Genomic DNA, 56,599 nt, shown 5'->3' with positions numbered 1-56,599 from the left:
GCCCATGAGCAGGCCGCCGCCGTGCAGGTAGTACAGGAGCGGCAGGGGCCCGGTGCTGTCGGCGGGTCGTGCGCTCACCAGGGTGACGTCCGGCGCGCCCGCGACTCCCGGAACGCGCAGTTCCGCCACCTCGAAGCGGCCGTCGGCCTGGAGGTCCCGGACCGTCGGCCGGGGGCGGGCCGCCGCGTCCCGTGCCTGTCGCGACGCGAGGTTCGCCGGAGTGAACGGCTGCCGCGCCGCATCACCCAACGCCGCTACCGCCACGGCCAGTTCGGGGTCGAGAGGGGGTGCACCGACCGGTGTCGCCGGGCCCCGGCCGGACTGCGCCGAGGTGCCACCGGCGGCTGCGCCGGCGCCCGGGGCGAAGGCTCGCTTGAGGTCCATACGGCGTAGTCAACCACGCGCGCCGTTGGGGGCGTTCGACGGGAGCGACCGTGCCGGGCGGCCTCACATCAAGAGGGCCGGCTCCCCGAGACGGGCGTAGTAGGCGCCGACGTCGGCGAGGTAGCGCGCATCGGTGGTCTGGCTGTCGACGGCGAAGCGGGGCGCGGCCTTGACCTCGTCCTTGGTGCGGGTGACCGTGACCGTCTTGGTGGCCGGGTCGATGGCCCGCACGATGCCCGCGGGTATCAGCACGCTCTTGCCGAAGACCCAGACCGCGGTGTCGACCACGAGGTGCTGCCGTCCGGGGGTGTCCATCTGGCGTTGCACCTGCCCGAGCTTCCCGTCCGGCGTCTCCACGCCGTACCCCGTCAGCACCTGGTGGCCCTCGTGGCCGATGCCCGTCGGGTAGGCCCAGATGCTGATGTCGTTCATGGTGGAGGGGTCCTTTCTCGCGTGGTTCCGTCAGGCCGGGGCGGGTCCGGGAGGTTGACCGCCGCCGTGGACCCGCCCCGTCCTGCTGAGCCCGTACCCACCTAACGGAGCGTCACGCCACCGAATGTTCCGAACGGCTCGGCGGGACGTCGCGGAGCTGCCGGTGGAGGGTGCTCCGCCGACCGCCCCGAGCGGGCGTCGTCGCCGGTCGTCCGCTTCCCGGCGCCGGCCGCCCCATCCGCTCCGACCTGGCTGACGTGCGGGGACGGCCACCCGACCGCCTCACCCGGGACGCCGGAACGGGTGGTGTCTGGTTCACGGTCCGTGGCGGGGGCACGCTCGCCGGCCACAGGCCACGCTCACGGCCGGACGGGCACGTCCGGCGCCGCTCGTAGCTGAGGAGAACCCGTGAACATGGCCCACACCGAAGTCCGGCCCGCCGGCATCCAGGACCCGGCAGCGGGCGGGCCGGGGAGCTGACGCGGTGGCCGGGGCTCAGCCGAGGACGAGGGGGAGTTGCACGGCCGGACCGCCGGCTGCGGCCAGTGCGGCCCGTTGGGCGGCGGTCGGGGCGCGCCGACCGGTGCCGACCAGGAGGGCGTCCGCATCGGAGAAGGAGGCCGGGAAGGCCGTGCCGGCGATCCCCTCCAGCAGCTCGCGGGCCCGGGCGAGGCCCTCGGCCGGCGGCGGTGCCGCGGCCGGGAGGTGGGCGATCAGGTCGAGGTGGTGCAGGGTCCATTCCAGGACGTACGTGGCGAGGTAGTCGGCGGCGGTGAGTACCTCGCCACGGGTGCCGACCCGGAGGTCCGGGTCGGCGAGCGCGGCGGCCCGGCCGGCGGCAGAGCCCACGTCGTCGAGGTGGAACTTCAGCAGCCGCGGCTCCTCGTAGGCGGCGGCCAGACGGACCGTCAGGGCGTCGAGCGGGTCGTCGCCGGTCGGCGGTGTGTCGGTGACGTCCCAGTAGGTGACCGCGGTGCGGGTGGGTGCGGTGTCGGCGGGGGTCACCAGGGTGATCAGGACGTCCTGGGCGTCGATGATCAGGTGGCTCACGAGGTCCCGGACGAGCCAGCCGGTACAGCCGGAGGGCCGGGCGAAGTCCGCGTCGGGGAGTTCGGCGACCGCCGTGCGCAGCGCCGTCCATGCGCGGGAGAAGAGGTCCACGGAGGCAAGCTAACAACCGCTCGCGCCGCCCGGCGACCGGTTTCCCTCCCCACCGCGCGGTGGGCCCGGGCGGCGCGGGTGGGGAGGGGCGTGCCGGTGGGTCGGCGGTCCGGGCGCGGGGCGGGGCCCGTTGACGCCCGCCGCCTCACAGGGCGCCGCGGCGCCACTCCCGCAGGAGCAGGTACCCCAGATAGGCGCCGCCCAGGGCCATCGTCCAGATGCCGACGGGGAGTTTGTCGAAGAGCGGGGCGTTCTGCGCCGCCAGGTCGGCGAGGACGAGCAGCAGGGCGCCCGACAGTGCGGACAGGGCCAGGTGCGGGCCGCTGCCGCGGGTCAGTCGTTTGACGATCTGCGGTGCGGTGAGCGCGATGAAGGAGATCGGGCCGGCGGCCGAGACCGCACCGGCGGACAGCACGATGGTCAGCAGCACGGCGCCGGTGAAGACGCGTTCCGGCCGTGCGCCGAGCGCGGCCGCCGTGGTCTGTCCCATCTCGCTCAGGCCCAGGGGCCGGGACAGCAGTGCGGCGCACGGGGCGCAGACCAGGAGCACCGCGCCGATGGTGGCCGCGTCGCCCCAGGACCGGGCGGTCAGGCTGCCGTTGAGGTAGGAGCTGAGCACGGTGGCCTGGTCGCGGGCGATGGCGTAGACGATGTACTGGATGAAGGCGGTCGCCATGGCGGAGACGCCGATGCCGGCGATGACCAGGCGGCTGGGGTTGCGGAAGCCGGTGCCGGTCGACACGTAGACCAGCGCCATGGCCGCCACCGCCCCGCCGAGCGCCCCCAGGGCTACCGGTGCGCCCGGGAAGAGCAGGGCGACCAGCGCCGCGCCCGCGCCGGCGCCCGGGCCGAGGCCGATGACGTCCGGGCTGCCCAGCGGATTGCGGGTCACCGACTGGAACAGTGCCCCCGACAGCCCGAAGGCAGCGCCGGCGGCGACCGCCACCGTCAGCCGCGGCCCGCGCAACCGGTCCAGGACGAAGCCGTCCACGCCGACCGCGTGGCCGGTCAGCGCCGCGGGCAGGTCCGGCAGGGCGATGCCCAGGCGGCCCACGGTGAGGGTGGCGGTGCAGGCCACGAGCACCGCCACGACCAGGGCCGCGCCGACCCAGACCATCCGGACCGGGACCCGCAGGGCGATCGCGGGTCCGGCCTTGAGGAGGATCTTCCGGTTGCCCGGCCGGCGGACCGCCGAGGGGGAAGTGGTGGAGGGAGGCGTCATGAGGTGGCTCGCATCCTGCGAACGGCGATCAGAAGGGCGGGGGCACCTGCGAAGGCCGTGACGACGCCGACCATCAACTCCTGCGGGCGGACCACGAGTCGCCCGATGACGTCGGCCGTGAGCAGCAGGGTGGGGCCGAGCAGGGCGCTCAGCACGACCTGTCGCCGCAGGTCGGCTCCGAGCAGGGTGCGGGCCAGGTGCGGGACGGCGAGTCCGACGAAGGCGATCGGCCCGGCCGCCGCGGTGGCGGCGGCGCTCAGCACCGTGGCCGTCAGCAGCGCGATCGCCTTCACCCGCTCCGGGCGGGCGCCGAGGGCCGTCGCGGAATCCTCGCCCAGCGCGACCGCGTTCAGGCTGCGGCCCTGGAGCAGGGCGAGCGCGAATCCGGCGGCGGCCAGCGGCAGTACGGCCCGTACGGCGTCCCAGTCGTGTCCGCCGAGGGCGCCGACGACCCAGTAGCGGTAGCTGTCGAACACCTGCGGACGGCTGAGGGTGACGGCCTGGATGAAGGCGCTCAGCACGGCGGTGAGCACCGCGCCGCCCAGCACCAGGCGGACCGGGCTCAGTCCGCTGCCGAGGGCGCCGATGACGTAGACGAACAGGCCGGCCAGCAGGGCGCCCGGCAGGGCCCACAGCAGGGTCTGGGTCTGCCCGGAGGCGCCGGCGAAGGCGGTGGCGGCCACCACGCTCGCCGCGGCTCCGGTGTTGACGCCCAACAGGCCGGGTTCGGCGAGCGGGTTGCGGGTCACCGCCTGCATCAGGACGCCGGCCACGGCGAGGCCGAGGCCGACCACGAGGCCCAGGGCGGTCCGCGGGTAGCGGCTCTGGACGACGGTGGTGGTGTAGGCGTCGGCGTGGCCGGTGACGGCGGCCCAGACCTGGTCCGGGGCCAGGGTCTTGCTGCCGAACATGATGCTGGCGACGCAGGCGAGGACGAGGGCGGCCAGGGCCAGCAGCAGGACGCCGGCGGTGCGCCGGACGGGCCGGCGCACGCGCGTCCGCGGCTCCTCGGTGTCGATGGTCGAGGTCATGGGTCCAGACGTCCCGTGGGGTTACTTACCGGCCTTCTTGACCGCGTCGTCGATGAGCGGCAGGTAGCGCTTGATGCTGTACGGGACGGTGAGCGGGTTGATCATGGAGGAGGCGGTGACGAAGGAGTTGTCCGAACTCGCCACGACGGCGCCCTTCTTGATGGCGGGCATGGCACCGTACAGCGGCTGCTTCTCGATCTCGCTGCGGGTCTTGGCGTCGGAGTAGAAGGTGAAGAGCACATCGCTCTTGTTGAGCTTGTCGGCGTTCTCCAGGCCGATCAGCGACGAGTCGGTGCCCTCGGTCTCCTTGAAGGTGTTGACCACCGGGTCGACCTTGAGCCCCAGGGACTTCACCATCTCCACCCGCTGCTCGGTGGGCTTGAACACGCCCAACGTGCCGGGGCCGGAGGTGTAGATGTAGGAGAACGAGACGTTCTTGTAGTTCGGCCGGGTGGCCGCGGCGTCGGCGAGCTCCTTCTTGATGTCCTTGATGAGCCCGGTGCCCTTCGCCGGCTGGCCGAGGGCCTTGGCGATGATGTTGATCTGCTGGTCCCAGTCGGTGCTCCACGCCTTGTCCGGGTAGGCGACCGTCGGCGCGATGTCCTTCAGCAGGTCGTACTGCTTGGCCGTGACGCCCGACCAGGGCGCCAGGATCAGGTCCGGGGCGAGTTCGGTGATGGCCTCGATGTCGAGCTGGTCACCGCCCTTGAACTGCTTGGGCAGCGGGTCGCCGGCCTTCTTCACCGCGTCCTTGATCCAGGGCAGGTAGCCGGACTTGTCGCTGCCCCAGGGGTACTCCTCCACGCCGACCGGCGTGTGGCCGAGGGCGATGGCGGTCTCGGCCGACCCCTGGCCGAGGGTGACGATCCGCTTGGGCTCCTTGTCGATCTTGGCCGTGCCCAGCGCGCTCTTGATGGACACCGGGAAGGCGCCGTGCGAGCCGTCGGAAGCGGCGGCGTCGCTCTTGTCCCCGCCGCCGCAGGCGCTGACGAGCAACAGCAACGAGGCCGCTGCCGAGGCGGCGAAGAGGCGGCGCGATGCGCGGCGCGTAGCGGTGGCCATGCCAAGTCCTTTGCTTCGAGGCAGCACGAAGCGGAGCCCGCGTGCCTGTGATGACGATCGGTCCGGACGGAGAGAGAAGGAACCCCACCCCCAAGACGGCTTAGGTAAGCCTAACCTCTCATCCGTTCGGCCTCGACCATCGCCCCCCACTTCTCCCGACCGCCGCCGGCCGAAGGAGCGTCAGCGGCGCCGACCTGCCTCACTTCTCGTCATGGAGTGGGGTGAGGTGGGGTGGGGTGGCGCGTCCGGCGCCGGGAGGTTCCCGGTGGGCGGCGGCCGCGCTGCGACCGCTCTCCAAGTGCTTCGTGACCAGTTCTTCGACGCGTGCGACGTCCCGGTCGGCGAGCGCCGCGTAGAGCGCCTCGTGCTCCTTCGCCATGGCCATCAGGTCGTCATGCTGCGCCAGGAGCCAGCGCATCCGGCTCCGCAGGGTGCGTTCGAGCTCGTTCAGCAGCTCGTTGTCGGCCAGCGAGATCACCGTCTCGTGGAAGTCGGCCGCCGCGCGCCGGGCCGCCACGGCGTCCCCCCGGCGCGCGGCGGTCAGCTCCGCGTCGAGGTCCGCGCGCAGTCGCGCCAGGCCGGCACGGGTGCGGCGTTGGGCGGCGAGCCGGAAGGCCAGCGTCTCCAGGGCGGAGCGCACCTCGTCGAGGTCGGCGAGGTCGGTGGGCGTGAACTCCCGCACCACGGCCCAGGTCCGCGGGCGCGGCGTCACCAGCCCCTCGGTGACCAGCGCCTTCAGGGCGTCCCGGATCGGCAGGCGGCTCACTCCCAGCTCCGCGGCGAGTTCGCGTTCGACCAGCCTGCTGCCCGGTGTGCGGGCACCGTCGATGATCTCGTCGCGCAGCTGTCGGGTGACCCGCTCCGACTCGGGCGCGAACCCTCCAGACCCTGTCATGACCCCATTCTCGCATCGGTCGGTGTGGCGCCGGGCACCCCGTCACCGCTCCCGGGGAGGCCACTGCGCGCCTGGTCAGGAAGGCCGTGGCCGGGCCGGCGGGCGGGCGAGGGCGGCCGTGACGACGGCCGCGAGCAGGAGGGTGCCGAGGGGATAGCGGACGGCGAGGGTGAAGCCGTGCAGCGTCGCCGCCCGCGCGCCGCCGTGGAAGGCCGCGGCCGTGCTCGCGGCGACCGTGTTGAACACGGCCGACCCGATGGAACCCCCGACTTGCTGGGCGGAGTTGACGACGGCGGAGGCGATCCCGGAGTCCTGCGCGGGCACCCCGGAGGTGGCGGCGTTCATGATGGCCAGGAAGCTGCCGCCCAGGCCGACGGCGAAGGTGGCGAGCGCGGGCAGGACGCGGGTCGCGTACCCGGAGTCCGGCCCCAGGAGGGTGAGCTGGAAGAGTCCGCCGGCCGCGATGCACAGCCCGGCCGTCATCATCACACGCGGCCCGAAGCGGGGCAGCAGCCGGGTGCCGAGCTGGGTGGCGGTCGCCGTCGTCACGATGCTGATCGGCAGGAACCCGAGGCCGGCGGCGACGGCGGACCAACCCAGCACGGTCTGCAGGTAGTACGTGAGGAACAGCGAGACCGACAGTTGGGCCATCATCAGCGCGCCCCCGGCCAGCAGCGCCGCGACCCGACCGCGGTCGCGGACCAGTCGCGGCGGCAGCAGCGGCACCGCGGCACGGGTCTGCCGCACCGCGAACGCCGCGAGCAGTGCGGCGCCGCCGAGCAACGCGCCCAGCACCAACGGGGCCGTCCAGCCGTCCGCCTCGGCCCGGCTGCAGCCGTAGACCAGGACCGTCACCCCGCCGCAGCCCAGGACGGCCCCGCTGACGTCGATGCGGCCGTGGACCCGCGGCGAGCGGTCGCGCGGCATCCACGCCGCACCGAGCAGCGCCAGGAGCGCGATCGGCACGTTGACCCACAGGCACCAGCGCCATCCGAACCCCTGGGTGAGCAGCCCGCCCAGGACGACGCCCAGCGACGCCCCGGCGCCGCCCAGCGCGCCGAAGACGGCGATCGCCCGGCGGCGCTCCGCGGGATCGGGGAAGCCCGTGGCGACCAGGGCCAGGGCCGACGCGGCCAGCAGCGCGGCGAACGCGCCCTGCACGGCGCGCGCGGCGAACAGCGCCTGGGCGGTGGGCGCCACGCCCGCGCCGGCGGAGGCAGCCGCGAAACCGACCAGTCCGGCGACGAACACCCGGGTGCGGCCGGCGTGGTCGGCGATCCGCCCGGCGAGCAGCAGCAGTCCGCCGAAGGCGACGGTGTAGGAGGTCACCACCCACGGGCGGTCGCCGTCGGCCATCCGCAGCTCCGTCTGGAGCGACGGCATCGCCACGCTGACGATGGTGCTGTCCAGCAGGATCATCAACTGCGCCAGCCCGAGCACGCCCAGCGCCCACCACCGTCGTGGATGCGCGGGCGGCGGCTGCACGGGGGCGGTGGTCGGTATCGGGTGGGCGTTCATGGCCTTACCTGGTGCGGAGTTGACGGGTCCGGGCACCCGCGCCGGGCACCGGCCGGTGCCGGGCGGGTGGCCACGGGGCGGGGCTGGCGGTGACGGGAGCGGATCACCGCGCGAGCGGCAGGCCGGCGCGCACCACGCGCACCGGCCGGGCGAGCACGGACACGTCGGCGAGCGGGTCCCCGGAGACCACCAGCACGTCGCCCGCGAAGCCCGGTGCCAGGCGGCCCGCCGTCCGCTCCAGGCCGAGCAGTCGGGCCGCCTGGGTGGTCGCCGTGCGGATCGCGTCCAGCGCCGACAGCCCCGCCGCGTGCATCAACTCCACTTCCCGGCCGATGGGTTCGACCGAGCCGCCGGACGAGTCCGTGCCCGCCGCCAGCGGAACGCCGAGCTCGTGCGCGGCCCGCACGGCCTCCTTGAGCACCGGCAGGTACGCCCGGCCGCGCTCGGCGAGCACCGGGTCGGACGCTTCGGCGAGCCCGGCGATCGCGGTCAGGGTCGGAGTGAAGTACGTGCCCCGGCGCCGCATGGTGTGCAGGGTCCGCTCGGCGACGAACACCCCGTGCTCCAGGGACCGGATCCCGGCCCGCACCGCGTCGTCACAACCGTGCTCGCTGTAGCTGTGGCACAGCACCCCCCGGCCGCCGCGCCGGGCCGCCGCCACCACCTCGGAGAGCTGCTCGTACGAGTAGACCTGCGCCAACGGGTCCTGCTCCGGCAGGCCGGCCCGCTCGTTCACCCGGGTCTTGATGACGTCGGCGCCGCGGGCGAGGTTCACCTGGACGACCCGGCGCAGCGCCTCGGCCGAGCGGACGCCCTCCTTCAGTCGGGCGAGTGGGGTGAGGTCCGGGTCGGCGAGCACCGTGTCCCCGAGATCGGGGGTGACGAAGACGCCCGCGGCGCGCAGCCGGGGGGCTCGTTCCGGTGCCTGGCGGGCCAACTCCCGTACGGCGATGTCCTGGTAGAAGTTGGTGGAGCCGCTGCGGGCGCTGGTGGTGCCCTTGCGGACCGCGTCCAGGGCCTCGGTGGCGGTGTTGAGGTGGATGTGCGCGTCGATCAGGCCGGGCAGCACCCACCGGCCGTGGGCGTCGAGGCGGGGGGCGCCGGCCGGGACGGCGGTCCGGGCCCGGGCGCCGGCGGCGCGCACCACGCCGTCGCGGATCACGACGACGGCGTCCTCCGTGACCTCGCCGGTGGCCGGGTCCAGCAGGGTGCCGCCCTCGACGACCAGGTCGCCGGTGCGGGGCGCGCCCGGCGCCGGGGCGTCGGTGGCTCCTCGTGCCGGCGCCGCGGCGGCCCCCGGAGCCGTCGTCAGGGCGGCGGTTCCGGCCAGGGCGGCGGCTCCGGCGAGGACACCGCGACGCGTGACCCGGCTGGGCGGGGGCGGGACGGACTCGACGCACATGGCGGTCTCCTCAAGGCTCTGCGTTCACCGATCGGCCAATTGGTATACCAAATTGAAGACGGCGGACAAGAGCCATGAGCAGTTCCAGAAGGATGGATGAGACGATCGAGGCCGCTTCGACCTCCGCATTTCGGATTTTGGTATCCCAATAGGGAGACCCATCCGCGGACGCCCGCCCGAGCTCCCCCGCGCCCGGCACCCGCAGGAGCCTGCGCGCGAGAGTCAGGCCGGGCGCGGTACGTACGCCAGGCCGTGGGCACCGGGCGCGGCGCGCTTGGCGAGGTCCAAACGGGCCAGCCGCTCCAACGTCTCCAGGTCGATGACGTCGACCGTGGACGAGACGACGCAGGACACGTAGGCCAGCCGCCCGTCGGGCGAGGAGGTGAGGGTCAGCGGGCAGAGCCCGACTTCGACCTCGCCCAACGGCTTCCGGGTGTCGGCGGAGAACACCGTCAGGCGCCCCGGCGCCTGCCGGCCGAGCTGCGACCCGGGGTCGGGCGTCATCCGCACCTCGCCGGCGAGCAGCTTGCCCGTCGAGGTCAGGTGCACCGGCAGGACGACGTCCTCGGTGGGCAGGACGTCGACGACGGACGCCGTCCGGGCCTCGACGACCCGGATGCCGGTGGCCGGTCGCTCCTCGGCGGCGGTGAAGAAGGAGCCGGCGTAGGGGGAGGCGACGAAGACGTGCGCACCGTCGCCGGAGACGGCCAGTCCCTCACTGCCCGGCACCTCGACCTTCGCGGTGAGGACTCCGCGTTCGAGGTCGACGACCGAGACGAACGGCGCCTCCTTGTTGGTGGCGTAGCCCGTCCGGCCGGCGGGGTCGATGGCGAACCAGTGCGGGCCGGGCGCGTCCGTGTCGATCCGGCCCAGCGGCCGGCGGGTACCGGTGTCGATGACCACGACGCCACCGGGCAGGTCCGCCGAGCCTTCCACGCTGACGTAGAGGCGACCGCGCGCGGCGTCCAACGCCAGTCCGTGCGGGCCGTGTTCCGGCGCGAGGTCGACGACCTCGACGATGCGGCGGCTGTCCGGGTCGAGGACGGTCAGTTCGGTGCGGCGGCCGCCGTTCGCGTGGTAGTAGCCCTCCTGGTACGTCGTGGTGCACCACAGCAGGCGCTGGGTGGGGTCGAAGCACACCTCGTGCGGTTCGGCGGGGACCTCCGTCGTTCCGAGGTGCCGGTCCGAGGCGGCGTCGAAGAACGAGACCGTCGGCCCGCTCTGGCTGACCACCGCCAGCACATCGCCTTCTCGACCGGAACGGGGTGACTGCGGCACGGCGAACTCCTTCAACGAGTGCAGCGCGAAGCTGAAAGACAGGGAGCCGACGAAGAGGCACCCGCGGGGGCCTCCGCGCGACTTCGTGGACAGCTCCACTCTCCGTCCGCGACGCTCGCGGGAGCAATGCAAAGATAGGCAGCTAGTCCTTTCCTCAGCCGTAAAAATGCAGCTCAGGATGTTGCCGAAGGAGGGCACGGCGATGGATCTCAATCTGCTGCGGGCGCTGGACGTGCTGCTCCAGGAGAACAGCGTGACCCGGGCCGCGGAACGGCTCGGCACCTCGCCCGCGGCCGCCAGTCGGACCTTGGCCAGGCTGCGCCGCACCGTGGGCGATCCGTTGCTGGTCCGTGCGGGCCAACGGCTGGTCCCGACGCCACGGGCCCTGGAACTGCGGGAGGAGGTCGGCGCGTTGCTGCGCCGCTGCGACGACGTGCTGCGCCCCGGCGCCGGATTCGATGCCGTGCACCTCCGGCGCAGCTTCACCGTGCAGGCGGCCGACCTGCTGCTGGTGGGACTGGCCGGCGCCCTGACCGAACGCATCCACGCGGAGGCCCCGCACGTGGACGTGGTGTTCGTGCCGGAGGCGGTGGAGGGCGGCCCCGCCCTGCGGCAGGGCTGGGTGGACGTCGAACTGGGCGTCCTGGGCCACCTGGACCCGGAGATCCGGACCCGGCAGCTCACCCGCACCACCATGGTCGGCGTCGCGCGCCGCGACCATCCGCTCTTCGACGGCCGGATCGATGCCCGACGGTTCGCCGCGACCGACCACATCGGCATCTCCCGGCTCGGCAAACGCCTCGGCCCCATCGACAGTGCCCTGGCGGAGCTCGGACTGCGCCGCCGGACCGCGGTCGTCGTCCCCAGTCACACCAGTGCGATGCTGCTCGCCCGGGACACCGACCTCGTCGCGCTCTGCCTGGCCGACTGGCTCCCCGAGACCGTCTCCGCACTGGGCCTGCGCACCTTCCCCCTCCCCCTCGACCTACCGCCCCTCGACCTCGCAATGGCCTGGCATCCCCGCAACGCGAACGACCCGGGGCACCGTTGGTTCCGTGACCGCCTTGCGGCCGCGGTCCTGGACCCCTCCGACGCTCCACGAGGGGGCACGACGCGGCACTGAGGTCGCCAGTCTTCAGCGGCACGTCGTTGAAGGGCGCGCGGATCACGGGGGAACCGCGGGGCGTCGACATGGCCGACGTCGGCCGGTTCGCCCCCTCGGCGACGACGCGCACCACGCGGTGAGGGGCCGGCGCTCCGCGCCCTCACGCGGGACTCGGCAGCCGTCCGCCGCGTTGGCTCACGGCGCACCCAGGTACGCGTCGAGTGCCGCCGCGCCCGCCAGCATCGCCAGGCCCCGGGCCGTCAGTCGGTCGCGCCACTCCCGCAGCGCGGCCTGCAACGGCTCCGGTCCGCCCGCCGTCCTGACCTGTTCCAGCACCCGGGCGATCTGCGCCAACCCGTAGCCTCCGCGGCGCAGTTGGTGGGCGAGCAGCACGTCACGCACGTCGGCGGGGGCGTAGACGCGGTAGCCGGTGCGGGGGTCGCGCCGGGGTACGACGAGCCCGGCGCGCTCCCACTTGCGCAATGTCGCCGGCCGCAGGCCCAGCCGGTCCGCCAGCGGCCCGATGAACGTCGCGCCGGGCGCCGGCTCGGGCGTCGGGGCCAGGTCGCGCAGCGCGTCCGCCACCTCCTCCAGCGTGCGTCGGTCGCCGGCCAGTTGCGCATGGCTCCGGTCGATCAGCCGCAGCACGTCCTCGACCGCGCCGTCGTTCGCGGCCCGCATGATCGTCCCGGCGGTCGCGTGGCCGTGTGCCGGGATCAGTGCCAGGAACGTCCGCAGGGCCGCCGCGTGGCGCGGGGTGTAGACGCGGTAGCCGCTCGGCGCGCGTTCGGCCGGCGGCAGGATGCCCGCCTCCTCGTAGTTGCGGACCGCCTGGGTGGACAGGCCGTGCTCGCGCGCGAGATCGATGGGACGCAAACGCATGGTGAAGGTTCGTCCTCGGGAAGGTCGGGAAAGTGCCCTGCTCAGCGGCAGGTTGCTGACGAAAATGCAGGAAAGTTTACACCGAAGGTTCAACGATACGGTTGAAGGCATGACGGCCACGATCCGGGACGCCGCCCTGCCCTTCACCGGCGGCGCCCTCACCGCGCTCCTGTCCCCCGCCACCCGCCTGCTCGGCCTCGGCGAGCCCACCCACGGCGTCGAAGCCTTCCCCGAACTCCGCAACGAGCTCTTCCGTCACCTCGTCGAACACGAGGGGTACCGCTCGATCGCCGTCGAGAGCGACTGCCTGGCGGCGCTGACCGTCGACGCGTACGTCGGCGACGGCACCGGGACCCTGGACGAGGCGTTGGAGCGCGGCTTCAGCCACGACTTCGGCGCCCACCACGCCAACCGCGAGCTGCTGCGCTGGATGCGTGCCTGGAACGCCAGGCATCCCGCGTCCGAACGGCTCCGCTTCTACGGCTGCGACGGCCCTTTGGAGAACACCGGTGCCGCCAGCCCCCGTGCGGCCCTGACCTCGCTGCACGACTACCTCGCCGCCCACCTCGACCCGGAGTGCGACCTGGCCCGCCTCGACCGGCTCCTCGGCCTCGACGAGCGGTGGACCCGTCCGGGCGCCATGATGGACCCGGGCCAGTCCGTCGGCCGCAGCGCCGAGGCCAGGGAACTGCGCCTGGTCGCGGACGACTTGTGCGCGCTGCTGGCCTGGCACGCCCCGCGCCTGACGGCCGCCACCTCCCCCGACGCCTTCTGGCACGCCGAACTGCACGCCCGCACCGCCACCGGACTGCTGCGCTACCACGCGGGGATGGCGAACACCGCGCCCGCCCGTATCGACACGCTGCTGTCGGTGCGCGACGCGATGATGGCCGACAACCTCGACGCCGTCGTCCGCCGCGAGGCCCGCCGCGGCCCCACGCTCGTCTTCGCCCACAACCGCCATCTGCAACGGGACGAGAGCCGGGTGCGGTTCGCCGGCAGGTCGGTGCGGTGGTGGAGCGCCGGCGCCCTCGTCGGCACCCGCCTCGGCGAGCACTACGCCTTCGTCGCGAGCACGTTCGGCAGCCGCGGCGCCGACGTCCCGCACCCCGACACCTTGGAAGGCGTGCTGTCGTCGCTCCCCGAGGCGCGCACCGTCATCGATCCCGGCCGCCTCGCCGCCTGCCTGGACCGGGAACTGACGCCCCGCGTCCCCGCCGACCACACCTACTTCGCCCTCGATCCGACCACCACCGACCGGACCGAAGCCATCGTGTTCGTCAGGGACGTCCCGGCCACTACCTGACGGGGCGTCTGGAGTACGTCGGGGAGGCGCTGTTGGAATGCCAACCGTGGTGGACGGTGCGCGGGGCGACGGTCGACTGTGGGATGGATCACAGGAGGCGATGCGGGGTCGGGCAATGGGGGCGGAGTCGGACAGATGGGTTCGACGGCCCCCGTCCCGGGTCGACCGGACCCACACTCCGGCGCACCGTTTGCCGGTTTCGCTCCTCGGGTTCCCAATCCTCCCTCGGAGAAAGGTTGTACGGGCGGGGAGGGAACTCCCCACGCCAACACAAAGGTGATTGACGAGTGAAGGAATCGTGAAAACATCCTGAGATCCGGAGACCGCGGCGCGCCCCCGAGGCGCGCCGTCGGGCTACCGGTTCCCGTCTCGATTCCCACCACGGAGACCCACGTGGCAATACTTTCCGGCCGCAAGCGCGGACGCGTCCTGTCCCGTCTCGCCACCGCGGCCCTCGCCGTCGCACTGGCCGGCACCGCTGCCGGCACCTCCTTCGCGGCGGACAACCCCGGCTCGGCCGCCCGGAACGCCCGCAAGGCCGCGCCCCAGTCACCGGCCAAGGCGCCGAAGGCGATCACCGGCGTCGCCGGCTACGACGGCCCCACCGCCGCCAGCCCGATCTTCCCGCTCTTCGGCGTGGAGTCCTCCGGCGCCACCTACTCCTACTACCTCGACGGCGCGGGCGCGTTCATGCCCCGCGAGAAGCTCGACGACTACGGCGCGGTCCGCGCCAACCAGCAGCTGCTCGACAACGACCAGGACGGCTACGCGGACGCCGACTGGCTCTGGACGCCCCAGGGTGAGCTGTACTTCAGCGGTGGCGACGTTCCCGACGGCGGCTTCATCGGCGGCGGTTGGAACATCTACGACAAGGTGCTCTCCCCCGGCAACCTCGGCGGCGCCAAGGAGTACGACATCCTCGCCCGCGACCGCAACGGCGTGCTCTACCTCTACCTCGGCTACCCCGACGGAAAGGTCACCGCACGCACCAAGGTCGGCGCCGGCTGGCAGATCTACGACCTGATCACCGGCAAGGGCGACCTCACCGGCGACGGCAAGCCCGACCTCATCGCCCGCGAGAAGGCCACCGGCGACCTCTACCTCTACAAGGGCACCGGCAACCCCAGCGCCCCCTTCAGCGCCCGCACCAAGATCGGCACCGGCTGGGGCGGCTACAACGCCCTCGTCTCCACCGGCGACATCAACCTCGACGGCAAGACCGACTTCGTCGCCCGCGACACCAGCGGCCGCCTCTACGCCTACTACGGCACCGGCAACGCCACCAACCCCTACCAGCCACGCGTCCAGATCGGCACCGGCTGGAACATCTACACCAAGCTGTTCTCCTGACCGACCGGCACACCCGGCGCAGGGCGAAGCGGGGCCGCACCTCTCGGCGAGGTGCGGCCCCGTCCGCTGCCCGGTCGCCACCGACTCAGAACGTCTTGAGGTCCGCGAGGCCGCGCACCGGAGTCCCGATCGCCCGGGCCCGGGCCCGCTCGCACACCGCGACGGCGGCGGCGAGGTCCTGGGTGGCGGCGCCGATCGACTTGAACACGGTGACGTCGTCGGCCCGCCGGCGGCCCGGAACTTCCGCGGCCAGCAGTTGGGTCAGGGTGGGCACGGCCGTGGCGGCAGCGTCGTCGCGCTCGCGCCAGGCGAGGACGTCGCCGGATTCCGCGGCGACCGTGTCGGCGGGGGCGTCGAAGACGACGGCGTCCGCCCGGGCGAAGGTGGCGACGTCGATCTCCCGGCGGGAGGGCGTGGTCGAGCCGATCGACACGACGTGCTGCCCGGGCTCGATCCACTCGCCGTGCAGGGCGACCGGGCCACCGGCACCGGTGTTGGTGGCCGCGACCACCACGTCCGCGCCGGTGACCGCGGCCCGTGGGGTGTCGACCGGCACCACGTCGAGGCCGAGGGCGGCGGCCATCCGCGCGGCGAAGTCCGCGCGTCGGGCCGGCCGCGGGCTGAACACCTTGACCCGGGCGACCGGGCGCACGGCGGCCACCGCCGCCAGATTGGTCTCCGCTTCGAGACCGGCCCCCAGGACGCCGACGGTCTCGGCGTCCTCACGGGCCAGGTGCCTGGTCGCCACGCCCGAGGTGGCCCCGGTCCGGGCGGCCGTCAGGTAGGCGGCGTCGAGCACGCCGGTGACCGCGCCGGTCTTGAGGTCGCAGAGGACCACGAGGTAGCGGACGCCCCGCTCGAACGAGCCGTGCAGCATCTTGAGCCCGAGCACCCCGGCGCGGCCCATGATGGCCGGCATCACCCGGAGGAAGGTGCCCTCGACCGCCGCATAGGACCGCGGCGGCAACGCCAGTTGAGGCCCGGGGGCGTCGCGGAGCGCGGCCTCGACGGCGTCGACGACCGCTGCCATGTCGCAGGACCGCCGCACGTCGTCATCGCTCAGCAAAAGGGTCGGACCGTCCGGATGTGCGTCGCCGTCCGCGGACGGGACCTGGTGCAGTTCCATGCTTCTCCTCACGGGACGAAGGGGACGGTGCGGCGTCGTCAGCGGCGCTGCGGGCGGGCTCGGCCCGGCCGGGAGCGTCCGCGACGGGCGCCGGGTCCGCGGGATTCCGCACCACCTCGCTTCCAACAGTTGTGGAGAAGCGGTGACTTGAGCGTCCGTCGTCGATCCGCACTCGGGCGGCTCCGGTGGCGGGGCGGGTGGTGCCTTGGACCCGGCGCGAGCGTAACACGGGTTTGTGACCGCTGGTCACTAATATGGGGCAGGCCGGTGCGGGCCCGCACCGCGGTCCGCCCGGGACAGGGGTCTCGTTACAGTCCTGACCATGGATGACGCCGCGACCACGCGAAATCGCCCGGGACGCCCCGCCCGGCTCAGCCGCGAGCGGATCGTCGATGCCGCGCTCTCGACCGGGAACCTCGACGCGCTGACCATGCGGGAGCTCGCCGCCCACCTGACGGTGTCCCACTCGGCGCTCTACCGCTGGGTCAAGAACCGCGAGGAACTGTTCGACCTCATCAGCGAGGTCATGATCGAGCGCATCCTGCCCGCCGACGGCCCGCCCCGGCGCCGCTGGCGCCCATGGCTCGGCGACGTGGCACGGGCCATGCACGACCACTTCCTCGCCGTGCCCGGCTACGCCACCCGCATCTCCCGACCGCACCGCCACACCGCCGCTTCCTTCGACCGGTTGCGGACGGAGGTCGTCACCGCCTTCACCAACGCCGGGGTCCGCCCCGACCTGGCCGAGCAGAGCTGGTACGTCTTCATCACCTCGGTCGTCAGCTGGCTCGCCGCCCAGGAGAATCCGCTCGACCTCGGCCACGCCGCCCCGCGCTTCGAACTCTTCCTCGACGTCCTGCTGCGCGGCCTGCCCGCACGGGAACCGGACGCGGGGCGATGACCGGCACCCCGGGCCGTCCCGTCCCGCAATTCCCCGGTCGCCTTTCGCGCTTCGCGTGATTGCGCACTTCACATGATATCGATGTGCTATCGGAAGAGGATTTTCCGGGGAACGTCGAGTGGTCGGGGATTCCCGCTCCGGGAGTAATTCCCGAACCCCAATTCCCACTTGTCGCGTCGTAACGCATATGCCAGCGTGAGTGACACTCCGCCGCCTGGAGATCACGGCAACCAAGCCGTATGGCCTGGACGGTCAACCCTAACGGATGCACGCATTCACGCCACTTCCGCGTCGGGTGTTTCGCGTTCCGGCCAGCCATGTCGAGGATTCCCTTTTCCCGCATGGAAATCCGGCGGCACATTTCGGGAAAGGGTGGGAACGACAGTGGAACGTCGAAGAGGCAACAGAAGAGCCCTGCCGGACCGCTCGGTCGCCTCGGCAGGCACCCGATGAACCCCGGTCGAGGGCGGCCGACGCGTCTGGTCCGGGTGGGCCGGCGCAGGATCTCCCGACTCCTGCCGGACCGGGCCGATCTCGCAGCGCTGCGCCGGGCCCCGCGCAAGGACGTCTTCGCCGGACTGACCGTCGCGGTGGCGGCCCTGCCGCTGTCCATCGGGTTCGGGGTGGCGTCCGGACTGGGCGCCCGGGCGGGGCTGGTCACCGCCGTGGTCGCCGGCTGCCTGGCCGCCGTGTTCGGTGGCGCCCGCCTCCAGATCACCGGGCCGAGCGGCGTGATGGCCGTGGTGCTCGCACCGATCGCCGAGGCGCACGGAACGCCCGGAGTGCTGACCACCGGGCTGCTCACCGGACTGCTGCTCCTCGGGCTCTCGCTGGGGCGGGCCAGCCGGTACATGCGGTGCGTGCCCACGCCGGTCGTGAAGGGCTTCATCCTCGGTGCGGCCGTCGTGATCATCGCGCAGCAGGTGCCGCCGGCGCTGGGGCGGCACGTTCCGCACGGCGAGGCCGTCGCGGCCAGCGCGCTCGGCGCCCTGCGCGCCTTCTGCTCCGATCCGAACTGGCCGGCGCTGGGCATCACGGTGGGCACGTTGCTGGTCTGCCTGTGCGGGGCCCGGCTCCGACCGGCCGTCCCGTTCCCGCTGTTGGCCGTCTCCGTGGCCACCGTCGTCGCCGAGGTCGCCCGGCTCCCGCTGGCCCGGATCGGGCACCTGCCGACCAGCCTGCCGGTGCCCTCCCCGGGCTTCCTGGTTCCCGGGGAGGTCCTCGCGCTGTTGCCCACGGCGGTCACGGTCACGGTCCTGGTGGCGTTGGAGTCGCTGATGACCGCGGCCGCGGCGGACGCGCTGAGCGGCCGGGAACGCCACGACGGCCAACGGGTCCTGTTCGGCCAGGGCCTGGCCAACCTGGCCGTCCCGTTCTTCGGCGGGGTGGCCGCCACCGGCACGGTCTGCCGCACCGCCATCAACGTCCGCTCCGGGGCGGTCTCCCAACTGGCGGCGCTGACGAACGCCGCCGTGGTGGCGCTCGTCGTCCTCGTCGCCGCTCCCCTGGTGTCCGCGGTGCCGCTGGCGGCGCTGGCCGGCGTCCTGATCGCCACGGCGACCCGCATGATCGACGTCGCCGCGCTGCGCGCCCTCGGCCGGGTCGGGCGCGGGCAGGCCGCGATCGCCGCGCTCACCGGGGCGCTCACCCTGACCGTCGACCTCGTCACGGCGGTGCTCACCGGAACCGCCCTGGCGGTGGTCCTGGCGCTGCGCACGGTGGCCGCGACCGCCCGCGTCGATCAGGTGTGGGTGCCGGCCCAAAGGGCCCCGCACACCGGGACCGGGCCGGCGCCGGCCGCACCGGACGCCCAGATCGCGGTGCACCGCTTCGCCGGCCCGCTGCTGTTCACCACTGCCGACCGGGTGCTGCGGCCGGTGTTCCCGGCGCAGGGCCGGGCGGTGGTCCTCGACCTCGAACGGGTCACCGGTCTGGACACCACAGCCATCCTGACGCTGGCGGACGTCATCGACCACCACCTCCGGCGGGGCGCCGTGGTCCACCTGTCCGGGGTCTCGGATCCGCATCGCGCGCACCTCGACGCCCTGGGCGTACTGGCCAAACTGCCGCCGGGCGCGCTCTGCACGACCGTCGCCGAGGCCGTCGCCCACGCCCAGGCGCAGCTGCACCCGGTCATGCCCGCCGCCCAGGAAGGGCCCTCCTCGCACCCGCAGGTCTGAGGAGCCCGGGGCCGGTGGGAACGCGCGGCGTCCGTCGGGACGTCACTCGCCGGGGGCGAGGGCGCGCGCGACGATCCGCGCCGCGTCCGCGATGAGCGCGTTGTCCACGGGTGCGTCCTTGGCGTCCTTCGACGTCAGCACGGCCAGCACGATCGGCGTCTGCCTGGTCGTCCAGGCGACGCCGACGTCATTGGCGGAGGCGTAGTCACCGGTGCCCGTCTTGTCGCCGACGACCCAGTCGTGCGGCAGGCCGGCGCGGAAGCGTTCCCCGCTGGTGGTGTTGCCCTTCAGCCAGGTCACGAGGTGCTCGCGAGCGGCGGGGTCGAGGGCCCGGCCCACCGTCAGGCGCCCGTAGCTCGTGCCGAGCGCCTCCGGGGTGGTGGTGTCGCGCAGGTCGCCGGGTACGGCGTCGTTGAGTTCGGTCTCCCAGCGGTCGAGCCGGCTCTCCCGGTCGCCGATCGAACGGAAGAACCGGGTGAGGCCGGCGGGGCCGCCGATCTGGCGCAGCAGGAGGTTGGCCGCGGTGTTGTCGCTGTACTGGATGGCGGCGGCGCACAGGTCGCCCACCGCCATGCCGGTGTCCACGTGCTCCGCGGTCCTCGGGGAGTTCGCGAGGAGGTCGGCCGGCGGGTAGTGGATCACCTTGTCCAGCGGTGCGCACCGCGCGTGGTCGCGGAGGACCGCGGCGGCCGCGACCGTCTTGAAGGTCGAGCACATCGCGAACCGCTCGCGTGCCCGGTGGGCGACGACCTGGCCGGTGCGGGCGTTGCGGGCGTAGACGCCCAGGCGGGCCGCGTAGCGTCGTTCGAGTTCCCGCAACTCGCTCTCGGTGCTGCGCAGTTGGCGGGACGTGGCAGCCGAGGCGACGGACGGCGCGGCGGTGGCGGCGAGCACGGCGGTGGAGGCGGCGAGGCCGGCCTTGAGCAGGCCGCGTCGGGGCAGCGGGGTGGCACGGGTCATGTGCGGAGGTCTCCCGGTTCGTCGTGGTGCGGTCCGCGGAGCCCCGTTCGCGCGGGGGCTCCGGTGACGCACAGCGAAGCAGCAGAGCTCCACCCATGTCCAAGAGTGAACTTTGAATGCGTCATAACTTATTGGTATGACTGCGGGGTGGACCTCCTCGCACACCTGGAGGCGTACGTCGCGGCCGTCGACGAGGCGAGCTTCTCGCGCGCCGCCGAACGCCTCGGCATCGCCCAACCGCTCCTCAGCCGGCGCATCAAGACGCTGGAAGCGCACTTCGAGGGCCAGCTGTTCGACCGTTCGCGGCGTCAGGTCGCGACCACCGAACTGGGCGTCCTCCTGCTGCCGTACGCCCGCGACGTGCTGGACCGGGCCCAGCGGCTGCGGCACGTGGCCCGGTCGGCCCGGCGGTCGGCGGTGCGCGCGGTCGGCGTGCCGGCGGACTGCGGTCCGGCCGCGCTGGCACGGGTGATCCGCGCGGGCGCCGAGCACGGCACGACGTTCGCCGTGCGAGAGCTCCCGCCGGACGAGCGCGAGGCGGGCCTGGCCGATGCGTCGTTGGCGTACGCACTGGTGCGGGTGCCGCCGGAGAACGCCGGGCTGCGGGTACCGCTCGGTCTGGCGTCCGCGCCCGCGGAGGCACCCGGCGGCGGGCGGCCGGAGTCCACGACGGGCCGGCCGCGGGCGCGCCGCCGGGCGGTGCACCTGGAAGACCTGCGGCCGCGGCGCGGAAGCGGTGCCCGGCCCGGCCGCCCGGCCGCCACGCCGGTCCTCACCACGGTGGAGGACCACGCCCCGTACGCCCAGGACCGGCTGCGCCGGGCCGTCGCGCGGGCGGGGCTGCCGGAGAGCACGGTCCGGCCGGCCGGACCGATGGCGACCGCGCTCGCCGAGACCCTGGCCGGACAGCTGACGCTGCTGTGCACCGAGCCGTTCGCCCGCCGGCACGGGGCGAGTTGGGCACCGCTGGGCGACGCCGCGCTGCACCGGGGGTACGAGCTGCGCGCCGCGCGCCGGGACCCGGAGGCGGCACGGGTGCCGCACTGGTTGGCCGCGTTGTTGGCGGCCGCGGTCGGCGCCGAGCCGGCCGCGCCGGCCGCCGGGTCAGCGGGCGAGGACGGGCCGGCCCGTTTGGCGGCCCGCGGATGAGCGCCGGCCCGACCCCCCGACCGGTCTGCGTCGCCGACGACGCGGAACTCTTCGACGTCGCCGAGACGATCGCCGCGGAGTGGGCGGCCGTCGGCGTCCGGGGCGCGTTCCTGGCCCGGCACGTGGACACCGGTGAGCAACTCGGCTTCGACGTCGACGCGTCGGTACCGCTCGCCTCGGTGGCCAAGGTCCCGCTGGCCCTCGTCGCGCTCGACCGGATCGCGACCGGGGAGCTCGACGCGGCACGGCCGGTGGTCGTCGATCCCGCCACGAGCAGCGTCGGGCCCACCGGCCTGGCGGCTTTCCGGCACCCGGCCACCGTCGCCGTCGGCGACCTGCTGCTGTCGATGCTGACGGTGAGCGACAACGCCGCCGCCGACGCGGTCTTCGACCTCGTGCCGGCAGCGGAGGTCGACGCCCGGCTGCGCGCGTGGGGCTGCACCGGCATCCGCGTGCGGCACCGGCTGAACCGCATGTACGAGTGTGCCGCCGGCGCCGCCGGCAACGACTTCTCGCTCGCGCTGGAGTTGGCGATCCGCGACGACCGCTCGGGGCAGCACAGCATCGAGACGCTGGACCCGGCGCACGCCAACGCCGGCACCGCCACCGGCCTGGTCGACCTGCTGCAACGCGTGTGGCGGGACGACGTGGCCCGTCCCGACGCCTGTGCGGAGCTGCGCCGCATCATGGGACGGCAACTCTTCCGCCACCGGCTGGCGAGCGAACTCCAGGCGGACACCCTGCGGGTGAGCGGCAAGACGGGCACCTTCCTGCACCTGCGGCACGAGATCGGGGTGGTGGAGTCCGAGGCCGGCGACCGGGTCGCGATGGCCGCCCTCACCCGGTCCGACCGCCGGGCCAACCTCGCCCCCGACATCGACCTCGCCATCGGCTCGGGCGCCCGGCGCGCCTTCGAGGCACTGCGGCGCTGACGCCCGGCCCGACGTGGGCGGCGGACGGCCGCCGCGCGCTGAGTAAGATCCCCGTGTTCAGGGGGAGGGCGGGTTCAGCATGCGGATGCTGGGAGTGGACGGCCCGACGCACGTGGGACCGTTCCGGACGGTCGGGGTGCTCGGGCAGGGCGGCATGGGGCAGGTACTGCTCGGCGTGGCGCCGGACGGGCGGCTGGTGGCCGTCAAGCGGGTGCACGCCGATCTCGCGGAGGACCCCGGCTTCCGGTCGCGGTTCCGGCGCGAGGTGGACGCGTCCCGGCGGGTCTCCGGCGCCTACACCGCGCCGGTCGTCGACGCCGACCCGGACGCGTCGACGCCGTGGCTGGCCTCGCTCTTCCTGCCGGGGCCCACGTTGGACGAGGCGTTGGAGGCGGGCGGACCGCTGCCCGAGGAGGCGGTGCGGCTGCTCGCCGCCGGCCTCGCCCAGGCACTGGACGACATCCACCGGGCCGGACTGGTGCACCGGGACCTGAAGCCGTCCAACGTGCTCCTGACGGAGGACGGCGTGCGGGTCGTCGACTTCGGGATAGCCCGGGCGGCCGACCACGAGACCAGGCTGACCCGCACCGGCGCGCTGATCGGCTCGCCGGCGTACATGTCGCCCGAGCAGGTCCGGGGCGAGCAACCGGGCCCGGCGAGCGACGTGTTCTCGCTCGGCGTCACGCTGGTCACGGCCAGTACGGGCCGCAGCCCGTTCGCCGGCGACTCGCCGCTCGCGCTGCTGCACGCCGTCGCCCACGACCTCCCCGACCTGGAGTCCGTCCCGGCGCGGCTGCGCCCGCTCGTCGAACCGTGCCTGGCGAAGGACCCGTCCGCGCGGCCGACCCCGGCCCAACTCCGGGCGCTGATCGGCCGGCTCGCGCCCGCCGCACGCCCCTGGCCGAAGACGGTCTACGAGCGGATCGCGGAGCGCCGGGACGGGGCGAGCCGGCTCACGGCCACCGCCGAACCGTTCTCCCCGGCCGCCGCGCCCGTCCCCGCCGACACCGTGCCCGCCCCGGCCCCGGCGGTGCGCCGCGGGTCCGTGCCGCGCCGGCGCCCCGGGTGCCTGGTCGGCGCGATCGTGGGAGCCGTGGCGCTCGCGACGGCGGTCGTCACCGTCCTCGCGCTGGGCCCGACCGACGTGTACCACTCGTTCTTCCCGGAGCCGGTGCCGACGCCCGGCTCGGTGCCGCTCGCCAAGGTGTCGGACAAGTACACCAAGACCGTCCCGACCTGCGCGCAGGCCGGCCGCAGCATGACGGCACCGGCCGGCTTCGGCCGCCCCTGGGGCAACGTGCCGGGCGTGTGGCAGCAGTCCGACGGCGACGGACACAGCCACCCGTCGACGAGTTGCGTGTGGACCACCCGCTCCGGCGACCAGATCGACTTCTCCTGGGACCTCTACCGCTCCCGCGCCGGCGGCCCCACCGGCGCCGAACAGTCCAAGAAACACTACGAGGGCATGTACATGGGCTCGAAGACCCCGCGGGACACCGGACTGGGCTTCGTGGAGGAGGGCATGTGGCTCGACGAATCCAGCGAGAACGACTGCGTGCTGTACGCCCGGGACGTCAACCTGTACCTCTTCGTCGCCGTCAAGGGCGTCCACTACCCGAAGGGCGCGTGTGAGGGGCTCGCCAAGGACATGGCCCGCCAGGGCGTCGCGGCGGTGAAGGCCCTGTGAGCACCACGGCGCCCCTGCCGGCGCAGGCCGGCCCCTACGTCCTGCTCACCGAACTCGGCCGGGGCGGCATGGGCCGCGTCCTGCTCGGGGTCGCACCCGACGGACGGCCGGCCGCGGTGAAACTGGTGCACGCCCGGCACGCCGCCGACGACGGCTTCCGGACCCGCTTCCGGCGGGAGGTGGCGGCGTCGCGGAAGGTGTCCGGCGCGTACACCGCGGCCGTCCTCGACGCCGACGCGGACGCCGAACTCCCCTGGCTCGCCTCGGTCTTCGTGGCCGGGCCGTCGCTGGGCGCGGCCGTGGAGGGCACCGGACCGCTGCCGGAGGACGCCCTGCGCCGACTGGCGGTGGGCCTGACGACGGCACTGGACGAGATCCACCGGGCCGGGCTCGTCCACCGCGATCTCAAGCCGGAGAACGTCCTGCTCGCCGAGGACGGCGCCCGAGTGATCGACTTCGGCATCGCGCGGGCCGCGGAGTCCGCCGACGCCACCGAACTCACCGGCACCGGCTGGGTGGTCGGCTCGCCCCCCTTCATGTCGCCCGAGCAGGCGCAGAGCCGGGAACTGACCGGGGCCAGCGACGTGTTCTCGCTCGGCACGGTGCTCGTGCTGGCGGCGACCGGCCGCAGCCCGTTCGCCGGCCCGTCCGCCCTCCAGACGCTCTACAACGTCGTCCACACCGAACCCGACCTGAGCGGCCTGCCCCAGGCGCTGCACCCGATCGTCACCCGCTGCCTGGCCAAGGAGCCGGCCGACCGGCCCGCACCGCCCGAACTCCTCGCCCTCCTGGGCCCGGTGGCCCCGACGGACCGACCGTGGCCGCCCGCCGTGCACCGCATGGTCGACGTGCAACGGGCCCGGATCGCGGGCCTGCTCGACGGCGACCCCGAGCGCACGGCACTGCTGGGGGACACCGGCCCCGTCGCCCCGCGCACGGCCGTCCTCACCGCACACGCCGCGCCGGTCGCGCCGCCGCGGCGCCGGCGCACCGCGGCGTGGGCGGCGGCGGCCGGCGTACTGGCGGCGGCTCTCGGCACCGGCGGCTACCTGCTGCTGCACGGCGGCGGTGCCGGCGCCACCCCGGACAGGTACGTGACGATGCCGGTGTGCTCGGAGGCCGCGGTGAAGCTTCCGCTGCGCACCGAGCGGCGCAAGGACAAGGACGTCTACCAGGAACAGGGGGACAGCGCGAAGACCGAGTGCTCCTGGTTCGACCGGGACCAGCCGCAGGCGGACGGCTGGAACTACTCCCCCAGCGCCGACGTGTCGTGGGAGCTGAGCCGCACGCGCCCCGACGGGAGCGGCACCGAGCGGCAGCGGCAGGACTTCGCCGACGGCGCGAAGTCCGGGTCCCCCCAGACCGGGCTCGGCTTCGGCGACGAGGCGTACTGGACGACCGGCGCCGCCCAACCCGGCTGCCAGCTCAACGTCCGCGACGGCAACCTCGTGGTGCGGGCCTACCTGGTCCGCGCCAGGCACCCCGCCTGCGAGGCGGAGGCCCGGGACCTCGCGAGGGCGGCGCTGGCGGCCATGCCGCCGCGGGCGTCCTGAGCCGCCCCGGCGGGCCGGCCGTGGGGCCCCGCGGCCGGCGCACGCCGCGGGATCAGTCCCAGAAGCCGGCGTGGACCTCGCGCGCCTCGGGGAGGTCGACGGGGCCGACGACCGCCAAGGGACGCTGTCCCGCCGCGAAGACGTCGCGGCAGGGCAGGGCCATGGTGGGGTTCTTCTCGTCGGCGCCGGTCATGGCCAGGAGCCCGTCCTCGCCGAGCGCGTAGACGACGCGGCCGACGTTGCCCCAGTAGATCGCGCCCGCGCACATCGCGCAGGGTTCGGTGCTGGTGTAGAGGGTGCAGGCGCGCAGGAAGTCGGCGTCGTACCGTGCGGTGGCCAGGCGGACGAGGTTGGTCTCGGCGTGGCCGGTGGCGTCGCGTTCGGTGGTGACGGTGTTCTCGGCCTCCAGCAGGATCGCTCCGTCGGGACCGGTGAGCAGCGCGCCGAACGGGTGGTTGCCGGCCGCGCGGGCACGGCGGGCCACGGCGACGGCGGTGTGCAGCAGCGCGACGTCGGCAGGGCTGGCGGTCGGGTCGGTGCGGTGCGGGGCGGCGGTCATGCCGGGAACTCCTCGGGGTCTGCGGGATGCGTCGGGCGACGGGCCGCCCGGCCGCGGGCCGGTCGGGCACCGCGTCTGCCGCGCTTCCCACCCTGGGTCCGCGGCAAACCCGTACCCCGGTTGTCCCATCTCACCTTCCGCGTTCCGGACGGCTCGCGGTGGTTCGCGGGCCCGCACCGTAGGCTGGCGGGTGCAGCTGGTTCGCCCCGTCCGCCAGGCGGGAGGCGTCGCAAGAGGGAACCCGGTGGGAATCCGGGACTGCCCCGCAGCGGTGAGTGGGAACGACCGCCGTCATACGCACTGGGCCCGACGTACGGGGCCCGGGAAGCGACGGCCATTAGGAGTCTCGTCCGACACGAGGCGCGCCCGCGAGTCCGAAGACCTGCCAACTGCCCGCGCGCGAACCACTCGTGCGCGGACATCCCGGTGACCGCGTGGGCGGGCTGGGGGTGCCCCCGGACGAAGTCTGGGGGAGTAGACACCAGGCGGACCAGGGCTCCCCGTGCGGGCGTCGGGCACCGCCGGGTTCGCCACCCCTTCGCGCTCTCGTCCCGTCGCCGGGACCTCAGGGATTCATCTCGCGAAGGAGATCTCCGTGACCGTCAAGCCCGAAGCCGTGACCGCACGGGCCACCGTGTACGGCTACCCCCGGCAGGGACAGCGCCGGGAGCTGAAGCAGGCCATCGAGGGCTACTGGAAGGGCCGCGTCACCGCGGACGCCCTGCGGGCCACCGCCGCCGAGTTGCGCCGGGGCAACTGGCAGGACCTGGTGGCCGCCGGCGTGCACGAGGTGCCGACCGGCGACTTCTCGTACTACGACCACGTGCTGGACGCCAGCGTCATGGTCGGTGCGGTGCCCGAGCGGCACCGCGCGGCGGTGGCCGCCGATCCGCTCGACGGCTACTTCGCGATGGCCCGCGGCACGCAGGACGTGGCGCCGCTGGAGATGACCAAGTGGTTCGACACCAACTACCACTACCTGGTGCCCGAGTTGGGGCCGGACACCGCCTTCGTCGCCGACTCCCGCAAGCAGGTCGCCGAGCTCAAGGAGGCCCTCGCCCTGGGGCTGGCCGCCCGCCCGGTGCTGGTCGGGCCGGTCACCTATCTCCTGCTGTCCAAGCCCGCCCCCGGGGTCGCCGCGGACTTCGAGCCGCTGACGCTCCTGGACCGGCTGCTGCCGGTCTACGCGGAGGTCCTCGCGGACCTGCGGGCGGCGGGCGCGCAGTGGGTGCAGTTGGACGAGCCGGCGCTGGTCCAGGACCGCACGCCGGCCGAGTTGAACGCCGCGGCGCGCGCCTACCGTGACCTGGGCGCCCGCACCGACCGGCCCCAGCTCCTGCTCGCCTCCTACTTCGACCGGCTCGGCGACGCCCTGCCGGTGCTGGCCAAGGCCCCCGTCGAGGGCCTGGCACTGGACTTCACCGAGGCCGCCGCCGCCAACCTCGACGCCCTGGCCGCCGTCGGCGGCCTGCCGGGCAGGCGCCTGGTGGCCGGCGTGGTCAACGGCCGCAACATCTGGATCAACGACCTGGAGAAGTCGCTGGCCACCCTCGGCACGCTGCTCGGCCTCGCCGACCGGGTGGACGTCGCGGCGTCCTGCTCGTTGCTGCACGTGCCGCTGGACGCCGGCCTCGAACGGGACGTCGATCCGCAGATCGCGCGGTGGCTGGCCTTCGCCAAGCAGAAGACCACCGAGCTGGTGACCCTGGCTCGGGGCCTGTCACAGGGCACCGACACGATCGCCGCCGAACTCGCCGCCAACCGTGCCGACCTGGCCTCCCGCGCCCGTTCCGCCCTCACCCACGACCCGGTGGTGCGGGCCCGCGCCGGGGCCGTCACCGAGGCCGACGCCCGCCGGTCCCAGCCGTACGCGGAACGGGCCGCCGCCCAGCGCACCCACCTCGGGCTGCCGCTGCTGCCGACCACCACCATCGGCTCGTTCCCGCAGACCGGCGAACTGCGCGCCGCCCGCGCCGACCTGCGCGCCGGCCGCATCGACACCGCCGGCTACGAGGAGCGCATCGAGGCCGAGATCCAGGAGGTCATCGCCTTCCAGGAGAAGACCGGCCTCGACGTCCTGGTCCACGGCGAGCCCGAACGCAACGACATGGTCCAGTACTTCGCCGAGCAGCTCACCGGCTACCTCGCCACCCGGCACGGCTGGGTCCAGTCCTACGGCACCCGCTACGTGCGCCCGCCGATCCTGGCCGGCGACATCTCCCGCCCCGAGCCGATGACCGTCCGCTGGACCACGTACGCCCAGTCGCTGACCCAACGTCCCGTCAAGGGCATGCTCACCGGGCCCGTCACCATGCTCGCCTGGTCCTTCGTCCGCGACGACCAGCCCCTCGGCGACACCGCACGCCAGGTCGCCCTCGCGCTCCGCGACGAGGTCGACGACCTGGAGGCGGCCGGCACCTCGGTCATCCAGGTCGACGAGCCCGCACTGCGCGAAACCCTGCCGCTGCGGGCCGCCGACCACGCCGCGTACCTCGCCTGGGCGACCGAGGCGTTCCGGGTGACCACCGGCGGGGTACGGCCCGACACCCAGGTCCACACCCACATGTGCTACGCCGAGTTCGGCGACGTCGTCCAGGCCATCGACGACCTCGACGCCGACGTCATCAGTCTGGAGGCCACCCGCTCCCACATGCAGGTCGCCCGCGAACTGGCCGCCCACGGCTACCCGCGCGAGGCCGGCCCGGGTGTCTACGACATCCACTCCCCCCGCGTCCCGAGCGCCCAGGAGGCCGCCGACCTGCTGCGCACCGGACTGCGGGCCATCCCTGCGGAACGCCTGTGGGTCAACCCCGACTGCGGGCTGAAGACCCGCGACTGGCCCGAGGTCCGGGCGTCCCTGGCGAGCCTGGTCAGCGCGGCCCGGACGGTGCGCGCCGAGTTGTAGGCCCGTGTCCGGCGGCCGCCGGGCCCGCCCCGGTCGTCGTGACCGGGGCGGGCGCCGGCGCGTTCGGACCGTCCGGCCCGCGCGCGCCGTCAGCCGGTGTGACGGATCCGGAAGCGGGCGGGCTCCGCCGGATCCCGGTCGACGACCTGGACCGGTGCCCCGTCCCCTTGCCACACGCCGATGCCCGGCGTGCGGGCGAACCTGACCGGGCCGCGGGTGCCCTCGATCTCGACGCGCGGCCAGGCCCCGGCGATGCGCGCCCGGTCCTGGCCGTGCGAGCGCAGCACTTCGGCGAGGACGGTGACCGTGTCGTAGCCCTCGAAGGCCACGAAGGAGGGTGGCTCGGCCAACCGCTCGTGCAGGGCCGCCGCCACGCGCGCACCGAACGGTCCGAGGCGCTCCGGCAGGTAGCGCAGGAACGGGATGCCGGCGCCGTCGTCGCCGAGCGTCGCGGCCCACGAGGCGAACTCCGGTTGCCCGGCCGGAGCGCCCAACAGGAGCCCGGCGAGCCGCTGGTCCCGGCGGACGGCCCGGACGATCGACACGGCCGGTTCCGGGTGGCCGACCAGGAGCAGCAGGGCCGTCGCACCGTGGTCGACGAGCGCGTCGCACAAGTCCGTTGGGGCGAGCGTGCTCGCGTCGAGTGCGACGACGTCACCGCCGCGCGGCGCGAGGTGGTCCCGCAGGATGCGGGCCCCGGACGTCCAGTAGACGCTCGGCACGGCTGCCACGGCGACGCGCCGGTGGCCCGCGCCGAGCAGGAAGTCCGCGTAGATCCGCCAGCCGCGGGACTGCGGCGGGGCGAGGCGCGCGACCCATGGCGTCGGCCCGTCGGTGAGGGCGTCGAGCACCGCCGACGAGCAGAGGAACGGCAGCCCGAGCGTGTCGGCCCTGACGGCCGCGGTCCGGGCCACGACGCTGTGGTACTCCCCCACCACGGCAGCCACCCCCAGGCGCGCCAACTCCTCGACGGCCGCCGCGGCCCGCTGCGGATCGGCCGCGGTGTCCCGGACCACCACCTCCAGTGGCCGTCCGACGATCCCGCCGGCGTCATTGACGTCGCGAACGGCCACCTCGATGCCGGCGAGCAAGTGGTGGCCCGCTTCGGTCCAGCCGGGCGGGGTGAGCGGGGCGAGGGCGCCGATCCGGACGGGTGCCCCGTCGGTCGATGGTGCTCCGGCTGGGGCGGGTGGCGTGTTCATGCGTCTGCTTCTCCCGAACGACGAGGCGGCGGCAGGGCGCCCGGAGCGCGGGGCGGCAGGGCACGGCACCGCGCGCTCGTGCCCTCGTGCCGTCCCGGGCGCACCTGGGGAATCATGCCGGTCATTGCATCCACGGCCCCCGTCGACCGGCAACCCATTAACGCGAAGCCGACGAGTTCGTACAGCCGGGAGCGGATCTGCATGCCGGGCAGCGCCCCGACCACCGTGCCGACCTGCGGATTCCGCACCGTTGCCGGCGGTGGATCGGCGCATCCCGCGAATCCCGCGGATGCTATTTTTGCCCCCGCCCAGGCAGCGAACGGCCGGGCGAGGAGGGGGTGTGCGGTGGCCCGGCGACCGACCGAGCGGAAGGTCTACGCGCACGCGAAGCCGCGCCGGTTGCGGCGCGTGCACGGGATGAACCAGGTCGAGATGGCCCGTGCGCTCGGCATCTCCACCAGCTACGCCGACCAGATCGAGCAGGGCCGGCGCCCGCTGACCGCTCCGGTGCTGCTGCGCCCCGCGGGGCCGGCCGGCGACCGACCCGCCATCGCCCCGGACCGGCGCACGTACGTGCCGTATCCGGTGGAGGGCCGGCGCCCGTCGGAGGAAGGCCACCGTCCCGTGCCGGAAGCAGGAGGAACGCCCGCGTGACCAGCCGTGTCATCCTCATCTCCCCCGCCAGCAACCCGGCGTTGCGGCGGGCCCGCTTCGACGACGGGGCCTCGCTCGACGCCGCCGGCGCGGCCCGGGCGGCCTCGGCGGCCGGCTCGCTGCCCGCCGCCGACCGGGTCCACGTCTCCCCCACCGTGCGCTGCCGGGAGACCGCCGCGGCGCTCGGCCTCGCCGGGCCGTCGGGCCCGGCGGCGGAACTGGCGGCGTGGGACGTGGGACGTTGGCGGGGGCGGACGCTGGACGAGGTGGCGGCCGCGGAGCCCGCGGCGGTGGCGCTGTGGCTGGCCGATCCGGGCGCGGCACCGCACGGCGGCGAGTCGGTGCGGGACCTGTGCGCACGGGTGGCGCGGTGGTTGGCCGACTGCGGCGGGCAGGACGGGCGGACGCTCGCGGTCGTCGAACCGGAGGTCGTCCGGGCCGTGGTGGTGGGCGTGTTGGGGGCTCCCGAGGCCGCGTTCTGGCGGGTGGACGTGCCTCCGCTCGCGGCGACCGAGCTCAGCGGCCGGTCCGGGCGGTGGAACCTCCGCCTCGGACGCACCCTGGGCACTCCCGGCGCAGCGGACGCGCCCTGACGCCGGTGGTGGGTGACCGCCAGCCCGTCTGCCCGTCTGCCCGTCTGCCCGTCTGCCCGTCTGCCCGTCGGAAACGCAAGAGGGCCCTCGGACGGTGTCGGAGGGCCCTCTCGGTACGGGCGGCGTCACTGCGGGGCGGGAACCGCCGCCCCGGGTGCGGCCGTCGCGGGCCGGGGGTGCAGCAGGCGTTCGGCCAGTTCGCCGAAGGCCAGGCCGAACGCGCCCCAGAGGGCGGTCTGGATGGCGAGGGCGCCCAGGCGGAACCGCCACAGCAGCGCGGCCGGGAAGCCCGTCGGTACCTCGTTGATGACCGGGAGGAAGGCGTACGCCAGCCCGACCGCCACGGCGAAGGCGGCCACCGCGACGACGGTCGCCCACCAGGTGCCCAGGCGGGGTGCGAGCCGCTTGCCCAGGAGGGTGGCGCCGATCGCCAGCAACACGCTGAGCAGCATCATCAGGAAGTACAGGGTGGTGCGTTGGCCGATGGTGTCGGGGTCGCCGACGGACGGCGGGTTGGCCGGGTACTTCAGGAACGGCACGACGTAGACGGCGAGCAGCGCGCAGCCGGACAGCAGCAGGGCGGTGGCGCGCGGGCCGAAGCGGCCGACGCGGCCGAGCGCGAAGCAGAAGGCGAGCGCGGCGATGCCGCCGAAGGCCACGCCGTAGACCAGGACGCCGGTGGCGAGGCCGGCGGTGGACTGCAGGGAGCGGGAGACGACTTCCATCTCGTGCTCGTGGGAGTGGGCGTCCTCGAAGCTGATGGCGCTGTTGACGCTGGGTTCACCGAGGACGTAGGCGACGACGAGGGCGAGCACGCCGGCGGCGAGGCCGGCGAGCATGCCCCGCACGAGGAGGTTTCTCACTGTTGCGGAGTTCATGGGTGCGGCGTCCCTCGCGTCAGTGGCAGGGGAAGCCGAGCAGGTGGCGGGCGTCGTGCACCCACTCATGGACGTCCGTGCCGTCGAACACGGAGGTGGCGCCCTGCTCGGCGCCGACGAAGTACAGCAGGACGAGCATCAGGATGCCGAAGAAGACCGCCCAGGGAGCTATCGCCTTGAGCGGCAGCGTGGCGGGTACGGCGGGGGTGGTGGCGGTCGGCTGGGCGACGGACTGCGCCATGGCAGGGCCTCCTCTGGGAGTTCGCGTCCCATCTCGGTGGTGCACTGGACGGCGGCTGCGGGTCTGACTCACGGACGCTCCCGGCGCGCGGGGGCGTCTCGTTCACAGTGGCGCGACCGTCCCGGATTCCCACCGGGTTCCGCCTCGCCGTCGTCGATATCGAGGAGACGGTACCGCGTGACAGGGGCATGGCCAAGACCGGGCCGCCGACGGGTGCCCGGTTCCCCGGCGGGCGGTGCGGCCCGCGGGCGTGCAGGTCAGCGGCGGGTGGGGCGGGGTGGGCGCGGTGTCGGAACCGGCGGCGGTGCGGCGCCGCGTGGGCCGCTTCCGCGGTTCGTCGGCGGACGAGGGCGCCTCGCGGCCCGTCCCGAGGCGAACGGCCGTGCCGCGGCGGCCTCTTGACCCGCACCGGGCGAGCGCGAACCGGAGGTTGCCCATCCGGTCCCGTGTCCGCATATTCACCACGCGTGAACACAGTGTCCGAATAGCGAACATTCGCGGCGCTCACGCACCGTGTCGCCGCAGACTCGTGGGCTCAATGATCGTCTCAAGCAACGAACGGGCACGCATGACTCGGAGTACCACCCGGTCGCCCCAGGACTCCCCGCGGGCCGTGCAGGACCCTGCACCCCCGTTGTCCCACGGCCTCAAACAGCGCCACCTGTCGATGATCGCGCTCGGCGGCGTCATCGGCGCGGGACTCTTCGTGGGATCCGGGGTCGGCATCGCCACCGCCGGACCGGCCATCGTCCTCCTCTTCGCGGCCACCGGCGCACTGGTCATGCTGATCATGCGGATGCTCGGGGAGATGTCCGCGGCCCGCCCGTCCACCGGCTCGTTCTCGGTGCACTCCGAGGCCGAACTCGGTACCTGGGCCGGCACCACCTCGGGCTGGATGTACTGGCTGATGCTGTGCGCCGGCGTGGCCGCCGAGGCGACCGCGGCGGGCGCGATCATGCACTCCTGGGTGCCGTTCCTGCCGGCCTACGGCTGGGTCGCGGTCTTCATGGTGTTCTTCTGCGCCAGCAACCTGACCGCGGTCAAGAACTTCGGCGAGTTCGAGTTCTGGTTCTCCACCATCAAGGTCACCGTGATCGTGGCGTTCCTGGTGCTGGGCGTGCTCGGCATCCTCGGTGTGTTCGGGAACTCCCCCGGCGCCGGCAACCTCACCGACCACGGCGGCTTCTTCCCGACCGGCGCCGCCGGCCTCGCCGCCGGGCTGCTGACCACCATCTCCGGGTTCGCCGGGCTGGAGACGGTCACCATCGCCGCTGCCGAGTCCGACGAGCCGCGCCGCAACGTGGTCCGCGCGGTCCGCACCGCCGTCTGGCGCATCGCCGTCTTCTACATCGGCTCCATGGCCGTGGTGGTCACCCTGGTCCCGTGGAACGACCCGAAGGTCGCCACGGCCGGCCCCTACGTCACCGTGCTCGACCGACTGGGCATCCCGGCCGCCGGCACGATCATGCAGGTCGTGGTGCTGGTGGCGCTGCTCTCCGCGATGAACGCCAACATCTACGGCTCGTCCCGCATGGCGTACTCGCTGGTCACCCGGGGCCAGGGCCCGCGGCTCCTGAGCAAGGTGACCAACGGCGTGCCGGCCGCCGCGGTGGTGGCGTCCTGCCTGTTCGGCTTCGCGGCCGTGATCGCCGGCATCATCTGGCCGACCACGGTGTTCGCCTGGCTGCTGAACATCGCCGGCTGCTCGGTACTGGTCGTCTGGACCATCGTCTGCCTCACCCAGCTGAAGATGCGCCGCCGCCTGGAGCGCGAGACGCCCGAGCTGCTGTTGGTGCGGATGTGGGGCTTCCCGTATCTGACGTGGGTGGCGCTGGCGGCCATCCTCGGCGTCTTCGCGGTGATGGCCACCTCCTCGGACGGCCGTCACCAGCTCGTCGGCACCGCCGTCGTGGTGGCGGCACTGATCGTCGCCGACCGCCTCAAGCACCGGCGCGACCGGCGCGGTCTGAGTACCCCCCAGCCGTAGTCGCCACCGCGACCGGCACCCGCAGCGGCCCGCCCGTGGACAGCATCCACGAGCGGGCCGCCGCGCGTCCGCACGGCACCGGCCGGGCCCTCGGCGCACCCGGGGGGCGGCGCCACGGGCGCCGGAGGGCCCCGCCGCGCGGCTCAGCCGGTGGTCAGGGCGAAGAGCACCAGGAACGCCACCCAGCACAGGGCGACCAGCACGGCGCCCGCCACCTCGGTGCGCAGGGGCCGCGCCCGGCCGGGCACCAGCCAGAAGGCGAGGACCCGGTTGATCAACGGCAGGAGCAGCCAGGTCAGGATGGCGACGCTCAGCACGTTCGAGAGGAACAGGCTGAGGTATCCGGGCACCCCGAGCGCGCCGAACCGGGAACCCACGGTGAGGTTCAGGACCTGGACGGTGGGATAGAGCGCCAGGAGCACGCACATGGCCTGCTTCCAGTTGGGCGGTGCGCCCTCCTCGGCGCGCGAGTCGAAGCGGAACCAACTGCCGAACGCCGAACCGACCTTGCGCACGTCGCAGGAGACGAAGAAGGCGCGGCCCTCGGCGAGGAGTCGGGTGCGCTCGGCGGAGGCGAGCCAGGCGTCGAGGTGGCGGCGGTGGTCGAACCGGAAGACTGCGACCCACCTGCCCTGGACGCCCTGCACCGGGCGGAACAGCTCCGATCCCATGAAGCCGGGGAAGGTCCGTTGGGCCGCCAGTACCCGGGCCTGCCACCGCACGAAGTCCTGTTCCTGGTCGGGTCGTACCTCGTGGGAGATCACCGCGGTCACGGAGTCCTGGACCGGAGTGCCGCCGACGAGGACCTCCTGCGCGGGCGGCTCCTCGAAGAGGTCGCGCCCCTGCTCGATCAGGGCCCGGCGCGCCTCGGAATCCAGCCAGGCCGACAACTGGCCGAGGTGAGCGAACCGGAAGACGACGACCCATTCGTTCTCGGCCGCGGAGCCCGGTGGGTAGACCTCCGTCCCCTCGAACCCGGGGAACGCGCGCACCGTCTCGCTGGTGCGCTCCTGCCAGCGCCGGTAGTCGTCCTCCCGGCCCGCCCGGACCTTCTGCGAGATCACGACGGTCGCGACGTCGCTGCGGGAGCCACGGCTTGCAGGGCAACTCACCCTTACTAGACTAATCCACAAAGGGTCATAAAGTGACAAACCTCCTTCTCCTTGGTGAACCGCCGAGGTTCTCCCGCTCATCGGGGACCGGACGCGACGCTCTGATCGGAGGCACCGGTCATGGGGCACAGAGAATTCATGGCCGAAGCGGTCGCGTTGGCGACCGAATCCGTCGAGGAGGGCTGGGGCGGCCCGTTCGGTGCGGTGATCACCCGCGGCGACGAAATCATCGCGCGCGGCCAGAACCGCGTGCTGCTGACGGCGGATCCGACCGCACACGGTGAGGTGGAGGCCATCCGCAAGGCGGTCCAGTTCCTCAACACCGAGGCACCCACCGTCTCCGAGGAGCACCAGAACTTGTACACGTTGGAGTTGGTGCCCCGCCCTGAGGGTTCACCGGACCGGCTGCCGGAGCGTGCGCGGATGCTCCAGGGCTGCTCGATCTACACCAGCGGCGCCCCCTGCCCGATGTGCATGAGCGCCATCTACTGGTCGCGGATCGACGCCGTCTACTTCAGCTGTGACTGGCAGGCCACCGAGGAGATCGGCTTCAGCGACGCCTTCCAGTACGAGGACTTCCGCAAGCCCCCGGAAGAACGGAGCATCACCATCGCCCGGGTGTACCCGGAGTTGGGCGCCCGCTCCTACCAGGCGTGGACGGACAAGCCGAACCGCCACCCGTACTGACCGCCTGCCCGCCCCGCCTTCCCGCCGCCTGCCTGGGGGTACCGGATGGACCTCGACACCGTCACCGCGGTCGTGGCGGCACCCACCCGCGCGGCCCAGGCGACCTGGCGGCCGGGCGACGCCTGGCTGGCCGGTGGTACCTGGCTGTTCTCCGCACCCCAACCCCACCTCCGCCGCCTCATCGACCTGCGGGGGTTCGACTGGCCACCGTTCCGGATCGACGCAGACGGGCTGGAGATCGCGGCCACCTGCACGCTGGCCCGACTCGGCCGGATCGACCCGCCGGCGGAATGGGCGGCGGCCCCGCTGATCGGTCAGTGCCGACGGGCGCTGCTGGGTTCGTTCAAGGTCGCGAACGAGGCCACCGTGGGCGGCAACCTGTGCCTGTCGCTGCCGGCGGGCCCGATGATCTCGCTGGCCACGGCGCTCGACGGGGTCTGCACCCTCTGGCGGCCCGACGGCGGTGTGCGGCAGGTCGCCGCCCTCGACTTCGTCACCGGCCCGCAGCGCAACGTGCTGGCCCCCGGCGAACTGCTGCGCTCGGTCACCCTGCCGGCCGCGGCACTGCGCTGCCGCACCGCCTTCCGCCGGATCTCGCTGACCCCGCACGGCCGTTCCGCGGCGCTGCTCATCGGGCGGCGATCGCCCGACGACGGCGCGTTCACGCTGACCGTCACCGCCGCCACCGTCCGCCCGGTCCGACTGGCCTTCCCCGGGCTGCCCGGGGCGGCGGAGCTGCTCACCGCGCTGGAACGGGCCGTTCCACCGTGGCTCTACCACCACGACGTGCACGGCGCGCCTGCCTGGCGGCGGCTCATGACCGTCAGGTTCGCCGAGGAGATCCGCGCCGAGTTGGCCCGGCCGCGGCAGGAGGGAGCACGATGAGGTGCGAGGTCAACGGCCGGGTCTTCACCAGGGAACCGCGGCCCGGACAGTGCCTGCGCAGCTACCTGCGCGAGCTGGGCTGGTTCGGGGTGAAGATGGGCTGTGACGCCGGGGACTGCGGGGCGTGCACCGTGCACGTCGACGGCGAGCCGGTGCACAGTTGCCTCTTCCCGGCGTTCCGCGCCGCCGGCCGCCGGGTGACGACGGTCGAAGGGCTCGCCGGCGACGCCGCGTTGCATCCGGTGCAGCGGGACTTCCTGGCCGCGCAGGGATTCCAGTGCGGCTTCTGCACGGCGGGCCTGATCACGACGGTGGCCGCGCTCGATCCCGAGCAACGGCGCAACCTCCCCGAGGCGTTGAAGGGCAACCTGTGCCGGTGCACCGGGTACCGGGCGATCGAGGACGCCGTCCACGGCGTCGTACGGGTCGACGACGATGCCGAAGGGGAGTCGGTGGGGCGGAACCTGCCCGCGCCGGCCGGCCCTCAGGTGGTGACGGGCACGGCCCGCTACACCCTGGACGTCTCCGTCGAGGGCCTGCTGCACGCGAAGTTGGTGCACGCGCCGCACGCGCACGCCCGGATCACCGCGATCGACACCAGCGCCGCGCGTGCGGTGCCGGGGGTGCGGGCCGTGTTCACCCACGAGGACGCGCCGGCCCGCCGGTACTCCACGGGACGGCACGAGGACGCCACCCTCGACCCGGCCGACACCCGGCTCTTCGACGACGTGGTCCGCTTCGCCGGGCAGCGGGTCGCGGCGGTGGTGGCCGACAGCGTGGCCGCCGCGGAAGAAGGATGCCGCCAACTGGCCGTCACCTACGAGGTGTTGCCCGACGTGTTCGACCCCGAGGTGGCCATGACGCCCGGCTCCCCGGTGCTGCACGGCGACAAGGGGCCCGAACAGTACATCGCGGACGCCGACCGCAACATCGCCGCCGAGGTGCACGGCGACCTGGGCGACGTCGAAGCGGCCTTCGCGACGGCCGACGTCATCCACGAGGACACCTACGTCAGTCACCGCCTCCAGCACGCGCACCTGGAGAGCCACGCCTCGCTCGCCTGGCTGGACGCCGCCGGCCGGCTCACCGTCCGGACCAGCAGTCAGGTGCCGTTCCTCACCCGGGACGCCCTGTGCACCCTCTTCGCGTTGCCCAAGGACCGGGTCCGGGTGCTGTGCGGCCGGGTCGGCGGCGGCTTCGGCGCCAAGCAGGAGATGTTCACCGAGGACGTCGTCGCGTTGGCGGCCCTACGCACCGGCCGGCCGGTGCAGTTGGAGTTGACGCGCGAGGAGGAGTTCACCGCCACCGCCGTCCGGCACCCCATGAGCGTGCGGGTCAAGGCCGCGGCCCGGCGCGACGGCACCCTCACCGCACTGCAACTGCGGGCCGTCGCCAACACCGGCGCGTACGGCAACCACGCCACCGCCGTGATCCACGGCTGCAACGAGTCGATCGCCGTCTACCGCTGCCCGAACAAGAAGGTCGACGGCTACGCCGTCTACACCAACACCGTGCCCTCCGGGGCCTACCGCGGCTACGGACTCAGCCAGACGATCTTCGCCGTCGAGTCGGCCATGGACGAACTGGCCCGCGCGCTCGGGACGGACCCGATCGCCTTCCGCGAGCGCAACGTGATCCGGCCCGGCGATCCGCTGCTGAGCTTCGACGCCGCACCCGACGACGTCGAGATCGGCAGCTACGGCCTGGACCAGTGCCTGGCCCTGGTCCGCTCGGCGCTGCGCCGCGACGCCGGCGCGCGCCCGCCGGCGGGCGCGGACTGGCGCGTCGGGCAGGGCATCGCGCTGGGGATGATCGACACGATCCCGCCGCGCGGACACCACGCCGAGGCCCGGATCGCCCTGCGCGCCGACGGACACTACGAACTCACCGTCGGCACCGCCGAGTTCGGCAGCGGCACGACCACCGCGCACCGGCAACTCGTCGCGGACGTACTCGGGACCCGTCCCGAACGGATCCGGATCGTGCACGCCGACACCGACCGCCTCGACCACGACACCGGCGCGTTCGGCTCCACCGGGATCGTGGTCGCGGGGCTGGCGGCGACCCGGGCCGCCGAGGAACTGCGGACCCGCATCATCGCGGCCGGGGCGCGCTACGCCGGGGTCGAGCCGGCCGCCTGCGCGCCGGCCGACGACCACGTGCGCTGCGGCGAGGCCCGCGTCCCGCTCGCCGACCTCGCGACGCGGTCCCGGGCCACCGGCCCGGAACTGTCCGCGACCGCCACGAGCGAGGGCACGCCGCGTTCCGTCGCGTTCAACGTGCAGGGCTTCCGGGTCGCGGTGCACACCAGCACCGGCGAGATCAGGATCCTGCGGAGCGTCCACGCGGCCGACGCCGGCCGGGTCGTCAATCCGTTGCAGTGCCGCGGCCAGATCGAGGGCGGCGTCGCGCAGGCCGTCGGCGCGGCCCTGTACGAGTCGCTGCTGTGGGACGACGACGGGCACCTCGTCACCACGTCCTTCCGCACCTACCACGTCCCGGCGTTCGGTGACGTGCCGCGGACCGAGGTGTACTTCGCCGACACCGCGGACGCCCTCGGGCCGCTGGGCGCCAAGTCGATGAGCGAGAGCCCGTTCACCCCGGTCGCCCCCGCCCTGGCCAACGCGGTGCGGGACGCCACCGGCATCCGCTTCGGCGTGCTGCCGCTGACCCGCGACCGCGTCTGCCTGGCCCTCGCCGCCGCCCGCGCGACCACCACCGCGCGGGAGTACCTCACACTCGGGCGGCGGTCCTGAGGTCCCGGTCGAAGGCGCGGATGTCGTCCTCGGTCAGCGACGTCCGGGTGTGCGCGATCGCCTGGAGGTAGTCGCCGGTGAGCCGGGTCGGATCGGCGCCCTCGTCCGGCCCGGAGGCCAGGTGACGTTCGAAGGCGCTCTGCGCGGCGGTGCGCGCCGCGTACTCGATGTCCGCGGGCGTGAACCGGTCACTGGCCTCGACCAGCGCGTCGAGTTCGAGGCCGGCCGCGCGGTCCGGGCCGATGTAGCGGATCCAGATGGCACGCCGGGCCTGGGGGTCGGGCGGCCCGACGGGGATGAGGTAGTCGAAGCGGCCCGGACGCAGGAAGGCCGGGTCGAGGGAGCGCACCGCATTGGTGGCGCAGATCAGCAGCCGGCGCTCACCGCGCCGGAACTGCGGTATGAGCTTGAGGAGTTCGTTGGTGACCCGGTGCGCGAGCGTCGTCGGGTCGTGCCGCTCGGAGGCGATCTCCTCGGCCTCGTCGAAGAACAGCACGGCCTGCTCCAGGTGCTCGACGCGGGCGAAGAGCCGACGGAGTCCGGCCGCGACGCCGTGCGCGTCGTCGGCGAGCTGGTAGGGGAACACCTCGATGAACGGCCAGCGCAGCCGGGAGGCGACCGCCCGCGCGAAGGTGGTCTTGCCGGTGCCGGGCGGGCCGAAGAGCACCACGGCGCGGGGCGGCACCAGGCGGTACTCGCCGGCGACGTCGGGGTGCTCCAGCGGGAGCACCAGCCGACGCTCGATCAGCGCCTTCTCGGCGCTCATGCCGGCGATGCCGTCCCACAGGCCGGCGTCCGGCACGGTCCCGCCGAGTTGGTCGAGCAAGGTGGCCTCGGCGGAGTCCGCGGTCAGCTGCTTCTCGACGTAGTGCAGGTCCGGTCGGGCCACGTAGCCGGCGCGGGTGAACGCCCGCTGGCCGGCCTCCTCGTCCGGCAGCAGCGCCCCGATGCGGCGCACCCCGGATCGCCCCAACCGGTCCTCCAGGGCCGCCAACAGCGCCTGCCCGACGCCGTGCCCCCGCCACGGCTGGCCCACCGCCATCCGCAGGATCCAGGCGCGTTCCTGCGCCACCAGGGAGACCGCGGCACCGACGATCTGGTCGCCCACCACGGCCACCACGGCCGGCGCTTCGGCGTGCAGCGCGCTCACCGCCTCCGCCAGGCTCACCGCGAGGCCCACGGTGGCGTCCGGCGCTTCTTCCCAGATGCGCACCACCTGGTCCAGATCGCTCTCCTCCAGCGCACGGACCCGCCATGGAGACATCGCACGTCACCTCTCCGGACCGGTGCCGAGGGGCACGCCCCGACACGTCGGGCCTGTGCCGCCCGCACGGTCGGGAAGCGGTGGCCGCCCTGTGGGCGGCCCCTCGTCCTCCCTGCCCGCTCGGTGTGGAGCGGGGGCGCCGCACGGGCGCCGTGCGTCGATTGTCACCCGCCGCGCGGTGTCCCGCGAGGGGCGGCCGGAGGACCTCGGGCGAGTGGGCGGCAACTCCGCCCGCTCGCCACGCTGTGCATGCGGACCGCTCGGTTCGGTGGCGGTGCGCCGGGCCGGCCGCCCGGCACCGGCGACCCGGACCCGGTCGGTGGGAAGACTGCCGGACATGACGACCTCCACAGACGAACCGCGCCGGGCACCCGGTCGGACCGCGCCCGGGGCCCGGGCCGTCGCCGCGGGCGCGGTGGGCAACTTCATCGAGTGGTACGAGTTCGGCGTCTACGGCTACTTCGCCACCGTCGTCGCCGCCAACTTCTTCACCCCGCAGGGTGGCGGAGCCGCGGAGGCCCTGGTCAAGACGTATGCGACGTTCGCGCTGGCCTTCTTCTTCCGACCGCTGGGCGCGTTCCTCCTCGGCCGGGCCGGCGACCGCTTCGGCCGTCGGCCGGTGCTGATCGCGGCGGTGGTGACGATGACCGGCGCCACGACGCTGATCGGGGCGCTGCCCACATATGCCACTGCGGGCGCGGCCGCCCCCTGGTTGCTGACCGCGCTGCGGATCGTCCAGGGCCTCTCCGCGGGCGGGGAGTTCGGCGGCGCCGTCGCCTTGATGACCGAGTGCGCGCCCGACGGGAAACGGGGGCGGTACGGCGCGTGGCAGTCCTTCACCGTCGCGCTCGGACTGCTCGGGGGCGCGGCCGCGGCGACCCTGGTGACGACCGTGCTGTCGGCGGCGCAGGTCGCGGCGTGGGGCTGGCGGCTGCCGTTCCTGGCGGCCCTGCCGATGGGGCCCTCGCCCTGCTGCTGCGCCTGGGCCTGCCCGAGTCCCCGGCGTTCCGCCGCAGCGCGCCGGATCGCGCGGGCGGTGACGGCGCCCCGCCCGCGCCCCGGCCGCCGCTGCGGAGCACGGCCCGGGCGGTCGTCCTGGGATGCGGGCGCCTCGTGGCCTGGTCGGCGGCGGGTTACACGTTGCTGGTGGTGCTGCCGTCCTACCTCCAGAACACCGTCGGGGCGAGTCCGGCCCGGTCCCTGCTCACCACGGTCATCGCCAACCTCGGCTTCGCCGTCACGATCCTCCCCGCGGGCGCGCTGAGCGACCGGGTGGGCCGGCGCGCGGTGATGGTGACCGGTGCCGCCCTCTCGGCGGTGTGCGCACTGCCCCTGCTGCACCTCGTCCAGCAGCGCTCCGCACCCCTGTGGTTGACGTGCGGGGCGGTGGCCGTCGCCGGCGCGCTGGTGGGTCTGCTGGCCGGGCCGGGGCCGGCGATGCTTGCCGAGACGTTCCGCACGCCGGTCCGCACCACCGGCCTCGGCGTGGCCTACGCGCTGTCCAACGCGGTGTTCTCCGGCTGCGCCGGGCTGCTGGTCACCGAACTGATCCGGCGCACCGGCAACCCCGACGTACCCGCCTACTACGTCATCGTCACCTGCGCCCTGGGCACCCTGGCCCTGGCCACGCTGCACCGCGACGACCACCGCCGGCCCTTGCCCTAGGAGTCACCCGTCCCACTCCTCCGCGAGGACGGACCAGATCTCCGTGTCCTGCCGGACGCCCCGGTACGGGAACTGCTGGCGCAGCACCCCGTCGCGACGCATGCCGAGCCGGCGCGCCGCCGCGACGCTGCGCTTGTTGGTGGGCGTCGTCCGCCACTCCACGCGGCTCATCCCGCGCTCCCGGAAGGCCCAGTCGATCAGCAGCCGACTGGCGCGGTGCACCAGACCGCGCCCCTCCCCCGCCGACTCCAACCAGCAGCCGATCTCGCAGACTCCCAGCGCCGCGTCGAACTGCGTGAACATCACGCCGCCGACCAGCACCCCGTCCAACCAGATGCCGTAAATGCGGGCGCCGTCCTTGGCTTGGCCGTCCGCGTAGCCCTGGAGGACGGTGAGCGCGGTCACCAGGTCGGTGCTGCGGGTCGCCCACGGGATCCAGGGGTCCACGGTGGGCCGCGCGCGCTCTATGTGGGCCAGGAACTCCGGCGCCTGCCAGGGCTCCAGGGGCCGCAGTTGGGCGCCGTCATCGAGCGGCAAGGCGAACATGGGTCCTCCGTCTGCGTCCACGGTACGTAACAAGCGTTCGGTACGTACCCTAATCCCCATGCCTCCTCCCGCCCCCGTCGATCACGCATCCCGTCGCGAGCGCGTCTCCCAAGCGGTGTGGCGCATATTGGCCGCCAAGGGCTTCGGCGGCCTGACCCTGCGCGCCGTGGCGGCCGAGTTGGACGTCTCCACCGGCCTGGTCATGCACTACTTCCCGACCAAACGGGCCCTGATCGTGCACGCCCTCGAACTGCTGGAGAAGGACGGCGCGGAGCGCCCCCGTCGCCCGCACCCCCAACCGGGGCTCGCCGCCCTCCGCGCCACCCTCCTGGACCTGCTGCCGATCGGCGAGGAGAACACCGCCCGCAACCGGATCTGGGTCGGCTCGTGGGACCAGGCCCTGGCCGACCCGGGCCTGCACGCCGACCAGGCCGACCGTTACGCCCGCATCCGCGCCGCGCTCCGCCCCCACCTGGCCGCCGCCCGCACCCTGGCCGAGCTCCCCGCCGACGCCGATGTCGACCAACTCGCCGCGACGGTGGTCGCGTTCGCCCACGGCCTGACCGTCCAGGCCCTGTTCGACCCGGACCGCTTCCCCGCCCAGGCCCAGACCGCGGCGGTCGACGGCTTCCTGGCGGCCCTCCGCACCCCCGACTTGAACTAGAAACACTTTTAGACAACGTCTAAAAGTAAGTGGCCGCTGCCATTTACGCACCTTACTCTTTCACTCATGAGCACACAGACCGCAACACTGCTGACCGTGAACGTGGGGCGGAACCTCACCGCCCCCTATGCCGCCGCCCACGGCACCGGCATCGACAAACGTCCCGCGCCCGGCCCCGTGGCCGTGGCCGCCCCCGGCCCCAAGGGCATCGGCGGCAGCGGCCTCGCCGGCGACGCGGTGCTGGACCGCGTCCGACACGGCGGCGACGACCAGGCCGTCTACGCCTACGCCCGCGAGGACCTCGACGACTGGCAGCGGCAACTGGACCGCACGCTCCCCAACGGCGTCTTCGGCGAGAACCTCACCACCACCGGCCTGGAAGTCACCGACGCCCGCATCGGCGAACGCTGGCGCATCGGAGGGGAGTTACTGCTGGAGGTGACGTCACCACGGGTCCCCTGCCGTACTTTCCAAGGCTGGTTGGACGAACCCGGCTGGGTCAGACGCTTCACCCGGGCCGCGGTACCCGGCGCGTACCTGCGGGTCCTGACGCCCGGCGAGATCCGCGCCGGCGACCCGGTGCGCGTCGAGCACCGGCCCGACCACGACGTCACCGTCGCGCTGATGTTCCACGCCCTGACCACCCGACGCGAACTGCTGCCCCGCCTCCTCGACGCGGGCCCTCCCCTGCCGGCCGAGGCCCGGACGAAGGTGCTGGCGTACCAGGAGGCCCTCACCCGGGCGGCGCTCCGGTGATCCGCTTCTCGAACCAGTGGTGCGCGTAGGGCTCGTCGTTGAAGGCGGCGACCTCCTCGAAGCCGCAGGAGCGGTAGAGGCCGATCGCGGCGGTGAGCGCCTCGTGGGTGTCCAGGCGCAGCACGTCGCAGCCGTGCCGGGCGGCCTGCGCCACCAACTCGGCCACGAACCTGCGCCCCAGACCCAGCCCCCGGGCCTGCGGTGCGACCCACATGCGCTTGATCTCGGCTGGTGCGCCGGGCGGCAGCTTCAGGCCGGCGCAGCCAACCGGTTCGCCGTGCAGCCGGGCGACCAGCAACAGGCCGTGCGGGGGCTGGAGTTCGCCCGCGTCGGGGAGCAGGCTACGCACCGGGTCGAAGCCCGACGCGAACCGCTCCCGCAACTCGCCGAAGTAGGACTGCAGGCAGTACTGGGCATCGGGGTGGTCCGGCGCCACAGTGTGCAGCACGACCGTCGCAGCGGTCAGCAACCGGTTGACCTCCGCCATCGCGGTCACCAGCCGGTCGCGCTGGGCGGCGTTGAGCGGTTCGAGCAGGGAGCCGGCCAACTCGTCGCTGCGGCGGTCCACCAGGACGCGTTCCGCACGTCCGGCCTCGGTGAGCCGGACGGTGCGCACCCGCCGGTCCCGGGGCTGCGGCTGCACCGTCACCAGGCCGTCGCCCTCCAACGACCGCAACAACCGGCTGACATACCCGGAGTCCAGTCCCAGGCGCTCGCGCAACCACCGCACGTCCTGCCCCTGCTCGCCGATCTCCCACAGCAACCGGGCCTCGCCGATGGGCCGGTCCCGCCCGAGGTAGTGGTCGTGCAGCACGCCCACGCGTTCCGTGACGGCGCGGTTGAAGCGCCGCACCTGGTCGATCTGCGTCGCATCCATCCTCTGACCTTAGTCAGAGGATCATGTCGGGACCAGTTCGCTGCGCGCCGTCACCCATATCCCTTGCGCACGATCGCCGTGGACGTCAGGGTCTCGCGCATGACGACGTTCTCCGTGCGCCCCCTCGCGGTCGAGGACTGGGCCCTGTACCGCACCGTTCGCCTGGCCGCACTCGCGGACGCCCCGGAGGCGTTCGGCTCCACCTGGGAGTCGGAGCAGGCGTTCACGGAGGACAGGTGGCGCGAACGCCTCGCCCGGCGCAACCAGTTCGTCGCGCAGGACGGCGACCGGACGTACGGACTGATCGGCATCGTGCCGGTCGAGGCGGGCCGTGCGGAACTGGTGTCGATGTGGGTGCACCCCGACGGCCGCGGGCGCGGCGTGGGGGATCTCCTGGTGCGGGCGGCGTTGCAGTGGGCGAAGGACCACGGTTGCCCCCGGGTCGAGCTCTGGGTCGCCGAGGAGAACGACCGCGCGGAGCGCCTCTACGCCCGGCACGGCTTCCAGCGCACCGGGCGGGTGCAGCCGGTGCGCCCGGGCGAACCCCGCCGGGAGTTCGCCATGGCCCGCACCGAACCGGCCGGCTGAGACCCGCCCCGACGAAGCGGCCCGCCACGCGCAGGCGCGTGGCGGGCCGGTTCCGGACGTCTCGGCGCGCCCTCAACCACCGTCGCCCCGGGGACCGTTCCGCACCGCGGTGACGTGCTCCGTCGTGGCGGCCGGGACGTGCGCGCACCAGCCGGGCGACCGGGCGGTGCGGCGCTCAGCGTCCCCCGTGGCGGAACTCAGGAAGCGGCGGGACGGCGGCCGCCCCGCCGGTCGGCACCGCGGCCGCCCGCGCCACCCGCACCGCCGGTGGCCCCGCCGCCCGCCTTGCGGCGGGCGGAACCGCGGCCGCCGCCGTTGGTGGCGGCGCCGCCGCCGGCCGCGCCGCCCACGGCCGCTCCGGCCGCGCCCCGGCGGCCCCGACGTCCCGCACTCGCGCCGGCAGCGGTCGCCGCCGCTCCGGTTCCCGTTCCGGTCCCGGTACCGCTGCGACGTCGACGGCCGGACCGCCGAGCGCCCTCGGTGCCGGGCTTGCGGTCCGAGCGGGCCGCGGACGGTGCCGCCTGCTGGGGAACTTCGAGGACGACGGCCACGCCGGAGGGCTCCCGGGCACCGGTGATGGTGGCCAGTTCCGCGTCGCTGGACGTGATGCGGGCCGTCCGGGGACGGATGCCGGCGTCCGACATGAGCCGGGTGACCTCCCGCTTCTGGGCGGGCAGGACCAGGGTGACCACGCTGCCGGAGCCGCCGGCGCGGGCGGTGCGACCGCCGCGGTGGACGTAGTCCTTGTGGTCGGTGGGCGGATCGACGTTCACGACCAGGTCGAGATCGTCGACGTGGATGCCGCGGGCCGCGACGTTGGTCGCCACCAACGCGGTGACCTGGCCGTTCTTGAACTGTTCCAGGGTGCGGTTGCGCTGCGGCTGGGAACGGCCGCCGTGCAGGGCCGCCGCGCGGACACCGACGGCCAGGAGCCGCTTGGCCAGCCGGTCAGCGGACCGCTTGGTGTCGAGGAAGAGGATGACCCGGCCGTCGCGGGCCGCGATGCGCGTCGTGACGGCCTTCTTGTCGGTCTCGTCCTGGACGTGGAACACGTGGTGCTCCATGGTGGTCACCGCGCCCGCGGAGGGGTCCACGGAGTGCACCACCGGGTCGGTCAGGAACCGCTGGACCAGGCGGTCGATGTTGCGGTCCAGGGTGGCCGAGAAGAGCATGCGCTGTCCGTCGGACCGCACGTGCTGGAGCAGCTTGGTGATCTGCGGCAGGAAGCCCATGTCGGTCATCTGGTCGGCCTCGTCCAGCACCGTGATGCGGACGCCGTCCAGCACGCAGTCACCGCGCTCCACCAGGTCGTTGAGCCTGCCCGGGGTCGCCACGAGCACCTCGACGCCACGGCGGAGCGTGCTGGCCTGCTTGGTGATGGACAGTCCGCCGACCACCGTCGCCAGGCGGAGGTTCACCGCGGTCGCGTAGGGGGTCAGTGCGTCCGTCACCTGCTGCGCGAGTTCACGGGTGGGCACCAGTACGAGGGCCAGCGGGGCCTTGGACTCCGCCCGCTGTCCGGCCGTGCGGGCCAGCAGCGCCAATCCGAACGCGAGGGTCTTGCCGGACCCGGTGCGTCCGCGTCCCAACAGGTCGCGGCCGGCGAGCGAGTTGGGCAGCGTGGCGGCCTGAATGGGGAACGGGGTGGTCACGCCCTGTGCGGTGAGGGTCTTCAGCAGCCCCGCGGGCATGTCCAGGCCGGCGAAGTCCTCGACGGCGGGAAGTGCGGGTGTCGTGTTTTCCGGCAGCCGGAACTCCCTCGACGACGGTGCGGACGACGCGGGCGACGCGGCGCGCCGATTCGACTTCTGGGACCTGCGGGACATGCGGTTATGTGCCTTCCTGAAAACAGCGCAAACCGGGGTCCGCACCACGGCGGTGCGGACCCCGGCTAGCGGATACGCGTCCGGCACTCAGGCGGGGACGATGTTCTCCGCCTGGGGGCCCTTCTGACCCTGCGTGACGTCGAAGGAGACCCGCTGGCCCTCCTGGAGCTCACGGAAGCCCTGGGACTGAATGTTCGAGTAGTGGGCGAAGACGTCCGGGCCGCCGCCGTCCTGCTGGATGAAGCCGAAACCCTTTTCGGCGTTGAACCACTTCACGGTTCCCTGTGCCATGACTTTCTCCTTCTGGTAAACAAAGGACCCATCCGGAGATGCCGGAAAAACAAACAAGGCGCCTGAAGGAGAAACATTCCCGTCAGGCGCACATGGGTTCATGGGTACCACAACTGCAACTTCTAAACCGTAGCACAGCTCGGCGGTCGACGAGGGGCGCCAGGTGCACTGAGTGCCTGGTGGCGGGGGTCGGCGGGCGCTCAATAGTCGCGGCCGTTGAGGCCGCGGTAGACGAAACGGGTCAGCGCCTCGATCGTCTCCTCCTCGGCAGCCGGGTCGGCCTGCTGCTGCCGGGCCTGGAGAAAGGCGTGGACCAGCGAGAACGCCATGCGCAGGGCGGTCTCCGGAGCGGCGGGTAGCTGGCGCCCCGCCTCGGCGACGTGGGCGACGTGACCGAGCAGGTCGGCCGTCTCGCTCGCCGCGAAACGATCGACGGTGGCGGCGAAGCCCTCGTTGACCAGGGCCGCCTCCCGCACGGCGCGCAGCGTCACGGCGTGCTCGCGGTAGCGGCGGACGTACACCGCGACGTGTTCGCGGACCGCCTGCGGATCGGTGAAGTCCGACCGGTGCCCGGGGGCGGCGGCCCACGAGTCGCCGTCGGCCGCCATGTCGGCCATGAGCGCTTCGAGCAGGGCTTCCTTGCCGGCGAAGTGGTTGTAGAAGGAGCCCGCCGCGCGTCCGGCCTCGGCGGTGATGTCCGTGATCTTCGTGTTGAGGTAGCCGCGTTCGGCGAACACCCGCTTGGCAGCGGCCTTCAGGGCGGCCTCGGTCTCCGCCGCTTTCTCCTTGCGCTTCACGGCACCTCCTTGACCGGGAACAGTACCAACCAGCATACTGAATCCACATTCAGTGAATCGTGATTCAGAAACGAGGTTCGACCATGGACGTGATCATCGCCGGCGCCGGTCCCACCGGACTGACCCTGGGCATCGACCTGGCCCGACGGGGACTCGCCGTGCGCGTCGTCGACCAGGCGGACACACACTTCGACGGCTCGCGGGGCGACGGCCTCCAGCCCCGCACCCTGGAAGTCTTCGAGGACCTGGGCGTGCTCGACGCGGTCCTCCAGCAGGGACGGGTGGTGCCGACGGTCCGTGTGCACCTCGACGGGGCGCACGTCACGGACCGGCGGACGGCCGCGCTCCTCGACCCCACCCCCGATGTGCCCTACCCCAACGCCTGGGTCCTCGGCCAGTCACAGACCGAGCGCATCCTGCGGGACCGCCTCGCCGCGTTCGGCACCCGCGTCGAACTCGGCACCGCACTGGTCGACTTCACCCAGGACGCGGACGGCGTGACGGTCCGCCTCTCCAACGGCGAGACCGTCCGCGCCGCCTACCTGGTGGGCGCCGACGGCGGGCGCAGCACCGTCCGCAAGGCCCTGGGCATCCCGTTCCGGGGGACGACGGACGAGAGCGTGCGGATGCTGCTCGGCGACGTGACCGCCGACGCCCTGGACCACGACTGGGGCTACTGGTTCGCCCGCGCCGACGCCCCCTGGTCCGGCGTCGGCCTGAGCCCGCTGCCCGGCACCCCGGGGTTGTTCCAGTTCAACGCACCGCTCTGCGAGGACGACGACGAAGCCTCGCTGGGGACCCTCCAGGGCAAGCTGGACGCCGTGGGCGCGGGGGTCCGGCTGGACCGGCTCGCCTGGTCGACCGTCTGGCGGCCGAACATCCGCCTGGCCGAGCGCTTCCGCAGCGGCCGGGTCTTCCTCGCCGGCGACGCCGCGCACGCCCATCCGCCCACCGGCGGCCAGGGCCTCAACACCGGCGTGCAGGACGCCTACAACCTCGGTTGGAAACTGGCCGACGGCGCGCCCGACCTGCTCGACAGCTATCAGGCAGAACGGCGCGCGACCGCCGAACGGGTCCTCGCGATCAGCTCCCGGCTGCTCCAGAAGCACCAGGACGGCGCCGAGGACGCCCACGAACGCGGGGCGAACACCCGCCAGTTGGACGTGAGCTACCGGACGACCGAGGGAAGCCTCGTGGCCGGTGACCGCGCGCCGGACGCCCCCGTCACCGACGCCGACGGCCGGCCCGTCCGGCTCTTCGACCTCTACCGCGGCCCGCACGCCACCCACCTGACGTTCGGCGTCGCCGCCCCGGACGCGCCGCACGCCTTCGCGGTGCTGCGCCCCGGCCAGTCCCCCTCCGGCCCGCACGTCGTCGACACCCACGGGCACGCCCACCGCGCGTACGACGCCTCGGCGGGCACCTCCGTGCACGTGCGCCCCGACGGCTACGTAGGCCGGCGGCACTGACGCCCGTCCCCGGGGGCGCCCATGGACCCGACGCGGCGCGGCGCGGCACCGACGGACCAGTGCGAGGGGCGCCGGGACCAGCCACTGGTCATCATCGAGGTGTGATCATTCCGAGCTCGCTGCCCCTGCGCCGTCGCCTCGCCGCCGCGTCGGTCGCGGCCCTGATCGCCGCCCTCCCGGCCTGCGCGGGCGGTGCCGGCTCCGGACGCACCGGGACGGTGTCCTCGGCGGCGGCGCGTGCCGCCTCCTCGATGTCGGCCGCGCCGACCGCCACGGCCCAGCCGTTCAGACACGTCCCGACCCAGGCCGTCTGCCGCCGGGTGCTCGGCTCCGCCTGTTACGCCGCCGACGCGGTGCGCCGGGCGTACGGCGTCGACAAGCTCGACGCCGCCGGCATCACCGGCAAGGGACGCACGGTCGTGGTCTGGGAGGAGGTCGTGCCCGACACGCTGCGGGCGGACCTGGAGACGTTCAGCACGACCATGAAACTGCACCTGCCGGACCTGACCGTCGACCGGTACGCGCCGGCCGGACACATCGCGCCGTTCGACGCGCACAACGCGCGAATGGCGGGCGCCGCCCTGGAGACCACGCTCGACACGCAGATGGTGCACATGCTGGCGCCGGACGCGAAGATCGTCGTCACCCAGATCGGCCTGCCCGAGCACGCGTACGCCTCGCCCTCCCCCGGAACGCCCCGGACCCCGTCCGCCCAGGACACCCGGCGGGCGGCGGCGGGCGGCGCCACGCTGATCCTCGACGGGATCGCCCAGAGCCTCCGCAACCACCGCCCCGACGCGATCTCGATCAGCTACGGCATCGAGGAGTACACCGCCGCCGGCAACAGCCAGGCGCCCGCCGACGACCTGCTCGCGCTCAGCCCGGCGCTGGCCGAGGTCGTCGCGAGCGGCACCACGCTGACCGCCAGTACGGGCGACTTCGGTGCCGCGCCGCCCGTCGGCCCGGGCCGCGAGCGCGTCCGGTCCGTCTCCTGGCCGGCCTCCGACCCCAGCGTGCTCGCCCTGGGCGGCTCCCGTCTGCACCTCGACGCCGAGGGCCGGCGCACCGGTCCGGACACCGTCTGGCACGACCGGGCCGGCGCCACCGGCGGCGGCCCCTCGCAGACCTTCGCCCGCCCCCGCTATCAGGACCGGGTGGCGGACGTGGTGGGCGGGCGCCGCGGTACCCCCGACATCTCCATGGACGGCTCCGCGTCCGGCGGCACCCTCGTCTACCAGGGGTTCCTCCCGGCGGGCGCGGGCTGGCTGCCGGTGGGCGGCACCAGCGAGGCCGCCCCCATGTTCGCGGCGCTGGTCGCCCTCGCCAACCAGGAGGCCGGCCGTCGGCTCGGCGCCCTCCACGAGGCGCTCTACGCCCTCGCCGGCGATCCGCACGGCGGGGTCGTCGACATCACCGAAGGGGACAACGGCCCCTACGGATTCCAGGCGGCCCCGGGCTACGACCTGGCTTCCGGGCTCGGCACGGTCGACGCCTCCGTCTTGGTGCCGCAACTGGCCGCACGGGTCCGACCGAGGCGCTGAACGTCGCGCCGTCGCCCAACTCCCCGGAATCCGGGCGGCGGTCGGCCCGCTCAGGGCCGTGGGGGTCGCCCGGCCGGTCGCGGTAGGCGCGCCGCCGCGGCCGCCAGCAGCAGGTCCAGCGCGTACGGGTAGCCGCTGCGGCGCATGTCGGCCGCCAACAGGGGTGCGGTGGCCGCGATGTTGGGGTGGGTGTCGGCCGCCAGGCATCCGTAAGCGGCCTGCCAGACCTCGTCGTCGGCGGCCCGCGCGGCGGGGGGCAGGGCCAGGGCGGCGGCGTCGAGGGCGGCGAAGCCCAGGCTCTGGTCGACGAAGGCGTGGTAGATCCGGACCGCCTCCGGGTCCGGGAACCCGGCTGCGCGCAGGACTCCCAGGATCGCCTCGACGGCGCGGATCTCGTGGCTGCGCCCGGTGGTCCGGTGGGCCGCCAGCAGTGCCGCCTGGGGGTGTGCCTGGTACGCGCGGTGGATGCGCAGGCCGATCTCGCGCAGGTCGGCGCGCCAGTCACCGGTGGGCCGCCAGCCGTGCTGGGCGCGTCCGATCAGTTCGTCGGCGAGGGCGAGGAGCAGGTCGTCGGTGTTGCGGAAGTACCGGTAGACGGCGCTGGGATCGGCGCCGAGCGCGGCGCCCAACCGCCGCACCGTCAGCGCCTCGGCGCCGTGCTGGCCGACCAGGCGCAGCGCGGTCTCGACGATCAGCTGGCGGGAGAGCACGACGCCTTGTTTGGTCGGTCGTCGGCGTCGCCGCTGCGGCTCGGGCACCACTCGTTCTGCCATGGCCCCGGACCTTACGACAACGTCATTGACGTGAGAAGTGCCCGGCGGCTTTCATGTCGAGCCAACCGGCCGCCCGGTCGGATTCCTCATGAACACGGCGGTGATCCGTTGACAGCCAAGGTCAAGGACACGAGCGCCCGGCCGGAGTCGGCCGGCGGGTCCCATCCGGCCGGCATGCGCAGGTCCGTCGGGGTCGGCGGGGCGCTGGTGATCGCCGCGTCCAGCACCGCGGCCACCTCCAGCATCGGCATCGGCCTGGGGCTGATGGCCGGGGTCGTCGGGCTGCACCTACCGGCGATCATGCTGGTGGCGTTCCTGCCGGTGCTGGCCATCGCCGGCGCGTACGGGCGCCTGAACCGCGTCGAACCCGACGCCGGCAGCAGCTACCGGTGGGTGGGCCGGCTCCTCAACCCCTGGCTGGGCTTCCTGACGGGTTGGGTCAACGTCGTCGGCACGGTCGTCTTCATGGCCTACACCACCGCGGTGACCGGGTCGGCCGTCCTCCAACTCCTCGGCGAGGCCACCGTCCACCGCATCGGCGGGCTGGCCCTCGATCCCGACTCCACCCTCCAGTCGACCCTGATCGGGCTGGTCGTCCTGTTCGCCGCCGCCCTGATCGCCGTGCGGGGGCTCGACCTGGCCGCCCGGCTCCAGCGGTACCTGTTGGTCTTCGAGTACGCGGTGCTGCTGGCCTTCTGCGGCTACGGCCTGTTCGCCGGCGATCAACCGCTGTCGCCGGAGTGGTTCGACCCGTTCGCCATCCCCTCGCTCCAGGCCCTCGCCCAGGGCATGGTGCTGGCGGTGTTCTGCTACTGGGGGTTCGAATCGGTCTTCAGCGTCGGCGAGGAGGTGCGCACCGCGCGCGACGCCTCCCGCGGCGGCTTCCTCGCCCTCACCCTCATGATGCTGCTGTTCGTCTTCGCCGGCACGGCCTTCCAACGGGTCCTTCCGCTGGACGAACTGGCCGACAACGGGGCGCACGGACTGACGTACTTCGGCACGAAGCTGGCCCACCAGCCGCTCGCCGCCCTGCCGTTGATCGCCCTGACCTTCTCGGCCGCGGCGTCCCTCCAGGCCGCGGTGATCCCCACCGCGCGCGGCATGTACGCGATGGGCCGCGACGGCACCGTGGGCCGGGTGTGGACCCGGCTCCACCCCCGTCACCGGACCCCGGCCGCCGGCACCCTGCTCATCACCGCGATCGCCGCCGTCCTGGCCCTGGTGTCGCTGGTCATCCCCACCGTCGGTGCACTGATCTCCGCCGCGGTGAACGCCATCGGCATCGTCGTCGCGCTGTACTACGCGCTCACCGCGATCGCGGCGGCGGTGCGCTTCCGCCCGTTGCTGCGCACCGCGCCCGGCGAGGCGCTGCGCGTGGTCGTGGCCCCGCTGCTGGGCGCGCTCGTCCTGCTCGCCGTCGGCGGGTACCTCGCCTGGGACTTCTACCGGTCGACGGACCACTTCGCGCTGGCCGCGGACAACGGCTGGTTCGAGTTGGCCGTGGTCGTCTTGATGCTCGTGTCCGGTCTGCCGTTCGCGGCGTGGGCCCGCTGGCGGCGGCGGGCACCCTACTTCCTGGCGCGCCCCGCCGGGGACACGGTGCCACCGGGCGACTGACCGGCCCACCGCACCCACCGTTCCCGCCGCACCCTCCGTTCTCTCCGTTCCCTCCGTTCCTTCCGTTCCTTCCGTTCCCTCCGAACCCTGCATTCGATCCGTGCCCCGCCTCCGCGGATGGTGCGCGGACCCCGACCCGACGGGAGTACTCCCATGGCCCCAGCCGACCTCGTCTTCACCCGCGGCCCCATCCACACCCAAGACCCCGCCCGCACCCGGGCGAGCAGTCTCGCCGTGACGGGCGAACGCATCACGGCCGTCGGCCACGACGACGTGCGGGAGCTGATCGGTCCCGCCACCGAAGTCGTCGACCTCACCGGCAAGTTGCTGCTGCCCGGATTCCAGGACGCGCACATCCACGCCGTCTTCGGCGGCCTGGAGCTCGCCGAGTGCGACCTCACCGGGACCGTCGGCGTCGACGAGTACCTGCGGCGGATCCGCGAGTTCGCCGACGCGCACCCCGAACGTGCCTGGATCACCGGTGGCGGCTGGTCGTTGGAGAGCTTCGCCGGCGGCCTGCCCACCCGCCGACTTCTCGACTCGGTCGTGCCGGACCGCCCGGTCTACCTGCCCAACCGCGACCACCACGGCGCCTGGGTCAACACCCGCGCGCTCGAACTGGCCGGCCTCACCAAGGACTCCCCCGACCCTGCCGACGGCCGGATCGAGCGCGAGCCCGACGGCACACCGAGCGGCGTCCTCCAGGAGGGCGCGACCGGCCTGATCACCCGGCTGGTGCCGCAACGCACCGCCCCGGACCGCCTGGCCGGCCTGCTGCGCGCGCAGCAACTGCTGCACTCCCTCGGCATCACCGCCTGGCAGGACGCGCTGCTCGGTTCCTTCCACGGCCAGTGCGACCCCTCGGACGCCTATCTGACCGCCGCCCGGGACGGCAGCCTGACCGCCAGGGTCACCGGCGCGCTCTGGTGGGACCGGGCACGCGGCGCGGAGCAGATCCCCGAACTGGTCGCCCGGCGCGCCGAGTTGAGTCACGGCCGGTTCCGGGCCCGGGCGGTGAAGATCATGCAGGACGGCATCGCGGAGAACTTCACCGCCGCCATGACCAGCCCCTACCTGGACTCCTGCGGCTGCGCGACCACGAACACCGGACTGAGCTTCGTCGATCCGGTGGCGCTGCGCGGGCACGTCACCGCGCTGGACGCGCTGGACTTCCAGGTGCACTTCCACGCCCTCGGCGACCGTGCGGTCCGCGAGGCCCTCGACGCCGTCGAGGCGGCCCGCAGCGCCAACGGCCGACGCGCCACCCGGCACCACCTCGCCCACCTCCAGGTCGTCCACCCCGACGACCTGCCGCGGTTCGCCCGGCTCGGCGCCATCGCCAACATCCAACCGCTGTGGGCCGCCCACGAACCCCAGATGGACGAGCTGACCATCCCCTTCCTCGGCCCCGAACGGGCCGGCTGGCAGTACCCGTTCGGCTCCCTGCTGCGCGCCGGCGCCACCCTCGCGGCCGGCAGCGACTGGCCCGTCAGCAGCCCCGACCCGCTCGCCGGCCTGCACGTCGCGGTCAACCGCAAGGAGCCGGACACCGCCGACGAGCGGGTGTTCCTGCCGGAACAGCGCCTGGACCTCGGCACCGCGGTCGCCGCGTACACGGCCGGCTCCGCACACGTCAACGGACTCGACGACGCCGGCACGCTCCGCGTCGGCCACCTCGCCGACCTGGTCGTCCTCGACCGCGACGTCTTCACCGCGCCCCCGGAGGAGATCGCCCGGGCCACCGTGCTGGAGACGTACGTGGGCGGGCGGCGCGTGTACACCGCCGACTGACCCCGCGGGCGCGCCCGGCGGCGCCGGTGGCCGATCCGCATTCGTCGCGGCGGGCGCCCGGCGCCGCCCCCGTCCCGCGCGCCCCAACCGGCTCCCCGATGGCCCCAACCCGCACTCCCACCCCGCTCGGAACGGCCTTCGCGCACCGCTTCCGGTCGA

Annotated in this window: 47 protein-coding genes, 2 pseudogenes and 2 riboswitches (1 of these 51 only partly in view); of the genes and pseudogenes, 24 read left to right on the top strand and 25 right to left on the bottom strand. The window is 73.7% G+C overall.

Annotated elements, in window-relative coordinates:
• From ACLJT4_RS16250 to ACLJT4_RS16205, 10 genes are all read right to left on the bottom strand, one after another.
• Positions 1-384: the start of an alpha/beta hydrolase gene (locus ACLJT4_RS16250; RefSeq protein WP_411123030.1), read on the bottom strand. 702 nt of this gene lie to the left of the window's left edge; only the first 384 of its 1,086 coding nucleotides appear in the window; it begins with the start codon at positions 382-384; its stop codon lies beyond the left edge, outside the window.
• Between the two features lie 63 nt (positions 385-447).
• The gene (locus ACLJT4_RS16245; protein ID WP_411123029.1) at positions 448-816 is read right to left on the bottom strand and encodes a PRC-barrel domain containing protein; all 369 of its coding nucleotides are present in this window, start codon (positions 814-816) and stop codon (positions 448-450) included.
• Positions 817-1,311: 495 nt separating this feature from the next.
• Positions 1,312-1,977: a maleylpyruvate isomerase N-terminal domain-containing protein gene (locus ACLJT4_RS16240; protein ID WP_411123028.1), complete on the bottom strand. Its 666-nt coding sequence runs from the start codon at positions 1,975-1,977 to the stop codon at positions 1,312-1,314.
• 145 nt (positions 1,978-2,122) lie between these two features.
• Positions 2,123-3,199, bottom strand: a complete 1,077-nt coding sequence (locus ACLJT4_RS16235) for a FecCD family ABC transporter permease (RefSeq protein WP_411123027.1) — start codon at positions 3,197-3,199, stop codon at positions 2,123-2,125.
• Entirely contained in the window at positions 3,196-4,230 is a 1,035-nt protein-coding gene (locus ACLJT4_RS16230; protein ID WP_411123026.1) for a FecCD family ABC transporter permease, read from the bottom strand. The genes ACLJT4_RS16235 and ACLJT4_RS16230 overlap by 4 nt, the downstream gene beginning before the upstream one ends.
• A 21-nt stretch (positions 4,231-4,251) precedes the next feature.
• The gene (locus ACLJT4_RS16225) at positions 4,252-5,292 is read right to left on the bottom strand and encodes an iron-siderophore ABC transporter substrate-binding protein (RefSeq protein ID WP_411123025.1); all 1,041 of its coding nucleotides are present in this window, start codon (positions 5,290-5,292) and stop codon (positions 4,252-4,254) included.
• A 199-nt stretch (positions 5,293-5,491) separates the two neighbouring features.
• On the bottom strand, positions 5,492-6,187 hold the full coding sequence (locus ACLJT4_RS16220) for a GntR family transcriptional regulator (RefSeq protein ID WP_411123024.1): 696 nt from the start codon (positions 6,185-6,187) through the stop codon (positions 5,492-5,494).
• Between the two features lie 75 nt (positions 6,188-6,262).
• Positions 6,263-7,705, bottom strand: coding sequence for an MFS transporter (locus ACLJT4_RS16215; protein WP_411123023.1), 1,443 nt, complete (start codon positions 7,703-7,705; stop codon positions 6,263-6,265).
• A gap of 103 nt (positions 7,706-7,808) precedes the next feature.
• Positions 7,809-9,107, bottom strand: a complete 1,299-nt coding sequence (locus ACLJT4_RS16210; RefSeq protein ID WP_411123022.1) for an amidohydrolase family protein — start codon at positions 9,105-9,107, stop codon at positions 7,809-7,811.
• A gap of 222 nt (positions 9,108-9,329) precedes the next feature.
• The gene (locus ACLJT4_RS16205) at positions 9,330-10,385 is read right to left on the bottom strand and encodes a YncE family protein (protein WP_411123021.1); all 1,056 of its coding nucleotides are present in this window, start codon (positions 10,383-10,385) and stop codon (positions 9,330-9,332) included.
• Positions 10,386-10,587: 202 nt separating this feature from the next.
• Here ACLJT4_RS16205 and ACLJT4_RS16200 point away from each other — a divergent pair, with 202 nt between their 5' ends.
• Positions 10,588-11,508, top strand: a complete 921-nt coding sequence (locus tag ACLJT4_RS16200; RefSeq protein ID WP_411123020.1) for a LysR family transcriptional regulator — start codon at positions 10,588-10,590, stop codon at positions 11,506-11,508.
• 177 nt (positions 11,509-11,685) lie between these two features.
• Here the strand turns inward: ACLJT4_RS16200 and ACLJT4_RS16195 are convergent, their stop codons facing one another.
• Entirely contained in the window at positions 11,686-12,372 is a 687-nt protein-coding gene (locus ACLJT4_RS16195; protein ID WP_411123019.1) for a MerR family transcriptional regulator, read from the bottom strand.
• Between the two features lie 109 nt (positions 12,373-12,481).
• On the opposite strand from ACLJT4_RS16195, the gene ACLJT4_RS16190 reads away from it, so the two are divergent.
• The gene (locus ACLJT4_RS16190; RefSeq protein ID WP_411123018.1) at positions 12,482-13,678 is read left to right on the top strand and encodes an erythromycin esterase family protein; all 1,197 of its coding nucleotides are present in this window, start codon (positions 12,482-12,484) and stop codon (positions 13,676-13,678) included.
• A gap of 393 nt (positions 13,679-14,071) precedes the next feature.
• Positions 14,072-15,028: an FG-GAP repeat domain-containing protein gene (locus ACLJT4_RS16185; RefSeq protein WP_411123017.1), complete on the top strand. Its 957-nt coding sequence runs from the start codon at positions 14,072-14,074 to the stop codon at positions 15,026-15,028.
• Positions 15,029-15,113: 85 nt separating this feature from the next.
• On the opposite strand, the gene ACLJT4_RS16180 is transcribed toward ACLJT4_RS16185, so the two are convergent.
• Entirely contained in the window at positions 15,114-16,154 is a 1,041-nt protein-coding gene (locus ACLJT4_RS16180) for an ornithine cyclodeaminase family protein (protein ID WP_411123016.1), read from the bottom strand.
• Between the two features lie 322 nt (positions 16,155-16,476).
• On the opposite strand from ACLJT4_RS16180, the gene ACLJT4_RS16175 reads away from it, so the two are divergent.
• Both ACLJT4_RS16175 and ACLJT4_RS16170 read left to right on the top strand, forming a co-directional pair.
• A complete protein-coding gene (locus ACLJT4_RS16175) occupies positions 16,477-17,055 on the top strand; it encodes a TetR/AcrR family transcriptional regulator (protein ID WP_411123015.1) in 579 nt (192 codons plus the stop codon).
• A 449-nt stretch (positions 17,056-17,504) separates the two neighbouring features.
• Positions 17,505-19,235, top strand: a complete 1,731-nt coding sequence (locus ACLJT4_RS16170) for a SulP family inorganic anion transporter (protein WP_411123014.1) — start codon at positions 17,505-17,507, stop codon at positions 19,233-19,235.
• A 42-nt stretch (positions 19,236-19,277) separates the two neighbouring features.
• On the opposite strand, the gene bla is transcribed toward ACLJT4_RS16170, so the two are convergent.
• Positions 19,278-20,195, bottom strand: coding sequence for a class A beta-lactamase (gene bla, locus ACLJT4_RS16165; RefSeq protein WP_411123013.1), 918 nt, complete (start codon positions 20,193-20,195; stop codon positions 19,278-19,280).
• 147 nt (positions 20,196-20,342) lie between these two features.
• Between bla and ACLJT4_RS16160 the strand changes: the two genes are divergently transcribed.
• The 4 genes from ACLJT4_RS16160 to ACLJT4_RS16145 all read left to right on the top strand — a co-directional run bounded on the left by ACLJT4_RS16160 (position 20,343) and on the right by ACLJT4_RS16145 (position 25,516).
• A complete protein-coding gene (locus ACLJT4_RS16160) occupies positions 20,343-21,344 on the top strand; it encodes a LysR family transcriptional regulator (protein WP_411123012.1) in 1,002 nt (333 codons plus the stop codon).
• Positions 21,341-22,276, top strand: coding sequence for a serine hydrolase (locus ACLJT4_RS16155; RefSeq protein WP_411123011.1), 936 nt, complete (start codon positions 21,341-21,343; stop codon positions 22,274-22,276). Before ACLJT4_RS16160 ends, ACLJT4_RS16155 begins: the two co-directional genes overlap by 4 nt.
• A gap of 79 nt (positions 22,277-22,355) precedes the next feature.
• Complete coding sequence (locus tag ACLJT4_RS16150; RefSeq protein ID WP_411123010.1) at positions 22,356-23,963, top strand: protein kinase domain-containing protein; 1,608 nt, start codon at positions 22,356-22,358, stop codon at positions 23,961-23,963.
• Positions 23,960-25,516, top strand: a complete 1,557-nt coding sequence (locus ACLJT4_RS16145; RefSeq protein ID WP_411123009.1) for a serine/threonine-protein kinase — start codon at positions 23,960-23,962, stop codon at positions 25,514-25,516. Before ACLJT4_RS16150 ends, ACLJT4_RS16145 begins: the two co-directional genes overlap by 4 nt.
• Before the next feature lie 52 nt (positions 25,517-25,568).
• On the opposite strand, the gene ACLJT4_RS16140 is transcribed toward ACLJT4_RS16145, so the two are convergent.
• A complete protein-coding gene (locus ACLJT4_RS16140) occupies positions 25,569-26,075 on the bottom strand; it encodes a nucleoside deaminase (RefSeq protein WP_275466079.1) in 507 nt (168 codons plus the stop codon).
• A gap of 231 nt (positions 26,076-26,306) precedes the next feature.
• A riboswitch (cobalamin riboswitch) is annotated at positions 26,307-26,459 on the top strand.
• A 211-nt stretch (positions 26,460-26,670) separates the two neighbouring features.
• Here ACLJT4_RS16140 and metE point away from each other — a divergent pair.
• Positions 26,671-28,980: a 5-methyltetrahydropteroyltriglutamate--homocysteine S-methyltransferase gene (gene metE / locus ACLJT4_RS16135; protein ID WP_411123008.1), complete on the top strand. Its 2,310-nt coding sequence runs from the start codon at positions 26,671-26,673 to the stop codon at positions 28,978-28,980.
• Positions 28,981-29,069: 89 nt separating this feature from the next.
• Here the strand turns inward: metE and ACLJT4_RS16130 are convergent, their stop codons facing one another.
• Positions 29,070-30,182, bottom strand: a complete 1,113-nt coding sequence (locus tag ACLJT4_RS16130) for an ABC transporter substrate-binding protein (protein ID WP_411123007.1) — start codon at positions 30,180-30,182, stop codon at positions 29,070-29,072.
• Positions 30,183-30,527: 345 nt separating this feature from the next.
• Between ACLJT4_RS16130 and ACLJT4_RS16125 the strand changes: the two are divergent.
• A pseudogene (locus ACLJT4_RS16125) lies at positions 30,528-30,728 on the top strand (helix-turn-helix domain-containing protein); the annotation flags it as partial.
• A gap of 104 nt (positions 30,729-30,832) precedes the next feature.
• Positions 30,833-31,429: a histidine phosphatase family protein gene (locus tag ACLJT4_RS16120; protein WP_411123006.1), complete on the top strand. Its 597-nt coding sequence runs from the start codon at positions 30,833-30,835 to the stop codon at positions 31,427-31,429.
• Positions 31,430-31,554: 125 nt separating this feature from the next.
• On the opposite strand, the gene ACLJT4_RS16115 is transcribed toward ACLJT4_RS16120, so the two are convergent.
• On the bottom strand, positions 31,555-32,307 hold the full coding sequence (locus ACLJT4_RS16115; protein ID WP_411123005.1) for a CbtA family protein: 753 nt from the start codon (positions 32,305-32,307) through the stop codon (positions 31,555-31,557).
• Between the two features lie 19 nt (positions 32,308-32,326).
• Positions 32,327-32,548 carry a CbtB domain-containing protein gene (locus tag ACLJT4_RS16110; RefSeq protein ID WP_411123004.1) on the bottom strand — a complete coding sequence of 74 codons (222 nt, stop codon included), beginning with the start codon at positions 32,546-32,548 and terminating at the stop codon, positions 32,327-32,329.
• Positions 32,549-32,609: 61 nt separating this feature from the next.
• Positions 32,610-32,689, bottom strand: a riboswitch (cobalamin riboswitch).
• Positions 32,690-33,116: 427 nt separating this feature from the next.
• Between ACLJT4_RS16110 and ACLJT4_RS16105 the strand changes: the two genes are divergently transcribed.
• Complete coding sequence (locus ACLJT4_RS16105) at positions 33,117-34,535, top strand: amino acid permease (protein ID WP_411123003.1); 1,419 nt, start codon at positions 33,117-33,119, stop codon at positions 34,533-34,535.
• 143 nt (positions 34,536-34,678) lie between these two features.
• Here ACLJT4_RS16105 and ACLJT4_RS16100 read toward each other — a convergent pair whose 3' ends face one another.
• Positions 34,679-35,647: an antibiotic biosynthesis monooxygenase gene (locus tag ACLJT4_RS16100; RefSeq protein WP_411123002.1), complete on the bottom strand. Its 969-nt coding sequence runs from the start codon at positions 35,645-35,647 to the stop codon at positions 34,679-34,681.
• Positions 35,648-35,785: 138 nt separating this feature from the next.
• On the opposite strand from ACLJT4_RS16100, the gene ACLJT4_RS16095 reads away from it, so the two are divergent.
• Genes ACLJT4_RS16095 through ACLJT4_RS16085 form a run of 3 tightly spaced genes read left to right on the top strand, consistent with a single transcriptional unit; the run spans position 35,786 to position 39,975 of the window.
• Positions 35,786-36,334: a nucleoside deaminase gene (locus tag ACLJT4_RS16095; RefSeq protein ID WP_411123001.1), complete on the top strand. Its 549-nt coding sequence runs from the start codon at positions 35,786-35,788 to the stop codon at positions 36,332-36,334.
• Between the two features lie 45 nt (positions 36,335-36,379).
• Entirely contained in the window at positions 36,380-37,219 is an 840-nt protein-coding gene (locus tag ACLJT4_RS16090) for an FAD binding domain-containing protein (protein ID WP_411123000.1), read from the top strand.
• Positions 37,216-39,975 carry a molybdopterin-dependent oxidoreductase gene (locus ACLJT4_RS16085; protein WP_411122999.1) on the top strand — a complete coding sequence of 920 codons (2,760 nt, stop codon included), beginning with the start codon at positions 37,216-37,218 and terminating at the stop codon, positions 39,973-39,975. The genes ACLJT4_RS16090 and ACLJT4_RS16085 overlap by 4 nt, the downstream gene beginning before the upstream one ends.
• Here ACLJT4_RS16085 and ACLJT4_RS16080 read toward each other — a convergent pair.
• Entirely contained in the window at positions 39,953-41,239 is a 1,287-nt protein-coding gene (locus tag ACLJT4_RS16080; protein ID WP_411122998.1) for an ATP-binding protein, read from the bottom strand. The genes ACLJT4_RS16085 and ACLJT4_RS16080 overlap by 23 nt on opposite strands.
• Before the next feature lie 337 nt (positions 41,240-41,576).
• Here ACLJT4_RS16080 and ACLJT4_RS16075 point away from each other — a divergent pair.
• Positions 41,577-42,904, top strand: a pseudogene (locus ACLJT4_RS16075) (MFS transporter).
• A gap of 3 nt (positions 42,905-42,907) precedes the next feature.
• On the opposite strand, the gene ACLJT4_RS16070 reads toward ACLJT4_RS16075, so the two are convergent.
• Positions 42,908-43,450, bottom strand: coding sequence for a GNAT family N-acetyltransferase (locus tag ACLJT4_RS16070; protein WP_016577996.1), 543 nt, complete (start codon positions 43,448-43,450; stop codon positions 42,908-42,910).
• 58 nt (positions 43,451-43,508) lie between these two features.
• Here ACLJT4_RS16070 and ACLJT4_RS16065 point away from each other — a divergent pair, with 58 nt between their 5' ends.
• Positions 43,509-44,114, top strand: a complete 606-nt coding sequence (locus tag ACLJT4_RS16065) for a TetR/AcrR family transcriptional regulator (protein WP_411122997.1) — start codon at positions 43,509-43,511, stop codon at positions 44,112-44,114.
• 66 nt (positions 44,115-44,180) lie between these two features.
• Entirely contained in the window at positions 44,181-44,870 is a 690-nt protein-coding gene (locus ACLJT4_RS16060; protein WP_411122996.1) for an MOSC domain-containing protein, read from the top strand.
• On the opposite strand, the gene ACLJT4_RS16055 is transcribed toward ACLJT4_RS16060, so the two are convergent.
• Complete coding sequence (locus tag ACLJT4_RS16055; protein WP_411122995.1) at positions 44,848-45,747, bottom strand: GNAT family N-acetyltransferase; 900 nt, start codon at positions 45,745-45,747, stop codon at positions 44,848-44,850. The genes ACLJT4_RS16060 and ACLJT4_RS16055 overlap by 23 nt on opposite strands.
• A 99-nt stretch (positions 45,748-45,846) precedes the next feature.
• On the opposite strand from ACLJT4_RS16055, the gene ACLJT4_RS16050 reads away from it, so the two are divergent.
• Complete coding sequence (locus ACLJT4_RS16050; protein ID WP_411122994.1) at positions 45,847-46,335, top strand: GNAT family N-acetyltransferase; 489 nt, start codon at positions 45,847-45,849, stop codon at positions 46,333-46,335.
• Between the two features lie 197 nt (positions 46,336-46,532).
• Here ACLJT4_RS16050 and ACLJT4_RS16045 read toward each other — a convergent pair whose 3' ends face one another.
• The 3 genes from ACLJT4_RS16045 to ACLJT4_RS16035 form a co-directional block, all read right to left on the bottom strand.
• On the bottom strand, positions 46,533-48,161 hold the full coding sequence (locus ACLJT4_RS16045) for a DEAD/DEAH box helicase (RefSeq protein WP_411122993.1): 1,629 nt from the start codon (positions 48,159-48,161) through the stop codon (positions 46,533-46,535).
• Positions 48,162-48,248: 87 nt separating this feature from the next.
• A complete protein-coding gene (locus ACLJT4_RS16040; RefSeq protein ID WP_016578941.1) occupies positions 48,249-48,452 on the bottom strand; it encodes a cold-shock protein in 204 nt (67 codons plus the stop codon).
• Between the two features lie 200 nt (positions 48,453-48,652).
• On the bottom strand, positions 48,653-49,249 hold the full coding sequence (locus ACLJT4_RS16035) for a TetR/AcrR family transcriptional regulator (protein WP_411122992.1): 597 nt from the start codon (positions 49,247-49,249) through the stop codon (positions 48,653-48,655).
• Between the two features lie 83 nt (positions 49,250-49,332).
• Between ACLJT4_RS16035 and ACLJT4_RS16030 the strand changes: the two genes are divergently transcribed.
• Both ACLJT4_RS16030 and ACLJT4_RS16025 read left to right on the top strand, forming a co-directional pair.
• Positions 49,333-50,718, top strand: a complete 1,386-nt coding sequence (locus ACLJT4_RS16030) for an FAD-dependent monooxygenase (RefSeq protein ID WP_411122991.1) — start codon at positions 49,333-49,335, stop codon at positions 50,716-50,718.
• Between the two features lie 101 nt (positions 50,719-50,819).
• Entirely contained in the window at positions 50,820-52,259 is a 1,440-nt protein-coding gene (locus ACLJT4_RS16025; protein WP_411122990.1) for a S8 family serine peptidase, read from the top strand.
• 50 nt (positions 52,260-52,309) lie between these two features.
• Here the strand turns inward: ACLJT4_RS16025 and ACLJT4_RS16020 are convergent, their stop codons facing one another.
• Positions 52,310-53,032 carry a TetR/AcrR family transcriptional regulator gene (locus ACLJT4_RS16020; protein ID WP_411122989.1) on the bottom strand — a complete coding sequence of 241 codons (723 nt, stop codon included), beginning with the start codon at positions 53,030-53,032 and terminating at the stop codon, positions 52,310-52,312.
• Between the two features lie 108 nt (positions 53,033-53,140).
• Here ACLJT4_RS16020 and ACLJT4_RS16015 point away from each other — a divergent pair, with 108 nt between their 5' ends.
• Complete coding sequence (locus ACLJT4_RS16015; RefSeq protein WP_411122988.1) at positions 53,141-54,649, top strand: APC family permease; 1,509 nt, start codon at positions 53,141-53,143, stop codon at positions 54,647-54,649.
• Between the two features lie 153 nt (positions 54,650-54,802).
• Positions 54,803-56,440, top strand: a complete 1,638-nt coding sequence (locus tag ACLJT4_RS16010) for an amidohydrolase (RefSeq protein ID WP_411122987.1) — start codon at positions 54,803-54,805, stop codon at positions 56,438-56,440.
• The last annotated feature ends 159 nt before the right edge of the window (positions 56,441-56,599 follow it).

This window comes from Streptomyces sp. x-19, from assembly GCF_046549115.1.
Taxonomy (GTDB): domain Bacteria; phylum Actinomycetota; class Actinomycetes; order Streptomycetales; family Streptomycetaceae; genus Streptomyces; species Streptomyces albulus_C.
Note: the sequence above shows the minus strand (reverse complement) of the source record. Positions and strands in the feature narration are given on the sequence as shown.

Coding starts and splice junctions, on each gene's coding strand:
- ACLJT4_RS16200 (WP_411123020.1), top strand. CDS start 10,588: ATGGATCTCAATCTGCTGCGGGCGCTGGACGTGCTGCTCCAGGAGAAC.
- ACLJT4_RS16070 (WP_016577996.1), bottom strand. CDS start 43,450: ATGTTCGCCTTGCCGCTCGATGACGGCGCCCAACTGCGGCCCCTGGAG.
- ACLJT4_RS16060 (WP_411122996.1), top strand. CDS start 44,181: ATGAGCACACAGACCGCAACACTGCTGACCGTGAACGTGGGGCGGAAC.
- ACLJT4_RS16170 (WP_411123014.1), top strand. CDS start 17,505: ATGAACCCCGGTCGAGGGCGGCCGACGCGTCTGGTCCGGGTGGGCCGG.
- ACLJT4_RS16150 (WP_411123010.1), top strand. CDS start 22,356: ATGCGGATGCTGGGAGTGGACGGCCCGACGCACGTGGGACCGTTCCGG.
- ACLJT4_RS16140 (WP_275466079.1), bottom strand. CDS start 26,075: ATGACCGCCGCCCCGCACCGCACCGACCCGACCGCCAGCCCTGCCGAC.
- ACLJT4_RS16110 (WP_411123004.1), bottom strand. CDS start 32,548: ATGGCGCAGTCCGTCGCCCAGCCGACCGCCACCACCCCCGCCGTACCC.
- bla (WP_411123013.1), bottom strand. CDS start 20,195: ATGACCCGTGCCACCCCGCTGCCCCGACGCGGCCTGCTCAAGGCCGGC.
- ACLJT4_RS16105 (WP_411123003.1), top strand. CDS start 33,117: ATGACTCGGAGTACCACCCGGTCGCCCCAGGACTCCCCGCGGGCCGTG.
- ACLJT4_RS16040 (WP_016578941.1), bottom strand. CDS start 48,452: ATGGCACAGGGAACCGTGAAGTGGTTCAACGCCGAAAAGGGTTTCGGC.
- ACLJT4_RS16245 (WP_411123029.1), bottom strand. CDS start 816: ATGAACGACATCAGCATCTGGGCCTACCCGACGGGCATCGGCCACGAG.
- ACLJT4_RS16155 (WP_411123011.1), top strand. CDS start 21,341: ATGAGCGCCGGCCCGACCCCCCGACCGGTCTGCGTCGCCGACGACGCG.
- ACLJT4_RS16225 (WP_411123025.1), bottom strand. CDS start 5,292: ATGGCCACCGCTACGCGCCGCGCATCGCGCCGCCTCTTCGCCGCCTCG.
- ACLJT4_RS16080 (WP_411122998.1), bottom strand. CDS start 41,239: ATGTCTCCATGGCGGGTCCGTGCGCTGGAGGAGAGCGATCTGGACCAG.
- ACLJT4_RS16065 (WP_411122997.1), top strand. CDS start 43,509: ATGCCTCCTCCCGCCCCCGTCGATCACGCATCCCGTCGCGAGCGCGTC.
- ACLJT4_RS16050 (WP_411122994.1), top strand. CDS start 45,847: ATGACGACGTTCTCCGTGCGCCCCCTCGCGGTCGAGGACTGGGCCCTG.
- ACLJT4_RS16190 (WP_411123018.1), top strand. CDS start 12,482: ATGACGGCCACGATCCGGGACGCCGCCCTGCCCTTCACCGGCGGCGCC.
- ACLJT4_RS16095 (WP_411123001.1), top strand. CDS start 35,786: ATGGCCGAAGCGGTCGCGTTGGCGACCGAATCCGTCGAGGAGGGCTGG.
- ACLJT4_RS16210 (WP_411123022.1), bottom strand. CDS start 9,107: ATGTGCGTCGAGTCCGTCCCGCCCCCGCCCAGCCGGGTCACGCGTCGC.
- ACLJT4_RS16230 (WP_411123026.1), bottom strand. CDS start 4,230: ATGACCTCGACCATCGACACCGAGGAGCCGCGGACGCGCGTGCGCCGG.
- ACLJT4_RS16115 (WP_411123005.1), bottom strand. CDS start 32,307: ATGAACTCCGCAACAGTGAGAAACCTCCTCGTGCGGGGCATGCTCGCC.
- ACLJT4_RS16090 (WP_411123000.1), top strand. CDS start 36,380: ATGGACCTCGACACCGTCACCGCGGTCGTGGCGGCACCCACCCGCGCG.
- ACLJT4_RS16010 (WP_411122987.1), top strand. CDS start 54,803: ATGGCCCCAGCCGACCTCGTCTTCACCCGCGGCCCCATCCACACCCAA.
- ACLJT4_RS16055 (WP_411122995.1), bottom strand. CDS start 45,747: ATGGATGCGACGCAGATCGACCAGGTGCGGCGCTTCAACCGCGCCGTC.
- ACLJT4_RS16130 (WP_411123007.1), bottom strand. CDS start 30,182: ATGAACACGCCACCCGCCCCAGCCGGAGCACCATCGACCGACGGGGCA.
- ACLJT4_RS16020 (WP_411122989.1), bottom strand. CDS start 53,032: ATGGCAGAACGAGTGGTGCCCGAGCCGCAGCGGCGACGCCGACGACCG.
- ACLJT4_RS16175 (WP_411123015.1), top strand. CDS start 16,477: ATGGATGACGCCGCGACCACGCGAAATCGCCCGGGACGCCCCGCCCGG.
- ACLJT4_RS16180 (WP_411123016.1), bottom strand. CDS start 16,154: ATGGAACTGCACCAGGTCCCGTCCGCGGACGGCGACGCACATCCGGAC.
- ACLJT4_RS16085 (WP_411122999.1), top strand. CDS start 37,216: ATGAGGTGCGAGGTCAACGGCCGGGTCTTCACCAGGGAACCGCGGCCC.
- ACLJT4_RS16235 (WP_411123027.1), bottom strand. CDS start 3,199: ATGACGCCTCCCTCCACCACTTCCCCCTCGGCGGTCCGCCGGCCGGGC.
- ACLJT4_RS16045 (WP_411122993.1), bottom strand. CDS start 48,161: ATGTCCCGCAGGTCCCAGAAGTCGAATCGGCGCGCCGCGTCGCCCGCG.
- ACLJT4_RS16215 (WP_411123023.1), bottom strand. CDS start 7,705: ATGAACGCCCACCCGATACCGACCACCGCCCCCGTGCAGCCGCCGCCC.
- ACLJT4_RS16195 (WP_411123019.1), bottom strand. CDS start 12,372: ATGCGTTTGCGTCCCATCGATCTCGCGCGCGAGCACGGCCTGTCCACC.
- ACLJT4_RS16220 (WP_411123024.1), bottom strand. CDS start 6,187: ATGACAGGGTCTGGAGGGTTCGCGCCCGAGTCGGAGCGGGTCACCCGA.
- ACLJT4_RS16030 (WP_411122991.1), top strand. CDS start 49,333: ATGGACGTGATCATCGCCGGCGCCGGTCCCACCGGACTGACCCTGGGC.